This is a genomic window from Streptococcus australis (assembly GCF_901543175.1).
Classification (GTDB): Bacteria; Bacillota; Bacilli; order Lactobacillales; family Streptococcaceae; genus Streptococcus; species Streptococcus australis_A.
This window is the reverse complement of sequence record NZ_LR594040.1, coordinates 978,962-1,036,632: the sequence shown is the minus strand read 5'-3', so window position 1 is coordinate 1,036,632 and position 57,671 is coordinate 978,962. Positions and strand designations below refer to the sequence as shown.

Annotated in this window: 51 protein-coding genes and 1 pseudogene (2 of these 52 running past the window's edge); 37 read left to right on the top strand and 15 right to left on the bottom strand. The window is 39.9% G+C overall.

Annotated elements, in window-relative coordinates:
* From ligA to FGK98_RS05135, 9 genes are all read left to right on the top strand, one after another.
* Window positions 1–1,889 carry the 3' portion of an NAD-dependent DNA ligase LigA gene (gene ligA / locus FGK98_RS05175; RefSeq protein ID WP_138100339.1) on the top strand. Its footprint begins 70 nt before the window's first position, so only the last 1,889 of its 1,959 coding nucleotides appear in the window; its start codon lies beyond the left edge, outside the window; it ends in the stop codon at window positions 1,887–1,889.
* Window positions 1,890–2,020: 131 nt separating this feature from the next.
* Window positions 2,021–4,306: a type I pullulanase gene (gene pulA / locus FGK98_RS05170; protein ID WP_138100338.1), complete on the top strand. Its 2,286-nt coding sequence runs from the start codon at window positions 2,021–2,023 to the stop codon at window positions 4,304–4,306.
* Window positions 4,307–4,502: 196 nt separating this feature from the next.
* Complete coding sequence (locus FGK98_RS05165; protein ID WP_138100337.1) at window positions 4,503–5,927, top strand: NADP-dependent glyceraldehyde-3-phosphate dehydrogenase; 1,425 nt, start codon at window positions 4,503–4,505, stop codon at window positions 5,925–5,927.
* A 269-nt stretch (window positions 5,928–6,196) separates the two neighbouring features.
* The gene (glgB, locus tag FGK98_RS05160; RefSeq protein WP_138100336.1) at window positions 6,197–8,125 is read left to right on the top strand and encodes a 1,4-alpha-glucan branching protein GlgB; all 1,929 of its coding nucleotides are present in this window, start codon (window positions 6,197–6,199) and stop codon (window positions 8,123–8,125) included.
* Window positions 8,115–9,257 (top strand): glucose-1-phosphate adenylyltransferase, encoded by a 1,143-nt coding sequence (locus tag FGK98_RS05155; RefSeq protein ID WP_138100335.1) that lies wholly within the window; start codon window positions 8,115–8,117, stop codon window positions 9,255–9,257. The genes glgB and FGK98_RS05155 overlap by 11 nt, the downstream gene beginning before the upstream one ends.
* Window positions 9,247–10,386, top strand: coding sequence for a glucose-1-phosphate adenylyltransferase subunit GlgD (gene glgD, locus FGK98_RS05150; RefSeq protein ID WP_138100334.1), 1,140 nt, complete (start codon window positions 9,247–9,249; stop codon window positions 10,384–10,386). Before FGK98_RS05155 ends, glgD begins: the two co-directional genes overlap by 11 nt.
* Window positions 10,383–11,819 carry a glycogen synthase GlgA gene (glgA, locus tag FGK98_RS05145; protein WP_138100333.1) on the top strand — a complete coding sequence of 479 codons (1,437 nt, stop codon included), beginning with the start codon at window positions 10,383–10,385 and terminating at the stop codon, window positions 11,817–11,819. Before glgD ends, glgA begins: the two co-directional genes overlap by 4 nt.
* Window positions 11,820–11,983: 164 nt before the next feature.
* Window positions 11,984–12,628, top strand: coding sequence for a phosphoserine phosphatase SerB (serB, locus tag FGK98_RS05140; RefSeq protein ID WP_138100332.1), 645 nt, complete (start codon window positions 11,984–11,986; stop codon window positions 12,626–12,628).
* Window positions 12,629–12,637: 9 nt separating this feature from the next.
* Complete coding sequence (locus FGK98_RS05135; RefSeq protein ID WP_138100331.1) at window positions 12,638–13,753, top strand: glycerate kinase; 1,116 nt, start codon at window positions 12,638–12,640, stop codon at window positions 13,751–13,753.
* Here FGK98_RS05135 and FGK98_RS05130 read toward each other — a convergent pair.
* Window positions 13,750–14,196, bottom strand: a complete 447-nt coding sequence (locus FGK98_RS05130; protein ID WP_138100330.1) for a YueI family protein — start codon at window positions 14,194–14,196, stop codon at window positions 13,750–13,752. The genes FGK98_RS05135 and FGK98_RS05130 overlap by 4 nt on opposite strands.
* 163 nt (window positions 14,197–14,359) lie before the next feature.
* Here FGK98_RS05130 and eno point away from each other — a divergent pair, with 163 nt between their 5' ends.
* The 23 genes from eno to FGK98_RS05010 all read left to right on the top strand — a co-directional run bounded on the left by eno (window position 14,360) and on the right by FGK98_RS05010 (window position 37,258).
* A complete protein-coding gene (eno, locus tag FGK98_RS05125; protein WP_000022821.1) occupies window positions 14,360–15,664 on the top strand; it encodes a surface-displayed alpha-enolase in 1,305 nt (434 codons plus the stop codon).
* A gap of 124 nt (window positions 15,665–15,788) precedes the next feature.
* A complete protein-coding gene (locus FGK98_RS05120) occupies window positions 15,789–16,283 on the top strand; it encodes a YkgJ family cysteine cluster protein (protein WP_138100329.1) in 495 nt (164 codons plus the stop codon).
* Between the two features lie 202 nt (window positions 16,284–16,485).
* Window positions 16,486–17,322, top strand: a complete 837-nt coding sequence (locus tag FGK98_RS05115; RefSeq protein WP_138100328.1) for an AraC family transcriptional regulator — start codon at window positions 16,486–16,488, stop codon at window positions 17,320–17,322.
* A 184-nt stretch (window positions 17,323–17,506) separates the two neighbouring features.
* Window positions 17,507–18,421 (top strand): cysteine peptidase family C39 domain-containing protein, encoded by a 915-nt coding sequence (locus tag FGK98_RS05110; RefSeq protein WP_138100327.1) that lies wholly within the window; start codon window positions 17,507–17,509, stop codon window positions 18,419–18,421.
* Window positions 18,422–18,558: 137 nt separating this feature from the next.
* Window positions 18,559–19,101, top strand: coding sequence for a ClbS/DfsB family four-helix bundle protein (locus tag FGK98_RS05105; protein WP_138100326.1), 543 nt, complete (start codon window positions 18,559–18,561; stop codon window positions 19,099–19,101).
* A gap of 284 nt (window positions 19,102–19,385) precedes the next feature.
* The gene (locus tag FGK98_RS10125) at window positions 19,386–19,889 is read left to right on the top strand and encodes a hypothetical protein (RefSeq protein WP_138100325.1); all 504 of its coding nucleotides are present in this window, start codon (window positions 19,386–19,388) and stop codon (window positions 19,887–19,889) included.
* A gap of 74 nt (window positions 19,890–19,963) precedes the next feature.
* Window positions 19,964–20,686: a TipC family immunity protein gene (locus FGK98_RS05095; RefSeq protein ID WP_138100324.1), complete on the top strand. Its 723-nt coding sequence runs from the start codon at window positions 19,964–19,966 to the stop codon at window positions 20,684–20,686.
* Between the two features lie 62 nt (window positions 20,687–20,748).
* Window positions 20,749–21,066 carry an Imm40 family immunity protein gene (imm40, locus tag FGK98_RS05090; protein ID WP_138100323.1) on the top strand — a complete coding sequence of 106 codons (318 nt, stop codon included), beginning with the start codon at window positions 20,749–20,751 and terminating at the stop codon, window positions 21,064–21,066.
* A 225-nt stretch (window positions 21,067–21,291) separates the two neighbouring features.
* A complete protein-coding gene (locus FGK98_RS05085; RefSeq protein ID WP_227698183.1) occupies window positions 21,292–21,570 on the top strand; it encodes a hypothetical protein in 279 nt (92 codons plus the stop codon).
* Window positions 21,571–21,742: 172 nt separating this feature from the next.
* On the top strand, window positions 21,743–22,312 hold the full coding sequence (locus tag FGK98_RS05080; RefSeq protein WP_138100322.1) for an SMI1/KNR4 family protein: 570 nt from the start codon (window positions 21,743–21,745) through the stop codon (window positions 22,310–22,312).
* A 731-nt stretch (window positions 22,313–23,043) separates the two neighbouring features.
* Complete coding sequence (locus FGK98_RS05070; protein WP_138100320.1) at window positions 23,044–23,736, top strand: YjjG family noncanonical pyrimidine nucleotidase; 693 nt, start codon at window positions 23,044–23,046, stop codon at window positions 23,734–23,736.
* A gap of 63 nt (window positions 23,737–23,799) precedes the next feature.
* The gene (locus FGK98_RS05065) at window positions 23,800–24,453 is read left to right on the top strand and encodes a uracil-DNA glycosylase (RefSeq protein WP_138100319.1); all 654 of its coding nucleotides are present in this window, start codon (window positions 23,800–23,802) and stop codon (window positions 24,451–24,453) included.
* Between the two features lie 9 nt (window positions 24,454–24,462).
* On the top strand, window positions 24,463–24,927 hold the full coding sequence (locus tag FGK98_RS05060; protein ID WP_001135768.1) for an NUDIX hydrolase: 465 nt from the start codon (window positions 24,463–24,465) through the stop codon (window positions 24,925–24,927).
* Window positions 24,928–24,939: 12 nt separating this feature from the next.
* Window positions 24,940–26,208, top strand: a complete 1,269-nt coding sequence (locus FGK98_RS05055; protein ID WP_138100318.1) for a dihydroorotase — start codon at window positions 24,940–24,942, stop codon at window positions 26,206–26,208.
* A 41-nt stretch (window positions 26,209–26,249) separates the two neighbouring features.
* The gene (locus FGK98_RS05050; protein ID WP_138100317.1) at window positions 26,250–27,605 is read left to right on the top strand and encodes an MATE family efflux transporter; all 1,356 of its coding nucleotides are present in this window, start codon (window positions 26,250–26,252) and stop codon (window positions 27,603–27,605) included.
* Window positions 27,606–27,759: 154 nt separating this feature from the next.
* Window positions 27,760–28,728, top strand: a complete 969-nt coding sequence (locus tag FGK98_RS05045; protein WP_138100316.1) for a thiamine pyrophosphate-dependent dehydrogenase E1 component subunit alpha — start codon at window positions 27,760–27,762, stop codon at window positions 28,726–28,728.
* A gap of 16 nt (window positions 28,729–28,744) precedes the next feature.
* Window positions 28,745–29,737 (top strand): alpha-ketoacid dehydrogenase subunit beta, encoded by a 993-nt coding sequence (locus FGK98_RS05040; protein ID WP_125416728.1) that lies wholly within the window; start codon window positions 28,745–28,747, stop codon window positions 29,735–29,737.
* A 573-nt stretch (window positions 29,738–30,310) separates the two neighbouring features.
* Entirely contained in the window at window positions 30,311–31,354 is a 1,044-nt protein-coding gene (locus FGK98_RS05035; RefSeq protein WP_138100315.1) for a dihydrolipoamide acetyltransferase, read from the top strand.
* 46 nt (window positions 31,355–31,400) lie between these two features.
* Complete coding sequence (gene lpdA, locus FGK98_RS05030) at window positions 31,401–33,104, top strand: dihydrolipoyl dehydrogenase (protein WP_138100314.1); 1,704 nt, start codon at window positions 31,401–31,403, stop codon at window positions 33,102–33,104.
* Window positions 33,105–33,162: 58 nt separating this feature from the next.
* A complete protein-coding gene (locus tag FGK98_RS05025) occupies window positions 33,163–34,152 on the top strand; it encodes a lipoate--protein ligase (protein WP_138100313.1) in 990 nt (329 codons plus the stop codon).
* A gap of 192 nt (window positions 34,153–34,344) precedes the next feature.
* On the top strand, window positions 34,345–34,596 hold the full coding sequence (locus FGK98_RS05020; protein WP_138100312.1) for a lactococcin 972 family bacteriocin: 252 nt from the start codon (window positions 34,345–34,347) through the stop codon (window positions 34,594–34,596).
* Between the two features lie 18 nt (window positions 34,597–34,614).
* Entirely contained in the window at window positions 34,615–36,624 is a 2,010-nt protein-coding gene (locus FGK98_RS05015) for a DUF1430 domain-containing protein (protein ID WP_138100311.1), read from the top strand.
* Between the two features lies 1 nt (window position 36,625).
* On the top strand, window positions 36,626–37,258 hold the full coding sequence (locus FGK98_RS05010; protein WP_138100310.1) for a putative bacteriocin export ABC transporter: 633 nt from the start codon (window positions 36,626–36,628) through the stop codon (window positions 37,256–37,258).
* Window positions 37,259–37,338: 80 nt separating this feature from the next.
* Here FGK98_RS05010 and xerS read toward each other — a convergent pair whose 3' ends face one another.
* The 6 genes and pseudogenes from xerS to ylqF all read right to left on the bottom strand — a co-directional run bounded on the left by xerS (window position 37,339) and on the right by ylqF (window position 43,065).
* On the bottom strand, window positions 37,339–38,409 hold the full coding sequence (gene xerS, locus FGK98_RS05005; protein ID WP_138100309.1) for a tyrosine recombinase XerS: 1,071 nt from the start codon (window positions 38,407–38,409) through the stop codon (window positions 37,339–37,341).
* Window positions 38,410–38,588: 179 nt separating this feature from the next.
* Window positions 38,589–39,026 (bottom strand): MepB family protein, encoded by a 438-nt coding sequence (locus tag FGK98_RS05000; RefSeq protein WP_138100308.1) that lies wholly within the window; start codon window positions 39,024–39,026, stop codon window positions 38,589–38,591.
* 62 nt (window positions 39,027–39,088) lie between these two features.
* Window positions 39,089–39,831, bottom strand: a pseudogene (locus FGK98_RS04995) (CPBP family intramembrane glutamic endopeptidase).
* A gap of 53 nt (window positions 39,832–39,884) precedes the next feature.
* Window positions 39,885–41,435, bottom strand: coding sequence for a ClC family H(+)/Cl(-) exchange transporter (locus tag FGK98_RS04990; RefSeq protein WP_138100307.1), 1,551 nt, complete (start codon window positions 41,433–41,435; stop codon window positions 39,885–39,887).
* Window positions 41,436–41,447: 12 nt separating this feature from the next.
* Complete coding sequence (locus FGK98_RS04985; RefSeq protein WP_138100306.1) at window positions 41,448–42,227, bottom strand: ribonuclease HII; 780 nt, start codon at window positions 42,225–42,227, stop codon at window positions 41,448–41,450.
* On the bottom strand, window positions 42,214–43,065 hold the full coding sequence (ylqF, locus tag FGK98_RS04980; protein ID WP_138100305.1) for a ribosome biogenesis GTPase YlqF: 852 nt from the start codon (window positions 43,063–43,065) through the stop codon (window positions 42,214–42,216). Before ylqF ends, FGK98_RS04985 begins: the two co-directional genes overlap by 14 nt.
* Before the next feature lie 208 nt (window positions 43,066–43,273).
* Between ylqF and mazE the strand changes: the two genes are divergently transcribed.
* Both mazE and FGK98_RS04970 read left to right on the top strand, forming a co-directional pair.
* The gene (mazE, locus tag FGK98_RS04975; protein WP_138100304.1) at window positions 43,274–43,489 is read left to right on the top strand and encodes a type II toxin-antitoxin system PemI/MazE family antitoxin; all 216 of its coding nucleotides are present in this window, start codon (window positions 43,274–43,276) and stop codon (window positions 43,487–43,489) included.
* Window positions 43,473–43,829: a type II toxin-antitoxin system PemK/MazF family toxin gene (locus tag FGK98_RS04970; protein ID WP_138100303.1), complete on the top strand. Its 357-nt coding sequence runs from the start codon at window positions 43,473–43,475 to the stop codon at window positions 43,827–43,829. Before mazE ends, FGK98_RS04970 begins: the two co-directional genes overlap by 17 nt.
* A 33-nt stretch (window positions 43,830–43,862) precedes the next feature.
* Here the strand turns inward: FGK98_RS04970 and FGK98_RS04965 are convergent, their stop codons facing one another.
* From FGK98_RS04965 to FGK98_RS04945, 5 genes are all read right to left on the bottom strand, one after another.
* Window positions 43,863–45,041, bottom strand: a complete 1,179-nt coding sequence (locus FGK98_RS04965) for a hypothetical protein (protein ID WP_138100302.1) — start codon at window positions 45,039–45,041, stop codon at window positions 43,863–43,865.
* A gap of 17 nt (window positions 45,042–45,058) precedes the next feature.
* On the bottom strand, window positions 45,059–48,712 hold the full coding sequence (gene addA, locus FGK98_RS04960; RefSeq protein WP_138100301.1) for a helicase-exonuclease AddAB subunit AddA: 3,654 nt from the start codon (window positions 48,710–48,712) through the stop codon (window positions 45,059–45,061).
* On the bottom strand, window positions 48,709–51,984 hold the full coding sequence (rexB, locus tag FGK98_RS04955; RefSeq protein ID WP_138100300.1) for an ATP-dependent nuclease subunit B: 3,276 nt from the start codon (window positions 51,982–51,984) through the stop codon (window positions 48,709–48,711). Before rexB ends, addA begins: the two co-directional genes overlap by 4 nt.
* A gap of 106 nt (window positions 51,985–52,090) precedes the next feature.
* Window positions 52,091–52,510 carry an EVE domain-containing protein gene (locus FGK98_RS04950; RefSeq protein ID WP_138100299.1) on the bottom strand — a complete coding sequence of 140 codons (420 nt, stop codon included), beginning with the start codon at window positions 52,508–52,510 and terminating at the stop codon, window positions 52,091–52,093.
* Entirely contained in the window at window positions 52,503–52,964 is a 462-nt protein-coding gene (locus FGK98_RS04945; RefSeq protein WP_138100298.1) for a MarR family winged helix-turn-helix transcriptional regulator, read from the bottom strand. Before FGK98_RS04945 ends, FGK98_RS04950 begins: the two co-directional genes overlap by 8 nt.
* Before the next feature lie 146 nt (window positions 52,965–53,110).
* Here FGK98_RS04945 and FGK98_RS04940 point away from each other — a divergent pair, with 146 nt between their 5' ends.
* The 3 genes from FGK98_RS04940 to FGK98_RS04930 all read left to right on the top strand — a co-directional run bounded on the left by FGK98_RS04940 (window position 53,111) and on the right by FGK98_RS04930 (window position 55,736).
* Window positions 53,111–53,920 (top strand): Cof-type HAD-IIB family hydrolase, encoded by an 810-nt coding sequence (locus FGK98_RS04940; RefSeq protein ID WP_138100297.1) that lies wholly within the window; start codon window positions 53,111–53,113, stop codon window positions 53,918–53,920.
* 144 nt (window positions 53,921–54,064) lie between these two features.
* Entirely contained in the window at window positions 54,065–54,973 is a 909-nt protein-coding gene (locus FGK98_RS04935) for an ABC transporter ATP-binding protein (RefSeq protein WP_138100296.1), read from the top strand.
* A 10-nt stretch (window positions 54,974–54,983) separates the two neighbouring features.
* Window positions 54,984–55,736: an ABC transporter permease gene (locus FGK98_RS04930; RefSeq protein ID WP_138100295.1), complete on the top strand. Its 753-nt coding sequence runs from the start codon at window positions 54,984–54,986 to the stop codon at window positions 55,734–55,736.
* 38 nt (window positions 55,737–55,774) lie between these two features.
* Here FGK98_RS04930 and FGK98_RS04925 read toward each other — a convergent pair whose 3' ends face one another.
* The 3 genes from FGK98_RS04925 to FGK98_RS04915 all read right to left on the bottom strand — a co-directional run.
* Window positions 55,775–56,653, bottom strand: a complete 879-nt coding sequence (locus FGK98_RS04925) for a sensor histidine kinase (protein ID WP_138100294.1) — start codon at window positions 56,651–56,653, stop codon at window positions 55,775–55,777.
* A complete protein-coding gene (locus tag FGK98_RS04920) occupies window positions 56,650–57,351 on the bottom strand; it encodes a response regulator transcription factor (protein WP_138100293.1) in 702 nt (233 codons plus the stop codon). The genes FGK98_RS04925 and FGK98_RS04920 overlap by 4 nt, the downstream gene beginning before the upstream one ends.
* Window positions 57,352–57,457: 106 nt before the next feature.
* On the bottom strand, window positions 57,458–57,671 hold the 3' portion of the coding sequence (locus FGK98_RS04915) for a TraX family protein (protein WP_138100292.1). It continues 524 nt past the right edge of the window; only the last 214 of its 738 coding nucleotides appear in the window; its start codon lies off the right edge, out of view; it ends in the stop codon at window positions 57,458–57,460.

The following is a 57,671-nucleotide window of genomic DNA, read 5'->3' as shown; positions in this document are numbered from 1 at the left end:
ATCCCTCGGTTTCAGATAGTGAGTATGATCGCCTCTACCGAGAGTTAGTCGAGTTGGAAGCTGCCTATCCAGATCAAGTTTTAGCAGATAGTCCGACCCATCGCGTTGGTGGTAAGGTTTTAGATGGTTTTGAAAAATACAGTCATCAGTATCCTCTTTATAGTTTGCAGGATGCTTTTTCACGTGAAGAGTTAGAGGCTTTTGATGCGCGTGTTCGAAAGGAGTTAGCCCATCCCACTTATATCTGTGAGCTAAAAATCGATGGTTTGTCTATCTCGCTAACTTATGAAAAGGGGATTTTGGTTGTCGGTGCTACACGTGGAGATGGTTCTGTTGGTGAAAATATCACAGAAAATCTCAAGCGTGTCAAGGACATTCCTTTAACCCTGCCAGAAGAACTAGATATTACCGTTCGTGGAGAGTGTTATATGCCACGCGCTTCCTTTGATCAGGTTAACCAAGGCCGCCAAGAAAATGGGGAACCTGAATTTGCCAATCCTCGTAATGCGGCGGCAGGAACTTTGCGTCAGCTGGATACGACAGTAGTAGCCAAACGCAATCTTGCGACTTTTCTCTATCAAGAAGCTAGTCCTTCTACTCGAGATAGTCAGGAAAAGGTCTTGAAGCATCTTGAACAACTAGGTTTTGTGGTCAATTCTAATCGAATTCTGGCTGAAAACATAGATGAAATCTGGAATTTTATCCAAGAAGTAGGACAGGAACGAGACAATCTTCCCTATGATATTGATGGGGTGGTAATCAAGGTCAATGACCTAGCAGGTCAAGAAGAACTCGGTTTTACCGTCAAGGCTCCAAAGTGGGCAGTAGCTTACAAGTTCCCTGCTGAGGAAAAAGAAGCTCAACTCTTATCAGTTGATTGGACAGTTGGTCGTACGGGAGTCGTGACTCCAACTGCAAATCTAACACCAGTACAACTAGCTGGAACAACTGTTAGCCGTGCGACACTGCACAATGTAGATTATATCGCCGAAAAGGATATCCGCAAAGATGATACGGTTATCGTCTATAAGGCTGGAGACATCATCCCTGCTGTTTTGCGCGTGGTAGAGTCCAAACGTGTTTCTGAAGAAAAACTAGATATTCCGATTAATTGTCCAAGTTGTGATAGTCACTTACTTCATTTCGAAGATGAGGTTGCTCTACGTTGTATCAATCCTCGCTGTCCTGCTCAAATCATGGAAGGTTTGATTCACTTTGCCTCTCGAGATGCCATGAATATTACAGGACTTGGTCCATCTATCGTTGAAAAGCTTTTTGCTGCCAATTTAGTAAAGGATGTGGCGGATATTTACCGTTTGAAAGAAGATGATTTCCTCCTTTTGGAGGGCATCAAGGAAAAGTCTGCTTCTAAACTGTATCAGGCTATTCAAGCATCTAAGGAAAACTCTGCTGAAAAGCTCTTGCTTGGTCTGGGAATTCGCCATGTCGGAAGTAAAGCAAGTCAGCTCTTGCTCCAACATTTCCACTCTATTGAAAATCTAGCTCAAGCTGATCCAGAGGAAGTAGCAAGTATCGAAAGCTTGGGTAGTGTGATTGCTCAAAGTCTTCAGACTTATTTTGCTACAGAAGGATCGAAGATTCTCTTAGACGAGTTGAAAGACGCTGGAGTTAATCTGGACTACAAAGGGCAGACAGTAGTGGCAGATGCGGCCTTGACAGGTTTGACCGTTGTACTGACAGGAAAATTGGAACGCCTCACACGATCTGAAGCTAAAAGTAAACTCGAAAGTCTAGGTGCCAAAGTAACAGGTAGCGTATCCAAGAAAACTGATCTTATCGTAGCAGGAGCAGATGCAGGAAGTAAACTGCAAAAAGCACAAGAACTAGGTATCGAGGTTCGCGATGAAGCTTGGCTGGAAAGTTTGTAAAGAATAGTTGAAAACTATCTCTCCTGATGTGTTTTGACATGGTTAAAATCTATTGTCCATCGTGATTAAATGCCAACTGAATCCATCAGAATCAAATAAATTAAAATAGAAATTAGAAATTAGGAAAAAACATGTACAATTATCCCGTTCTCCTCCATTTTCATAGAAAAAATGGAGATTATACAGCTTGCTCATTTAGCACAGACCGAGATGAAAACAAAAGCTCTTTAACTTCAGAGACCACTTATTTTGGTCTTCAGTTTTCTTTTACCGTGACCAGTCAGGAAAAGGTGGATAGTTTCACCTTCAAAGCCGAGATAGATGGTGTACTAAAAGAATATCTTGTACGTTTTAACTACTATCCCTTGCTAACAGAAGCATGGATTTTAGAGGGCGACGAGACTGTTTATTATTCTGAAAACCCAGCCATTGCTAGTCCTTACTATAAAGATCAAAATCCTTTTGCCTTTGATAAAGCCATCCATAGCGCAAGCTTTGATCATCACTGGGGATATCAAGGAGAGTTAGGATATAGTATCTCAGACTACCAGACAAGCTTTAAACTCTGGGCTCCAACAGCTACAGCTGTTCAGGTGGTTGTCTATGAAAACACTAGTAACGATGCACCGATTTGGAAAACCTTTAATCTAGAGCGTGGGAATAGCTATTCATACAGTCATAAGTACAATACCATTGGTGTTTGGAGTGTAGACCTGAATGAAAATCTTGCTGGTAAGGCTTATCAGTATCAGATTGAATTTCCTCACCACCAGACTTTGACGAGAGACCCTTACACGATTGCCACAAGTCCTGACGGAAAACGTTCCGTAATTCTTTCTCATCAAGACAGACAAGTAGAAGGATTCAAAGTCAAACATGGGACAGAAGCGCCATGGCGTTTGGAGAATCCATGTAAAGCAGTTATCTGTGAAATGCATATTCGTGATTTTACCAAATCGCCTACATCTGGTGTTCCTGAAGAACTCCGCGGAACCTTCTTGGGTGCTGCTCAGACTGGAACAGTTAACCAGTACGGTCAAGCAACCGCCTTTGACTATATTAAAGAACTTGGTTGCAACTATGTTCAACTTCAACCCATCTTTGATCGTCATAAGGAATATGATCAAGATGGAAATGTAACCTATAACTGGGGCTATGACCCTCAAAACTACAACGCACCAGAAACGAGCTTCTCTAGCAATCCAGATGATCCCGGACAAGTTATTCGAGACCTCAAGACCATGATTCAGGCTTATCATGATGCAGGAATCGGTGTCATTATGGACGTGGTTTATAACCATACCTTCTCAACAGTGGACGCTCCATTCCAGACAACTGTTCCCGATTATTTCTATCGTATGAATCGTGATGGAACTTTTCAAAACGGTACGGGGGTAGGAAATGAAACTGCAAGTGAACACGAGATGTTCCGCAAGTATATGATTGATTCCATCCTTTATTGGGTGAAAGAATACAATATTGACGGTTTCCGTTTCGACTTGATGGGCATTCATGATGTCAAAACTATGCAGGCAATTCGTTGGGCACTGGATGAGGTCGATCCGCGTATTCTCACTTATGGAGAAGGCTGGGATATGGGAACAGGTCTTGCTCCTTATGACAAGGCTAAGAAGGATAACGCCTATCAGATGCCAAATATAGGTTTCTTTAACGATAATCAGCGTGATGCGATCAAAGGAGGAGAAGTTTATGGAGCAATCAAATCAGGATTTGTGAGTGGTGCTGCTACAGAACCAATCGTCGCCAAGGCTATTCTTGGTAGCCGAGAGTTGGGATCTTATCTCAGTCCAAACCAAGTTCTCAACTATGTTGAAGCTCATGACAATTACAATCTTCATGACTTGCTAGCAACCCTTCATCCTGATAAGAGTTCCGACCAGATTATGCGCAAGGTTGAGACAGCGACAGCTATGAATCTTCTCATGCAAGGAATGGCCTTTATAGAACTAGGTCAAGAGTTTGGACGAACTAAGTTGATTCCAACTGGTGAACATGGAGAACTAACTCCTGCAGACCGAGAACGTGCTATGAATAGCTATAATGCTCCGGACAGTGTTAACCAAGTCAACTGGGATCTGATCAATGAACGCCAAGACAGCATTGAGTTTATTCGTCAGATTATCCGCCTAAAAACGCAAATCAGTGCCTTCTCTTATCCAACATATGAAGAAATTTACCGTCATGTCTTTGTCCATACAGCTGCTGAGAATAGTGGCTGGATTGTTTACGAGATTCACGGTGGAGCAGAGCACTTATTGGTGGTATTCAATGCTAAGGGAACTTCCTTCTACTTTGAAAATGCAGGTAAGCTTGAAATGTTCCTTACCAACAGTCGTTCAAAACAAGAAAATGTTATTGATGATATTAGTGTCGCAGTTTTAAAAGTGCTCTCATAAATTAATGTAGAAAAAAGGGTTAGATTATCTAATCCTTTTTGTCATTTATGAGGTTTTTAATGAAGAGTAGAATTAAGTTTCAAATAATTTGAAGGATCAAGATTGTGAAAAAAATCTCAATTTTTTCACAAAAAGGGTTGTAATTTTCTGAAAATTTGATAAAATAAGTCTTAATAATTTTCAGGAGGAAGAGAATTTGACAAATTATCAGAATTTAGTAAATGGAAATTGGAAATCATCTGAAAAGGAAATTACAATCTATTCACCCATTAATCAGGAAAAGCTGGGGACAGTACCAGCTATGAGTCAGGCTGAAGTAGATGAGGCTATGAAAGCTGCGCGTGCAGCTCTCCCAGCATGGCGTGATTTAGCACCAGTTGAACGTGCAGCCTATCTGCATAAGGTAGCAGCTGTTTTAGAACGCGATAAGGAAAAAATTGGTACAATTCTTGCCAAAGAGGTTGCTAAAGGGATAAAAGCAGCCATTGGAGAAGTAGTACGTACAGCAGATTTGATTCGTTTTGCTGCTGAAGAAGGTCTCCGTATCACTGGACAAGCAATGGAAGGTGGCGGTTTTGAAGCTGCAAGTAAAAACAAACTAGCCGTTGTCCGTCGTGAGCCAGTTGGTGTCGTTTTAGCTATCGCGCCATTTAACTATCCAGTTAACCTTTCTGGATCTAAGATTGCTCCGGCTTTGATTGCAGGGAATGTCGTCATGTTTAAACCGCCAACACAAGGATCTATCTCAGGTCTGTTATTAGCCAAGGCTTTTGATGAGGCAGGTATTCCAGCAGGAGTATTTAATACGATAACTGGACGAGGTTCTGAAATCGGTGACTATATCATTGAACACAAAGAAGTTAACTTTATCAACTTTACTGGCTCGACTCCAATTGGTGAGCGAATCGGTCGTTTAGCTGGAATGCGTCCTATCATGCTTGAACTTGGTGGAAAAGATGCAGCAATTGTTCTCGAAGATGCAGACTTGGAACACGCAGCTAAACAAATCGTAGGTGGTGCATTTAGCTATTCTGGTCAGCGTTGTACCGCTATCAAACGTGTTTTGGTTGTGGAAAGTGTAGCGGATAAATTGGCTGAATTACTTCAAGCAGAAGTTGCTAAGCTAACCGTTGGTGACCCATTTGACAATGCTGATATCACACCTGTTATTGATAATGCTTCAGCTGACTTCATCTGGGGATTGATTGAAGATGCTCAGGAAAAGGGTGCCAAATCGCTCAGTCCAATCAAACGTGAGGGCAATCTCATTTGGCCAGGACTTTTTGATTATGTCACAAGAGATATGAAATTAGCATGGGAAGAACCGTTTGGTCCTGTTCTGCCAATTATCCGTGTTTCTGATGCAAATGAAGCGGTAGCAATTGCCAATGAATCTGAGTTCGGTCTTCAATCATCCGTATTCACAAATGACTTTAAAAAAGCGTTTGAAATCGCTGAAAAACTTGAAGTCGGTACTGTTCACATTAATAATAAAACGCAACGTGGGCCAGATAATTTCCCATTCCTTGGTGTAAAAGGTTCTGGTGCAGGAGTACAAGGAATTAAATATAGTATCGAAGCAATGACAAACGTAAAATCCATTGTTTTTGATGTGAAATAATCTATAAAATCAGGAAAAGGGCTTCCTGATTTTATTTTTTTCAAAAAATTACAGTTTAAAATTGATAAAAAACGAATATTCTGGTATTATAATAAAAAAATATATGGAAATTATTATTTTCCCTCTGAAATGAGTGAAAGCTAAGTTAAGATAATTTTTCCAAAATTTTCAAGATATTTTTTAAGAAATTCCGTAAACTGCTTGAAAGTTCTTTTAAAAGATAGTATAATGGAAATATAGAAAACGCTTACAAAAAGAAAGGGGATTGGATGAATAATCAAGAAGCATTGAGAACCTTCACTACTGGAGAAAATTTTCATCTTCAGCACTATCTAGGAGCACATAAAGAGGAAAAAGACGGAGAAATTGGTTTTACTTTCCGTGTTTGGGCACCCAACGCCCAGGCTGTGCACTTAGTTGGTGATTTTACAAACTGGACAGAACACCAAATTCCTATGGTACGGAATGAATCGGGTGTTTGGGAAGTCTTCACAAGTCTGGCTCATGAAGGGCAGATTTATAAGTATCATATCACGCGTGCAAATGGGCACCAGATTATGAAAATTGATCCATTGGCGGTTCGTTTTGAGGCTCGCCCAGAGACTGGAGCCATCCTGACTGATATTCCAGAGAAAAAATGGAAAGATGGTCTTTGGCTAGCTAGGAGAAAACGCTGGGGCTTTTTTGAGAGACCAGTCAATATTTATGAAGCCCACGCTGGATCTTGGAAAAGAAATCCAGATGGTAGTCCATACAGCTTTGCACAACTTAAGGAAGAACTCATTCCATACCTTGTTGAGATGAACTACACTCACATCGAGTTTATGCCTTTAATGGCTCACCCCCTTGGATTGAGTTGGGGCTACCAGCTTATGGGTTACTTTGCTATGGAGCACTCTTATGGGCGACCAGAGGAATTCCAAGATTTTGTTGAGGAATGCCATTTAAATAACATCGGTGTAATTGTGGACTGGGTTCCAGGTCATTTCACTATCAATGATGACGCCCTTGCTTATTACGATGGAACTCCGACCTTTGAATACCAAGACCACAACAAGGCTCATAACTACGGTTGGGGAGCTCTTAACTTTGACCTTGGGAAGAATGAAGTTCAGTCTTTCTTGATTTCTAGTATTAAACACTGGATTGAGTTTTATCATTTAGATGGTATTCGTGTCGATGCAGTCAGCAATATGCTCTACCTAGACTATGATAATGCTCCATGGACTCCTAACAAAGATGGTGGTAACCTCAACTACGAAGGTTACTATTTCCTTCGACGATTGAATGATGTGATTAAGTTAGAACATCCAGATGTGATGATGATAGCAGAAGAAAGCTCGTCAGCTACCCAGATTACTGGTTCGAGAGAGGCTGGTGGACTTGGCTTTGACTATAAGTGGAATATGGGCTGGATGAATGATATTCTTCGTTTCTATGAGGAAGATCCTATTTATCGTAAGTATGATTTCAATCTAGTGACTTTCAGTTTCATGTATGTTTTCAAAGAAAACTACCTCTTACCATTTTCACACGATGAAGTCGTTCACGGCAAGAAGAGTATGATGCACAAGATGTGGGGCGATCGTTATAATCAATTTGCCGGCTTGCGCAATCTTTACACCTATCAAATTTGCCACCCTGGTAAGAAATTGCTCTTTATGGGAAGTGAATACGGGCAATTCTTAGAGTGGAAATCTGAAGAGCAATTAGAATGGTCAAACTTAGAAGATTACATGAACTCTAAGATGAAACATTTTACTTCGCAGCTTAATCAATTTTACAAAGACCATCGTTGTCTTTGGGAGATTGATACTAGCTATGACGGTATTGAAATCATCGATGCTGATAATAGAGACCAAAGTGTCCTTTCCTTTATTCGCAAGAGTAAAAAAGATGAGATGTTAGTCTGCGTCTTTAATATGGCACCAGTTGAACGGAAAGACTTTACAATCGGACTTCCTGTTGCAGGTGTCTATGAAGAAGTTTGGAATACAGAATTAGAAGAATGGGGAGGAGTGTGGAAAGAACACAACCAAACAGTTCAAACTCAAGAAGGATTATGGAAGGATTATAAGCAGACCTTGACCTTTACCCTGCCAGCTATGGGAGCAAGTATCTGGAAGATTAAACGACGCTTGAAACCAACTAAAACCGTCACAAATAAAACCCAAAAAGGAGTAGAAAATGAAGAATGAAATGCTAGCTTTGATTCTTGCTGGTGGGCAAGGAACACGTCTCGGAAAACTCACTCAAAGCATCGCTAAACCAGCAGTGCAATTCGGTGGGCGCTACCGCATCATTGACTTTGCGCTTTCAAACTGTGCTAACTCTGGGATTCATAACGTCGGTGTTATTACGCAGTATCAACCTCTTGCCTTGAACAACCATATTGGAAATGGTTCTAGCTGGGGTCTGGATGGTATTAGTTCAGGGGTCTCAATCCTGCAACCTTATTCCGCTAGTGAAGGAAACCGTTGGTTTGAAGGGACTAGTCACGCTATCTACCAAAATATCGACTACATTGATAGTGTTAATCCTGAGTATGTTTTGATCCTTTCAGGTGACCATATCTACAAGATGGACTACGATGATATGCTCCAATCTCATAAGGATAACAATGCCAGTTTGACAGTAGCTGTTCTAGATGTGCCTCTCAAAGAAGCTAGTCGTTTTGGTATCATGAATACAGATGCCAACAATCGTATTGTTGAATTTGAAGAAAAACCTGCACAACCTAAGTCTACCAAGGCTTCTATGGGGATTTATATCTTTGACTGGAAACGTCTCCGCAATATGCTTGTTGCTGCTGAAAAGAGCAATGTCGATATGTCAGACTTTGGTAAGAACGTTATTCCTAACTACCTTGAGTCAGGTGAGAGTGTCTATGCCTATGAATTTAGTGGTTACTGGAAAGATGTTGGTACCATCGAATCACTCTGGGAAGCGAATATGGAGTATATTTCACCAGAAAATGCATTGGATAGCCGCAATCGTCAGTGGAAGATCTACTCACGCAACTTGATTTCACCGCCAAACTACTTTGGAGAGCACGCACATGTAGAAGATTCATTGGTTGTGGATGGCTGTTTTGTAGATGGAACTGTCAAGCGCTCGATTCTTTCAACAGAAGCACAGGTTCGTGAAGGAGCAGAAGTCATTGATTCAGTCATCATGAGTGGTGCTGTTATTGGTCACGGTGCAAAAATTACACGTGCCATTATTGGTGAAGGTGCGATTGTTTCTGATGGTGTTGTGATTGACGGAACTGACGAAGTGCAAGTAGTAGGATACAATGAAGTAGTGGGGGTAGCAACAGATGAAGATTGATAAATATTCAGCCATTCTAGGAAATACAGTTGGTTTTCACGATATGTCAACATTGACAGAAAATCGTCCAGTAGCTAGTCTGCCTTTTGGTGGGAAATACCGTCTGATCGACTTTCCACTTTCTAGTCTTGCTAATGCAGGAGTTCGTAGCATCTTTGGTATCTTCCAACAAGACAATATCAGCTCAGTATTCGACCATATCCGTTCAGGTCGTGAGTGGGGCTTGTCAACTCTCCTAAGTCACTACTATCTAGGGATTTACAATACTCGAGTAGAAAGCAGTACCGTAGGGAAAGAATACTACCAACAGCTCCTTACTTACTTGAAACGTTCTGGATCAAACCAAACTGTTTCCCTTAACTGCGATGTCTTGATTAACATTGATTTGAATCAAGTTTTCCATCTGCACAGTACTACTAAGGGTCCTATCACTGTTGTCTATAAAAAATTGCCTAAGAAAGATATTGCCGATGTAAATGCTATCTTAGACATTGACGAAACAGACCATGTCCTCTCCCACAAGCTTTTTGATAGCAAGTCAACGGGTGAGCTCTTCAGTATGTCTACAGACATCTTTGTCGTTGATACACCATGGTTGATTGAACGACTTGAAGAAGAAGCTCAGAAAGAACATCCAGAAAAATTGCGCTATGTTCTACGTGATTTGGCTGTAAAAGAAGGAGCTTTTGCTTACGAATACACAGGCTACTTAGCTAATATCCACTCTGTTCAGTCCTATTATCAAGCAAATATTGATATGCTTGAATCTAAAAAATTCTACTCACTCTTCTCACCAAATCAAAAAATTTATACAAAAGTTAAAAATGAAGAACCAACCTACTATGCGAATACTTCAAAAGTAAGTACTTCCCAGTTTGCTTCTGGTAGTATCATTGAGGGTGAAGTAGTTCAGTCAGTCCTATCTCGTAACATTTATGTTCACAAAGATAGTGTGGTGAAGGACAGCATTCTATTTCCTCGAGTTGTGATTGGTCAAGGAGCCCAGGTTGAATATGCTATCCTAGACAAAGGAGTTGAAGTTGCTGACGGTGTTGTGATTCGAGGAACTGCTGAACACCCAGTCGTAGTCAAAAAAGGCGAAAAAGTAACAGAGGATATTCATTCATGAAAATTTTATTTGTAGCAGCAGAGGGTGCACCCTTTTCAAAAACAGGTGGTTTGGGAGACGTTATTGGCGCTCTTCCTAAATCACTGGTAAAGGCAGGGCATGAAGTTGCTGTTTTCCTACCCTACTATGATATGGTGGAGGCTAAGTTTGGTGACCAGATTGAGGATGTTCTTCATTTTGAAGTGAGTGTGGGATGGCGTAGACAGTACTGTGGTATTAAGAAAACAGTCTTAAATGGTGTTACCTTCTACTTCATTGACAATCATCAGTATTATTTCTTCCGTGGTCATGTATACGGAGATTTTGATGATGGTGAACGCTTTGCCTTCTTCCAACTGGCTGCTCTAGAAGCAATGGAACGCATTGACTTTATCCCTGATCTTCTCCATGTCCATGATTACCATACAGCCATGATTCCATTCTTGTTAAAAGAAAAGTACCATTGGATTCAGGCCTATCAAGGAATTAAAACTGTTCTAACTATTCATAATTTGGAATTCCAAGGTCAGTTTTCTGAAGGAATGTTGTGGGATTTGTTTGGAGTTGGCTTTGAACGCTACGCTGATGGTACTCTTCGCTGGAATGATTGTCTCAACTGGATGAAGGCTGGTATTCTATACGCGGATCGTGTCTCGACTGTGTCTCCTAGCTATGCACATGAGATTATGACTAGTCAGTTCGGTTGTGGTTTGGACCAGATTCTTCGCATGGAGTCAGGTAAGGTTTCAGGTATTGTCAATGGTATTGATGCAGATCTTTATAATCCTGAGACAGACCCACTTTTAGATTATCATTTTGACAAGGATGATTTGTCTGGAAAGGCGCAAAATAAGGCAAAATTGCAGGAGAGAGTCGGTCTACCTGTACGAGCAGAAGTTCCTCTAGTTGGAATTGTCTCTCGATTGACCCGCCAAAAAGGCTTTGATGTTGTCGTAGAAAGTTTGCATCGTTTCTTGCAAGAGGATGTTCAAATAGTCCTTTTAGGAACAGGTGACCCAGCTTTTGAACATTCCTTCTCTTGGTTTGCTCAAGTCTATCCTGACAAGCTATCAGCAAATATCACTTTTGACGTCAAACTTGCTCAAGAAATATACGCAGCTTGTGACCTCTTCCTCATGCCAAGCCGTTTTGAACCATGTGGTTTGTCTCAAATGATGGCTATGCGTTATGGAACTCTACCATTGGTTCATGAGGTTGGCGGACTAAGAGATACAGTTCAATCCTTCAATCCGATCGAAGGAACTGGTACTGGATTTAGCTTTGATAATTTAACACCATACTGGCTTAACTGGAGTTTCCAAACGGCCTTGGATGTTTATAAGAATCAGCCAGACGTTTGGAGAAATCTACAAAAACAAGCTATGGAACGTGATTTCTCATGGGATACAGCTTGCAAGTCTTATCTTGACTTGTACCATAGTCTAGTCAACTAATAGATAAAATCGTATGATAACTTCATACGATTTTTGGGCTGTTTATACTCTTCGAAAATCAAATTTAAACCGCGTCAATGTCGCCTTGTCGTACTCAAGTACAGCCTACGGCTAGTTTCCTAGTTTGCTCTTTGATTTTCATTGAGTATTAGAGAGGAGAACTGATGTCTCAAGTAAAAGGCCTGTGTGTTATGGATGTTGATGGAACCTTAATAGCAGAAGAGGTGATTGACCTTTTAGGAAGAGAGGCAGGTTGTGAAGCAGAAATTTCAGAGATTACCAATCAAGCAATGCGAGGAAATCTAGACTTTGAAAGGAGTTTGCGAGAGAGAGTCGCTTTGTTAAAAGGTCTACCCATTTCAGTTTTGGATACAGTTTTCAAATCCATTCATCTTTCCCGAAATGCTCAGGAATTTATCTCTCTTCTCCAAAAGAACGACATTCTAGTTGGTCTCGTTTCAGGTGGATTTAGTCTGATTGTTGAGAGACTTGCAAAGTACCTAGGTATTTCCTATTTCTCCGCCAACGAATTAGAAGTCAAAGACGGCTTTTTAACAGGGCAACTAGTTGGTGGAATTGTAACAGCTCAAGTGAAAAAGGCTACTCTTGAGAAATGGAGAATGGAATTAGAAATTCCCAAAGAAAGAACGATTGCCATCGGTGATGGGGCTAATGACCTCTTGATGTTAAAGTCGGCTGGTCACGCTATAGCCTTTTGTGCCAAAGAGGTCGTAAAAGCCGAGATAGCTTGTCATGTAGATAAAAGGGATTTTTTAGAAGTTCTTCCTTTGATTGATTTCTTAGAATGAGAGGGAAATATGAAAATTGTAATTGCACCTGATTCTTTTAAAGAATGTTTGGCTGCAGAACAGGTCGCCAAAGCTATAAAAAGAGGTTTCGAGAAAGCAATTCCTAGTGTAGTTTGTTCTCTATGCCCAGTTGGGGATGGAGGCGAAGGAACTGTAGATGCGATTCGACATTCCCTTGACCTCGAAGAACAATGGCAAGAAGTGACGGGACCTTTTGGTCTTAAAGAAGAAATGCGATACTTTCAGAAAGACAAAAGGGCACTCTTTGAAGTGGCCGACTTGGTTGGGTTAGGAAAGATTCCGCAAGAAAAACGAGATCCTCTCCACATCCAAACTCGTGGTATCGGAGAGTTGATTCGCTACCTCATCGATCAAGGAATGAAAGAAATCTACATCGGTGTTGGCGGTACAGCAAGTAATGATGGTGGAATTGGTATTGCAGCCGCTTTAGGTTATCGTTTTTATGATAAGAAGGGAGAAGAATTGCCTGCTTGCGGTCAGACCTTGCTTGAGTTTGAGTCAGTTTCCAAAGATGACCTATACAAGATTCCTGAAGATGTACAAATTCGCATTTTAGCAGATGTCGTGAGCCCTTTATGTGGCAACCAAGGAGCGACCTATACATTTGGAAAACAAAAGGGCCTGGAACCTGCTCTGTTTGAGACAGTAGATCTGGCTATACAGGAGTTCTATGAAAAATTCTCACCTTCAACCCTATCTCTTAAAGGAGCAGGAGCTGGCGGTGGCATTGCTGCTGGGCTCTGTGCCTTTGCTGAGGCTAGTATCGTATCTGGGATTGACACTTGTTTGGACTTGATTGACTTTTACAAGAAAGTTGCAGATGCTGATTTAGTTATCGTTGGAGAAGGTAGGTTAGACAGTCAAAGCTTTGTTGGGAAAGCTCCTATCGGTGTAGCAAAAAGAACTCCTAACGGAGTTCCTGTTATCGCTATTTGCGGCAGTCTTGCTGAGGATTTACCTCCCCTCCCCTTTGAAAATATACAAGCAGCCTTTTCAATTTTAGAGAAAAGTGAACCATTGAAAGATAGTTTGAAAAATGCAAGTCTCTATTTGGAGCATACAGCTACTAATATCGGTCATTTATTAAATATGAGGAAGGATTAGCCGAACCATTTTTTCCAGATGGATTTTTTAACTGGCTCATCCTGTTTAACCTCCCAAAGGCTTGGAAAAGCCAGTCGAAGATCCTTTTCATCCACTTGCACAGGTTCGTTCGAATGGATGACTAAGCCTAAAGGAGAGGAGGCATGATCCTCTGATACAATCGTAGCTTGACTATTGGTTTTCTTAGCTTCCTTTAAGTAGAATACTTGTTTGTCAAACTCGATATTTGGCGAAATCTTCACAAAAAGAGTCTCTGTCTTTTCTTGAAAATTTTCCAAAATCGTTAAAAATCCCTTTTGTAACTGAAGGCTATTGGCTGTCTCAACATCCGCATAGCCTAGAACTCTTTCCTCGAAAGTGCCGAGAAAACGACGTTGTTCATCCGGGTTTAATTTTGGCCCACCATGAGCCTTCTCCAGTAGTTGTTTTGATAAATCTGTCATAAAATTAGTATATCACAAAAGCTGTGAGAAAACAGACCAAAGAAAGCGATTACTTTATAAAGTTAAGGAAAATTTGCACAAAGATAACGTTTTTCCTTGAAAAAGGCGTGTATTTGAGGTATCATAGAGGTGTAAAATAATTTAACTCAAAGGAGAGTAAAAAATGTCAATTATTACTGATGTTTACGCTCGCGAAGTCCTAGACTCACGCGGTAACCCAACACTTGAAGTGGAAGTTTATACTGAATCAGGTGCTTTCGGACGTGGTATGGTTCCTTCAGGAGCTTCTACTGGTGAACACGAAGCAGTTGAACTTCGCGATGGTGACAAATCTCGTTACGGTGGTCTTGGTACACAAAAAGCTGTTGACAACGTAAACAACATCATTGCTGAAGCAATTATCGGCTACGATGTACGTGATCAACAAGCTATCGACCGTGCTATGATCGCTCTTGACGGTACTCCTAACAAAGGTAAATTGGGTGCAAACGCAATTCTTGGTGTGTCTATCGCTGTAGCTCGCGCTGCTGCTGACTACCTTGAAATCCCACTTTACAGCTACCTTGGTGGATTCAACACTAAAGTTCTTCCAACTCCAATGATGAACATCATCAACGGTGGTTCTCACTCTGACGCTCCAATCGCTTTCCAAGAGTTTATGATCGTACCTGCTGGTGCACCATCATTCAAAGAAGCTCTTCGTTGGGGTGCTGAAATCTTCCACGCTCTTAAGAAAATCCTTAAATCACGTGGTTTGGAAACTGCCGTAGGTGACGAAGGTGGATTCGCTCCTCGTTTCGAAGGAACTGAAGACGGTGTTGAAACTATCCTTGCTGCGATCGAAGCTGCTGGATATGTTCCTGGTAAAGACGTATTTATCGGATTTGACTGTGCTTCATCAGAATTCTACGATAAAGAACGTAAAGTTTACGACTACACTAAATTCGAAGGTGAAGGAGCTGCTGTACGTACTGCTGCAGAACAAATCGACTACCTTGAAGAATTGGTAAACAAATACCCAATCATCACTATCGAAGATGGTATGGACGAAAACGACTGGGACGGTTGGAAAGCTCTTACTGAACGTCTTGGTGGTAAAGTTCAATTGGTTGGTGACGACTTCTTCGTAACAAACACTTCTTACCTTGAAAAAGGTATTGCAGAAGGTGCTGCTAACTCAATCCTTATCAAAGTTAACCAAATCGGTACTCTTACTGAAACATTCGACGCTATCGAAATGGCGAAAGAAGCTGGTTACACTGCTGTTGTATCACACCGTTCAGGTGAAACTGAAGATTCAACAATCGCTGACATCGCAGTTGCAACAAACGCAGGACAAATCAAGACTGGTTCACTTTCACGTACAGACCGTATCGCTAAATACAACCAATTGCTTCGTATCGAAGACCAACTTGGTGAAGTAGCTGAATACCGTGGATTGAAATCATTCTACAACTTGAAAAAATAATCGTTGATTTAACAACGTTTGAAGCCCCTCGGATTTTATCCGAAGGGCTTTTTGTATGCAATACTCAAAAATGAAAAATAGTTTATGGTATAATAGACAAAAACACTTGTATTAGAAAGCAATTATGTCTAAAGAAATTGATATTGAGTATTACCACCAACTAGCACTGCAAAAGCAGAAAGAGCATCGTAAAGTGTTAGCAAATCTAAAGAAAAAACCTCCTAAAAACTTAGATAAGATTACCCAGCAGATTCACCAAGAAGTTTTTGCTGAGATTGATTGTACTGCCTGTGCTAACTGTTGCAAGACATTGGGGCCTGACTTTAAGGAAGCCGATATTACCCGTATTGCTAAGTACTTTAAGATGAAATTACCAGCTTTTGAAGCGGAATTCCTTCAGGTAGATGAAGATGGGGACAAGATTTTCAAATCCATGCCTTGCCCCTTTCTAGGAGGAGACAATCTCTGTTCTATCTATGATGTTCGTCCAAAGGCCTGCCGGGAATTTCCCCATACAGACCGTAAAAAAATCCATCAAATCAACCATTTGACGATTAAGAACACCTTGACCTGCCCAGCAGCTTATCTCTTTGTTGAGAAATTAAAGGATAAGTTATAGAAATTTACACCTTTAAATCTTGTACAAAGATTCTAGGGCGGAAGTATCTGATATCTGATAGACTATAGATAGAATTGAACACGGCCTAAAAGCTGTTCGAAAAAGAGAAAATTTCTAGGACTAGAAGCTTCAGCGTCAATTTTCCTATTTTAACTTTGCTTTTAACGGCCTTTGTATCTTGTGGAGGTAAGAAGAAAAGAATATGATGCATCAATTCAATCGAACCATGGATTATTTGGAGCAGCAACTGACTGGAGCAGTGGATATGAAAAGATTTCAGCAGCTATCTGGCTATTCTTACCCTCTTTTTAGCAGGCTCTTTTCTATCCTAGCAGATATGACCTTGGCAGAATATTTGCGCAATCGAAGGTTGTCTGAAGCTGTGACGGACTTGCGAGAAAGCTCTGAGAAAGTTATTGACATAGCGATGAAATACGGATACGACTCTGCGGATGCTTTTAGCTCAGCCTTCAAGAAATTCCATGGGGCAACTCCCTCAGAAGTTCGAAATGGAAAACCTTATCGGGTCTTTCCTAGACTTCAATTATCCTTAAAGATTACAGGAGGAAAGAACATGGATATCAAGATTCAAAAGAAACCTGCATTTACCGTGGCAGGCGTCCTATTGGAAGCTATTGACAATAGCAAATGCCCGTCTGCTTGGGAGCATCTCTATACCCATCACAGCTTGGAAAGCCTAGAAAGTTTAGGCAGTGGCCAATCTTTTGGCGTCTGCTCGGATGTCAAAGAAGGCGAAATTATCGACTATATGGCTGCTTATGATGTGACGGATAAAGTAAAAGCAGAAGAATTGGGTCTGTCAATCAAAGACATCCCCGAAGCTGAATATGCTATCGTACCAGTCAAGGGTGCTATACCAACAAGCATCCACAATGCTTGGAAGTATGTTTTGGAAGTCTTTTTCCCAGAAACTGGCTATCGCCACTCAGGAGCGCCAGACTTTGAAGTCTATTTCGAAGGTGATATGTCGTCACAAGACTACCAAATGGAACTCTGGATACCAGTGATCAAGGACTAGATTATTTTCTATTTTTTATAAAGATGGAAAGCTGACTCTGTAGAAAGAACCTCTACAGAGTTTTTTTATTGTTGACATTCATGACTATAAATCACAAATACCCATATTTTTTGTTTGGATTTTATGGGGCATGCGAATAGTTTTCTCGGTATAATAGTCCCATAGAAGATAAGGAGGCATGAATATGCAGATGTATTTTGGAGATGTGTCACTTTGCTATAGCTATTCATTGGCAATGGCACTGGATGCCTATGGTTATAACTTTAAAGCAGAGTTTTTAGAGGCAATCATGGTAATGGGCAATGGCGCTAGTATCGTGAAGGAAGATGAGGAGCACCCTTTAGTATTCTTTGATAATGGAATGCCAGACCTTTCCATCTCCCATTCCTTAAAAATACTAGGTTTTGACTATGAGGATTTCTATCTAAAAGATGGAGCAGAAGTTGATTTGGAAGAGATAAAAAGAAAGTTGGAAACCTTTCTGTCCAATGGACCTGTCGTACTGGGACCTCTTGATATGGGGCATCTGACCTACAATCCCAATCACACAATCCTTTATGGTGTGGATCACTTCGTAACCGTGTATGACATTGATGATCGGTATCTCTATTTGCATGATCCAGCTGGTTTTGCCTGTATGAAGGTTGCTTTTAATGACATCTTAGAAGCCTGGAAGGCAGAGGCTATTGACTATAAGCGCGGAGCATACTCCATGTGGGGAAATTTTAAGAAGGTCAAGACTCCTAGTCAGACTGAAATCTACCAAGAAACAGCAAGGATTATGAAGACCCGATATCTGGATGGTCAAAGTGGTGTATTGGAATGTTATGCAAAAGCAGTTGCTGAAAATGGCTTAAATACGGAGCAAAAACAATTGCATCAGTATTTCAGCTTTAAACTTGCTGCTGTTAGAAATCTCTATCTCAGTAAATTCTTAAAAGACCATGATCCCGAAGGGGCAAGATTAAAAGAAGAATTAGCTTCTTTATTTGGTCAAGCCCACCTTTCGTGTTTAAAAGAAGATTATCAAGAACTATCCCACTTGCTCTATCAGATGGCTGAAGTGGATAACCGCTTTAGAAGTTTATATGTAAAGTAACAGGCCTAGAGATGACTCTAAGCATTAAAAATAGGTAGTAAAAGCAGTTTTTCGTAAAATGAAGAACTGCTTTTTGATTATGGTATAATGAAGTGAGGAAATAGAATATCCAACTTAAAAATGAAGGGAGAACTCCTATGCCTAGACCAAGAACGAAAGAGGAATTAGTGCTAGCCTCTAAGGAAAACTATGAAAAGCTCAATCACTTTATATCTAAATTAAGTGAAGAGGAACTACAGACTCCTTTTGATTTTTCAAAAGACCAAAAGAAAAAAGAAGCTCACTGGAAAAGAGATAAAAATCTACGGGATATTTTGATCCATCTCTATGAATGGCATCAGTTACTTTTGACCTGGGTACATTCCAATCAAAAGGGTCATGAAAGACCTTTTCTCCCTGAACCTTATAATTGGAAAACTTATGGGGAAATGAATGTCGCTATTTGGAAGAAGCACCAGAAAACGTCTTTAGAAGAAGCGACTAGACTACTAGAGCTATCGCATAGAGAGATTTTAGAGTTGATGGAAGGATTCAGCAATGACGAATTGTTCACAAAAAGTGTCTATAAGTGGACGGGAGGAACAAGTCTAGGCTCCTACTTTGTGAGTGCCACTTCCAGTCACTATGATTGGGCTCTGAAAAAACTCAAAGCTCATCAGAAAAATTGTAAGAATAGCTAGTTGAAGTACTATTGAAATTCACCAAAGGTTCTTCTAAGCTTCGAATAGCTTAGTTCTCGTGATTTTTGAGCTCTTCTAGCTTTAGAATCCTTCAAAAATTAAAATTTAAGGCTATCATAGACTTAGAATAGGTCTAAAACATTTATTTTAATGTAATTCTAAGTTTAGAATTACATTGATATTAAAGGAAGCAAGCTGTTCGATGCTTAGAATACCTCTATTCTGAGAAATGTTGACTAGAAAATGCTTCAAATGGCTTTTTTCTGATATAGGATGATAGATAGATGGGGGAGATGATGAACATACAAAAAGAGAAAGTTAGAAAAGAGTTGGGATCCCTCTGTTTGGGAGAACTTGCAGCCACCCTATCCTTCTGGTTGTGTTTTTTCCTTTTGAAAAATCGACTTGGTGATTGGAGGAGTCTAGTCACGATTTTCTATCCTTTGTCTTTGCTGACATTTATTTTGCTTCAAGGTTCAATCTATTGGGCAATTTTGATTAGAAGACTGTCGAATCCTCAGTTCGGAAGTGGAAGTGTGCCCAAACTATATGGTGGTCTCAGGATACTAGACCTTGTTTTACTTATTTCAGGCTTTCCTTTTATTTTCTGGAACACCCAGAGTTTCCAAGTGGCTATCTTAGCTACACTGATACAACTTTTTGACCTAATCGAATGGGTTAATTATTTCCTTGTACGCCTATCTTATAGTTTGAACCCACTTGTTTTATGGAAACGAATTACCAAGGGGAAACTTGAAAAGAGCAGAATAGCCAAGGAGTTGGGGTAGGGGAGTCTATTATTAATTTGATTTCAAATATAGCAGAAAGGTTATATGGAAGTATTTTGAGGAAAAGAATTTAGATGAAAAAAATTTTAAAAATCTTAGTCATAACTGTATTGGTTTTTCTAACTTTGTTTGGTCTGTATCATGTCTATCAAAAGAAATATTATAAGGGAGTGTATGAATCTTTAAGTAATGTCTTTTTAGAAATGAACTATGCAGAGATAAATAGTGGTGTTTTACCTGGACTCGCTGATTTTAGTAAAGCTGTTGACGGAGGTGAATCATATCGCGATAAGGATATTATAGTTGGTATGAGTCTTGAATCAGGCTTATCTGAGAGTGAAACTATATTAGTGTATGTAGGTATTGAAGAAACATTTCTAATTGAGTATAGACGATCGTTACCTAATGGCAGATATCTTTTTATTGACTATGATTATAGAGATAAGATGCTCAAACAAACTATTGAAATTTCAGAATCTGATCAATCATTAGCTTACGGGTTAATTGGTTATAATATAGAAGTGAAGAGTGGAAAAGAATCTGATGTAGAGCTACATTTAAAAAGTTCCTATAGTTTTAGCTCGACTAAAGGCTTACCAAATTTTCAGATAACAAATCCAAACGAAGTACTAAAGTATTTAAAACCCCATGGGATTGATGAAGATTGGATTAACGAAAAATCCCACTTCATGCTCTACGATGTTGTTCTAGAACGCTGGTTTAAAAATGGTAGTCAACGTTACTCAGTTGATAATCTTGGGGATGTAGAGATTGTGCCACTAAGTTTTTCTGAGTAGAGTAGCTGAACTACTCAGAGACATAGTCGTTTGGGGAAATGAAGAAGTAGGAGTCCAATCATATGAAACTAGGTAAATTTAATTTTGAAAATAGAGGTCAATCGTTAGCAGAATTGGGTGCTGCAAGTTATGCATATACATATCAAGATATGTTGGCCTATATAGACTGGATAGAGTCGAAAAAGTTTATTATTCTTGGTGGCGATGTATATGTAGAAAGAGATAGAGGTTTTGAATTGACTTATGATAGTTGGTATTATTCTCCTAAAAATAAAGATAATGATTCACTAGAGTCTATTTCTGTGGCAAAAGATTATATCAACCAGTATATAGATAGTAATGGAAAACATTTTTATTTTACAGTAGTTACTTCAGAATAGATAGAATTGATAGTCAAAAAGTAACGAGTTTAAGTTGCGAAAAATACTTACTTTGTTTCTCTGAATTACTTGAAAAGTCTAACTTAATTTGACAATTTAGGCATTGAATAATTCCCTTTTATCGAGATTTAAACAAGTGCAAGTATATAAAGAACCTGAGATGAAGCCCTAGTAAGACACGGACTAATAGCCCAATCTTTAAATTATTTATATAGGAATGAGATTATGTTAGGTATTGAACTGAGAATAGTTATAACCGAGTTAGTTGTAATAGATAGATTGTTGAAATTATTGGATACTAGTCATCAAATAGACCATTCACACTTTTTCTATAAGAATGTAGATATGGACTATTCAGAGACTATAAATTGGAAGGAATATTTCTCCACTCCCTCAACTGGCTATCTGCATTTGAAGCGAATATTTTTGGGAGAGTATATTGAAGATGCTATCATTATCATTTCAGGAGATAAAGATATGATTGATTTCATTATTGAGTTTTAAGCTGAGTCTCTGACGAATAAGGAAATAAATAATATTAAGCATTTTATACTAGAATCTGATATTAATATTTCAGATAAAGATATCGAAGTTATTTATGAGGAATATTGAAGGTGTAGAAAGGACAAGATTAACATCTACCTAAAATTTTCAAATGAGAGTATAGAAAATAGATATGAAGCAAAATGATTTAAAAATGAAAATAGACAAGATTAAAAAGCTATTGCTTAAGAATAATATCCAGATAGAGCAAGGCTTAAGCGATGAGGAAGTAAGAAAAAATGAGAAAATATATAATGTAAAATTTCCCCAGCAGTGGTTGGAATTTTATCAAAATATACTGCCTGTTTCAGAACGTTTTTATAACTGGAGAGATTTTTCAGTTGAAAACATAGCAGCTATAAAAGAAAGATTAGCGAGTCCTTATAATGGAATTTTGGAAAGTATCGATGAAATAGTTTGGGATATTTCCTGGGGACTAGAGCCTGCTAGGGTAGAAGAGAAAAATAAGAAAATAAGAAAAATGCTAGAATCAGCTCCCCCTCTAATTCCTTTATATGGGCATCGTTTTCTTCCAATATTTGAAAATAAGGAAATGCCCGTTTTATCTATTGTAGATTTAGATATTATCTATTATGGAATGGATTTGTATGATTATTTTGAGGTTGAATTCGGACATAAGCGACTTGTATCTGACTCAAAAAAATATAAAGAAGTTCCTTTCTGGACAAGTAATTTTTATTGAACAAGTTTGTTCGGATGGATTGTAGGTTATTTATGCTATAATATAATCATTGAACATAGACTTGAGCAATCTTAAAAAACGGATTGTTGAGGTGTGTGGTAGTATTTAATTGGTTTGGGATTAATTTGGACATGTCACTTCTATGCGATTTAATTCAAACTGTTATAGCGGTCGCTACAATGGAAAGAGGTAATACAATGAAGAGTTCTATTTCAAATCTGGTGGTAAACGGGCTTATTGGAGTGAGTAACCTTTGAAATATATCCCTAAAATTAATTATAAAACACAAATAGCCCAAAGGATTCGAATCCCTTTCGCTCCATTTTAAGCCACACAATGTGGCTTTTTTGTACGGTGAAAGTTTGGAATAAACTCTGTAATCGTTTGGATTGTTACAAATCGTTAAATAGTGAAGATATTAATCTTCATACACGATGTTTTAGATACAAGGTATAATTCTGGAATATTGCTGGATCCTGGAATTAAACTTTTGATGGATGGACTTAAGGGACTTGTTGCACCTGATACTGAAGTTGCAACAAGTCATCTCTCTGATAATAAGCGAAAAGAAGTTTCAGTAGGAGACTATCAATTTAGTTGTGGCATTGGCTAATTGAAAAATATATATCTGTTCATTATTTCCTATGGTATAATGGTGTTATTAAATTTTAAAACTAATCATTAAATGAATCCCCCCTTTTGAATCTTTTGTCCCCTAGAAAGGAAATTTAATGCCCTACAAATTTTTACTTTTCGACCTTGACCACACCTTGCTTGATTTTGATGCTGCTGAGGATGTGGCTCTGACGCAACTTCTAAAAGAAGAAGGAGTTGCGGATATCCAAGCCTACAAAGACTATTACGTTCCTATGAACAAGGCTCTCTGGAAGGACTTGGAGCAAAAGAAAATCAGCAAACAAGAGCTGGTTAACACGCGCTTTTCACGTTTGTTTGCTCATTTTGGACTGGAGAAGGACGGGACTTTACTTGCCCAGCGCTACCAATTTTTTCTAGCCCAGCAGGGGCAAACTCTTTCAGGCGCTCATGAACTTTTGGACAGTCTCATTGAGCGTGATTATGACCTGTACGCTGTGACAAATGGTATTACTGCTATTCAAACAGGTCGTTTGGCTCAATCGGGTCTTGCTCCCTATTTCAACCAAGTTTTTATCTCTGAGCAGTTGCAAACTCAAAAACCTGATGCACTATTCTATGAAAAAATCGGTCAAGAGATTACTGGATTTGATAAAGAAAGGGCGCTGATGATTGGAGATTCCCTAACAGCAGATATTCAAGGTGGCAATAATGCTGGGATTGACACTATCTGGTACAATCCCCATCATTTGGAAAATAAGTCGCGAGCCCAGCCGACTTATGAAGTTCATTCTTACCAAGACTTACTGGATTGTTTAGATAAACTGTAAAAAGTGGTTTCAATAGCCACTTTTTGCTATAATAGAGGCAGTAAAAATGAAGGAGTAAGCTTTATGCAACACTCATCTTGGCATGCTTTGATTAAGGAGCAATTACCTGAGGGTTATTTTGGGAAAATCAATCAGTTTATGGAGCAAGTCTATGCTCAGGGAACTATTTATCCGCCCAAGGAAAAAGTTTTTCAAGCTCTCTTGACAACACCGCTTGAAGAGGTTAAGGTGGTGATTCTAGGGCAAGACCCCTATCACGGACCAGGTCAGGCACAGGGCTTGAGTTTTTCTGTACCTGACTCTATCCCAGCTCCGCCTTCCTTACAAAATATATTGAAAGAATTGGCAGATGATATTGGAGTTAAAGCATCTCATGATTTGACTGCTTGGGCTGAGCAAGGAGTTTTACTTCTCAATGCTTGTTTGACCGTTCCTGCTGGTCAGGCTAATGGTCATGCTGGGCAAATTTGGGAGCCTTTTACAGATGCCGTGATTCAGGTTGTAAATAATCTAGACAGACCTGTAGTATTTGTACTCTGGGGAGCCTATGCACGTAAGAAGAAGACCTTGATCACCAATCCTCACCACTTGATTATCGAATCAGCCCATCCCAGTCCTTTATCTGTTTACAGAGGATTTTGGGGTTCCAAGCCTTTTTCCAAGGCCAATGCATTCTTAAGAGAGACAGGACAAGAGCCAATCGATTGGCTTAGATAAGGAGAAAAAATGCCTCAGTTAGCGACGATTTGCTACATTGACAACGGAAAAGAACTACTCATGCTCCATCGCAATAAAAAGCCCAATGATGTCCATGAAGGTAAATGGATTGGTGTGGGTGGTAAGCTAGAGCGAGGGGAGACTCCACAGGAATGTGCAGCGCGTGAAATTCTTGAAGAAACAGGTCTGAAAGCCAAGCCAGTCCTTAAAGGTGTTATCACTTTTCCTGAATTCACGCCAGATTTAGACTGGTACACCTATGTTTTTAAGGTGACAGAGTTTGAGGGTGACTTGATTGACTGCAATGAGGGGACCTTAGAATGGGTTCCCTATGATGAGGTCTTGAGTAAGCCGACTTGGGAAGGTGACCACACCTTTGTTGAGTGGCTTTTAGAGGACAAACCCTTCTTCTCAGCTAAGTTTGTTTATGATGGGGATAAATTGTTGGATACCCAAGTTGATTTTTATGAATAAAGGAGAAAGCAGATGCTACTAATCAAAAATGGTCGTGTAATGGATCCCAAGTCTGGTTTGGATCAAGTGTGTGATGTTTTAGTCCAAGATGGGAAAATTGTCAAGATTGCTGCCGAAATCAAGGAAGAAGGAGCAGAGGTGCTTGATGCTACTGGTCTTGTAGTTGCACCTGGCTTGGTCGATATCCATGTCCATTTCCGTGAACCTGGTCAGACCCACAAGGAAGATATCCATACTGGTGCCCTAGCGGCTGCTGCAGGTGGTTTTACCACTGTCGTCATGATGGCTAATACTAGTCCAACCATTTCGGATGTAGAGACTCTTCAAGAAGTTCTCCAGTCAGCTGCCAAGGAAAGAATTAATGTCAAAACAGTAGCAACTATTACTAAGAATTTTAATGGGCATGATTTGACAGACTTTAAGGCACTTTTAGAAGCTGGAGCTGTTGGATTTTCTGATGATGGTATTCCGCTTGAAAGCAGCAAGGTTCTCAAAGAAGCCTTGGAAACTGCCAAGAAACTAGGTACCTTTGTCTGCCTTCATGAGGAAGACCCTGGTTTGAACGGTATTCTTGGCTTCAATGAAAACATTGCTAAAGACCACTTCAAGATTTGTGGTGCGACAGGTGTAGCAGAATACGCTATGATTGCGCGTGATGTTATGATTGCCTATGCAACCAAGGCTCATGTTCATATCCAGCATTTGTCTAAGGAGGAAAGTGTCAAGGTTGTGGAGTTCGCTCAAGGTCTGGGTGCGCAAGTCACAGCAGAAGTAGCGCCACAGCATTTCTCAAAGACAGAAGCACTCCTCTTGACTCAAGGTAGCAATGCTAAAATGAATCCTCCGCTTCGTTTGGAGTCAGATCGTCGTGCCGTGATTGAAGGTCTCAAGTCGGGAGTCATTTCTGTAATCGCGACAGACCACGCGCCTCACCATGCAGACGAGAAGAATGTAGAGGATATTACCAAAGCACCATCTGGTATGACTGGCTTAGAAACCTCTCTATCTCTCGGTTTGACTTATTTGGTCGAAGCTGGTGAGCTCAGCTTGATGGAATTGCTAGAAAAAATGACTGTTAATCCAGCTAAATTGTATAACTTTGAAGCAGGTTACTTGGCTGAGAATGGTCCAGCCGATATCACTATCTTTGATGACAAGGCTGATCGTACTGTTGGTCCAGACTTTGCTTCAAAATCAGCCAATTCACCATTTATCGGTGAAACATTAAAAGGGCAGGTCAAATATACTATCTGCAAGGGACAAATTGTTTACCAGAACTAGATGGGACTCTGCTCTATAAACTATAAGAATAGAGAGCACTTATGTACCCAACCCATCAATTTAAAGATAAGTTTGTCTTATTTCTTAAGATATTTTTTCCTATCCTGATTTATCAGTTTGCCAATTATTCTGCCTCTTTTGTCGATACAACCATGACGGGGCAGTACAATACCATGGACTTGGCTGGCGTTTCAACTGCAACGAGTTTATGGAATCCTTTCTTCACTTTTTTAACAGGGATTGTTTCGGCTATGGTTCCCATCATAGGACATCATCTGGGACGAGAAAAAAAGGAAGAAGTAGCATCTGACTTTTACCAATTCATCTATTTAGCTTTTGGACTGTCTTTGATCTTGCTCGGGATGGTAATATTCTTAGCGCCCCCCGTTTTAAACCATATTGGACTAGAAGAACAAGTGGCAGCAGTTGCGGTTTCTTATCTTTGGTATTTGTCTATCGGAATTATTCCCTTATTGCTTTTCAGTGTTATTCGATCGCTACTTGATTCAATCGGTCTGACCAAGCTATCTATGTACCTCATGCTCTTATTGCTTCCTTTAAATTGTGGATTTAACTATTTGTTAATTTACGGTGCCTTTGGGTTTCCAGAGTTAGGTGGAGCAGGAGCAGGCTTAGGTACTTCCCTGGCTTACTGGTGTCTCCTTGGTATCTCTGTTATTATCCTTTTAAAACAGGAAAAGTTAAAAGAGTTTCATCTAGAAAAACCGCTTCCACTTGATCTAGTAAAGGTCAAAGAAGGGATTCGCTTGGGCTTACCAATCGGTGGTACAGTTTTTGCTGAGGTGATTATTTTTTCTGTCGTTGGTTTGATTATGGCTAAATTTTCGTCTATGATTATTGCCAGCCACCAGTCAGCCATGAACTTCTCAACTCTCATGTATGCCTTTCCTGTGAGCATTTCCTCTGCCATGGCCATAGTTGTTTCTTATGAGGTTGGGGCTAGGCGTTTTGATGATGCCGAGACCTATATCAAAATTGGTCGTTGGATAGCGTTGATATTTGCAGGCTTTACCTTAAGCTTCCTCTATATTTTGAGAGATGTCGTAGCCAGTTTATATGGAAATAATCCTGACTTCATTAAACTAACATCAACCTTCCTAACTTATAGTCTATTTTTCCAGTTAGCTGACACCGTTGCAGCTCCTTTACAAGGAATTTTGAGAGGTTACAAGGATACGGTAGTTCCCTTTTATCTTGGTGTAATTGCTTACTGGGCTGTGTCCATTCCATTAGGCTTATTACTAGACCAAGTAACAACTTTGGGAGCCTATTCTTACTGGATTGGTTTGATAGCGAGTTTAGTCGTTAGTGCTATCCTCTATCAATGGCGTTTGCAAACAATTATGAAAAGTTTTGAAGTTTCCAATGTCAAATAAACTTTGTGAAAAAATGTTTTAATTTATAGAAAATCCCGATAAACTGGGATTTTCTTTTTGTATTTTGTGAAAGAATGTAAGCATATGTTTTGACAGTGCTTTCATAATGCGATAGAATGAAGACATAAAACTTTAAACCTAGAAAGGCGAGATTATGTCAACTTTAGATAGAAATCTCTTGCTAGAGATGTTCCGTAAGATGGAAGAAATCCGTCGTATGGACTTAAAAATTGCTCAGTTAGTGAAAAAGGGAAAAGTCCCTGGTATGACTCACTTTTCTGTTGGAGAGGAAGCTGCTAACGTCGGAGCTATGCTGGCCCTCAATCCAGATGATCTGATCACCTCAAACCACCGTGGTCATGGTCAAGCTATCGCCAAAGGAATTGACCTCAACGGCATGATGGCTGAAATCCTTGGGAAATACACTGGAACATGTAAAGGAAAAGGTGGTTCCATGCACATTGCTGACCTTGATGCTGGTAATCTCGGTGCCAATGGTATCGTAGGTGGTGGTATGGGAATCGCTGTTGGTGCAGCCCTCAGTCAGCAAATGCAAAATACTGGAAAAATCGTCGTTTGCTTCTTTGGGGATGGAGCGACTAACGAAGGTGTCTTCCACGAAGCAGTGAACATGGCTTCTATCTGGAACCTTCCAGTCATTTTCTATTGCATTAACAACGGTTACGGTATCTCTGCGGATATCAAAAAAATGACCAATGTAGAACATATCCATCACCGTAGCGCAGCTTATGGAATTCCTGGAATGTTTATCGAAGATGGAAACAATGTCATCGACGTTTATGAAGGATTTAAGAAAGCCGTAGTTCATGTTCGAGGTGGCAATGGTCCAGTCTTGATTGAAAGTGTAACTTATCGCTGGCTCGGTCACTCATCATCTGACCCTGGTAAATATCGTACTCGCGAAGAAGTGGAATTGTGGAAACAAAAGGACCCAATCGAAAACCTCCGCAATTACCTTATTGAAAATAACATTGCAAGTGCCGAAGAATTGGAAGAAATCCAAGCACAAGTGAAAGCAGCAGTAGAAGCTTCTGTTCAATTTGCTGAAGAAAGTCCATTCCCGCCACTAGAATCAGCATTTGAAGATATTTACGCAGACTAAGGAGAAAGAGATAAAAATGGAAACAAAAACAATGTCCTTCCGTGACACCATTATCCTTGCTATGTCTGAGGAAATGCGTCGCGATGAAAATGTGTTCTTGATGGGAGAAGACGTCGGCGTCTTCGGAGGAGACTTCGGAACTTCAGTTGGAATGCTTGAAGAATTTGGTCCAGAACGTGTCCGTGACTGTCCGATTTCTGAAGCTGCCATCTCTGGAGCAGCAGCAGGAGCAGCTATGACAGGACTTCGTCCAATCGTCGATATGACCTTCATGGACTTCTCGGTTATTGCCATGGACAATATTGTCAACCAAGCTGCCAAGACACGTTATATGTTTGGTGGTAAAGGTCAGGTTCCAATGACTGTCCGCTGTGCAGCTGGTAATGGGGTTGGTTCTGCGGCCCAGCACTCGCAATCTCTAGAGTCTTGGTTTACTCACATTCCTGGACTTAAGGTTGTAGCTCCTGGAACACCTGCGGATATGAAAGGACTTCTCAAGTCTTCTATCCGTGATAATAACCCTGTTATCATTCTTGAGTACAAGTCAGAATTTAACCAAAAAGGGGAAGTGCCAGTTGATCCAGACTACACAATCCCACTTGGGGTTGGGGAAATCAAACGCGAAGGAACGGATGTAACAGTCGTTACTTACGGTAAAATGCTTCGCCGTGTGGTTCAAGCTGCTGAAGAATTGGCAGAAGAAGGAATTTCAGTTGAAATTGTCGACCCACGTACCCTTGTACCGCTAGATAAGGATATCATCATTAACTCAGTTAAGAAGACTGGTAAGGTTGTTCTAGTCAACGACGCCCATAAAACAAGTGGTTATATCGGTGAAATTTCAGCAATTATTTCTGAATCAGAAGCATTTGACTATCTAGATGCCCCAATCCGCCGTTGCGCAGGAGAAGATGTGCCAATGCCTTACGCACAAAACCTAGAAAATGCAATGATTCCAACCGTTGAAAGCATTAAAGCTGCTATCCGTAAAACCTATAACAAAGAATAAAATTGCATAAGATAAATTATGTAAAAAACGGTTTTTGACTTTAGCAACTTGAGATACACTTCGTATCCAACTTATTAGTAAAGTTGCGACAGGAGGGAGTCGAATCGATTATATTCGACGAACGACTTAGTAAGTCTACTAGGTTGACCGCCTAATAGCGGCAACCGTAGTAACTTGAGACACACTTCGTATCCAACTTATTAGTAAAGTTGCGACAGGAGGGAGTCGAATCGATTATGTTCGACGAACGACTTAGTAAGTCTACTAGGTTGACCGCCTAATAGCGGCAGCCGTAGTAACTTGAGACACGTTCTGTGTCCAAGTTACTTGTAGAGTTGAACACGGGCTAAAGTCTGTGTGAAAAAGATAAACTTTCCTAGAAACTAAAGTTTCTTCGTCAAGTTTCCTATTTTCACTTTGACTTTTGTCGCCCTTTGTATCATTTAATTGAATTCGGACGGAGGTCTGTGAAAAAAAGATAGATTTCCTTGTGTTCATCGAACACATCGTCAATCTCCTATTTTTTCATTGCCCTCTTCGTCCTTAATATCTTAGTATAGAATTGGAGAGGTCATGGCTGATGATAAGCTAAGAGCGACTCCTGCGGCTAGAAAGTTAGCGGATGATCTAGGTATCAACCTCTACGACGTTTCTGGCTCAGGTGCAAACGGTCGTGTCCACAAAGAAGACGTGGAAACTTATAAAGACACAAACGTGGTTCGCATTTCGCCACTTGCAAAACGAATTGCCCTCGAACATAACATTGCTTGGCAGGAAATCCAAGGAACTGGTCATCGTGGTAAGATTATGAAGAAGGACGTTCTGGCCTTCCTTCCTGAAAATATCGAAAACGACACCATCAAGTCACCTGCTCAAATCGAAAAAGTGGAAGAAGTTCCAGACAATATCACTCCTTATGGTGAGATTGAGCGCATTCCAATGACACCAATGCGTAAGGTTATCGCCCAACGTATGGTTGAATCCTACTTAACTGCGCCAACCTTCACACTTAACTATAATGTCGATATGTCAGAAATGTTGGCTCTTCGTAAGAAGGTTCTTGATCCGATTATGGAAGCAACTGGTAAGAAAGTAACGGTTACAGACCTTCTTTCTCTCGCTGTTGTTAAGACATTGATGAAACACCCATACATCAACGCTTCATTGACCGAAGATGGTAAGACCATTATCACTCATAACTATGTCAACCTTGCTATGGCAGTCGGTATGGATAATGGCCTAATGACACCCGTTGTCTATAATGCTGAAAAAATGAGCTTGTCAGAGTTGGTTGTTTCCTTCAAAGATGTCATTGGTCGTACCTTGGATGGTAAATTAGCTCCAAGTGAGTTGCAAAACTCAACCTTCACAATTAGTAACTTGGGAATGTTTGGCGTTCAGTCCTTTGGTCCGATCATCAACCAACCTAACTCAGCCATTCTTGGTGTCAGTTCAACAGTTGAGAAACCTGTAGTTGTCAATGGTGAGATTGTGATTCGTCCAATCATGAGCCTTGGATTAACGATTGACCATCGTGTTGTAGATGGTATGGCTGGTGCTAAGTTTATGAAAGACTTGAAAGCCTTAATTGAGAACCCAATCTCAATGTTGGTTTAAATAATACAGTATTTATTTTTAGAGATATAGATAAAGGAAGTAAGACATGGCCTTAGAAGTAATTATGCCAAAAGCCGGCGTGGATATGACAGAAGGACAAATCGTCCAATGGAATAAAAAAGTCGGAGAATTTGTAAAAGAAGGAGAAATCCTTTTGGAAATCATGACTGACAAAGTCAGCATGGAATTGGAAGCCGAAGAAGATGGATACTTGATTGCCATCCTTAAAGGAGATGGTGAAACTGTTCCAGTAACTGAAGTTATCGGTTATCTTGGCGAAGAAGGTGAAAACATCCCAACCGCTGGAGCGGCAGCGCCAGAATCAAAACCTGCACCTGCAGCTAGTGCCTCAAACGACGATGGTAAGAGCGATGATGCCTTTGATATCGTTGTAATTGGTGGAGGTCCTGCTGGTTATGTTGCAGCGATTAAAGCTGCCCAACTCGGTGGGAAGGTTGCCCTTGTTGAGAAATCAGAACTCGGTGGAACGTGCTTGAACCGTGGCTGTATCCCAACCAAGACCTACCTTCACAACGCTGAAATCATCGAAAACATCGGTCATGCAGCAAACCGTGGTATCGTCATCGAAAATCCAAACTTCACTGTAGATATGGACAAACTCCTTGAAACCAAGTCTAAGGTTGTTAATACTTTGGTTGGTGGCGTTGCAGGTCTTCTTCGTAGCTACGGAGTTACTGTTCATAAGGGAATTGGAACCATCACTAAAGACAAGAATGTCTTGGTTAATGGTTCAGAATTGCTTGAAACCAAGAAAATCATCCTTGCTGGTGGTTCAAAAGTCAGCAAGATCAACGTTCCTGGTATGGAATCTTCACTCGTGATGACAAGTGACGACATTCTTGAAATGAACGAAGTTCCAGAAAGCCTTGTTATCATCGGTGGTGGCGTTGTCGGTATCGAACTCGGTCAGGCCTTCATGACATTTGGCTCAAAAGTAACTGTTATCGAAATGATGGACCGTATCGTTCCAGCTATGGATGCCGAAGTTTCTAAGAACCTTCGCTTGATCCTTGAGCGCAAAGGAATGACCATCTTAACAGGTACAAAACTGCAAGAAATTATCGAGGAAAATGGTCAACTTCGTATCAAAGTTGAAGGACAAGACGATATTATTGCAAATAAAGCTCTTCTTTCAATCGGTCGTGTACCAGATCTTGAAGGAATTGGCGAAGTTGAGTTTGAATTGGATCGTGGACGCATCAAGGTTAACGAATACATGGAAACTTCTGTTCCAGGTATCTACGCACCAGGTGACATCAACGGTACGAAGATGTTGGCGCATGCAGCCTTCCGCATGGGTGAAGTTGCCGCTGAAAATGCCCTCAAAGGAAACCATGCTGTTGCTAAATTGAACTTGACTCCAGCAGCTATCTACACTCTTCCTGAAGTAGCAGCAGTAGGTTTGACTGAAGAACAAGCACGTGAGAAATACGATGTAGCCATCGGTAAATTCAATTTTGCTGCCAACGGTCGTGCCATTGCATCAGATGCGGCTCAAGGTTTCGTTAAAGTTATTGCTGATAAGAAATACGGAGAAATCCTTGGTGTTCATATCATCGGTCCTGCAGCCGCAGAATTGATTAACGAGGCGTCAAGCATTATCGAAATGGAAATCACTGTTGAAGAAATGCTGAAGACTATCCACGGACACCCAACCTACTCTGAAGTGATGTACGAAGCGTTTGCGGATGTTCTAGGAATGGCTATCCATTCACCTAAGAAAAAATAAAACGAAGATAGACTAGACTGGAAGATTATTTCCAGTCTCTATCGTATAAAGGGATATCATGAAATACATTATCAATCATTCAAACGACACTGCCTTTAATATTGCCTTGGAAGAGTATGCCTTTAAACACCTACTTGATGAGGATCAGATCTTCCTACTTTGGATCAATAAACCATCTATCATTGTTGGTCGTCACCAGAATACTATTGAAGAAATTAACCGTGATTATGTTCGAGAAAATAGTATTGAGGTAGTCCGCCGTATCAGTGGTGGTGGAGCTGTTTATCACGATTTAAACAACCTCAACTACACCATCATTTCAAAAGAAGATGAAAACAAGGCCTTTGACTTCAAGAGCTTCTCAACTCCAGTCATCAATACTTTGGCTCAACTTGGTGTTAAAGCTGAATTTACAGGTCGTAATGACTTAGAAATTGACGGTAAGAAATTCTGTGGTAATGCCCAAGCCTATATCAACGGCCGTATCATGCACCACGGTTGCTTGCTCTTTGACGTTGATCTGTCAGTCCTTGCTAATGCTCTGAAAGTTTCAAAAGATAAATTTGAGTCAAAAGGTGTGAAATCCGTCCGTGCCCGTGTGACCAATATTATCGATGAATTACCAGAAAAGATCACAGTTGAAGAATTCCGTGATTTGCTATTGGAATACATGAAAAAAGAGTATCCAGAGATGACAGAATACGTTTTTTCTGAGCAAGAATTGGCTGAAATCAATCGCATCAAGGATACTAAGTTTGGAACTTGGGACTGGAACTACGGTAAATCACCTGAGTTTAACGTCCGTCGTGGAACAAAATTCACTAGTGGTAAGGTTGAAATCTTTGCGAATGTTCTCGAATCAAAAATCCAAGACATCAAAATTTATGGAGATTTCTTTGGTATCGAAGACGTTGCGGCTGTAGAAGATGTCCTTCGTGGAGTTAAATACGAACGCGAAGATGTCCTTAAGGCCTTAGAAACTATTGATATTACACGCTACTTTGCTGGTATCAGCCGTGAAGAAATCGCTGAAGCAGTGGTGGGATAAATCAAACGAAGTTGGTTGCAGAACCAGCTTCGTTTTTTGGTCATCTTATATATAATAATTTGTATTTTTTGGAAAAAGTGATATAATACAGATGTGAAGAGTTGCTCTAGAAAGGAGAAAAAAACGGAAACTATATTTTGAGCAATTCATAATTTTATTGTTAAATAAAGCTTTTAATTTTAATTATGGAAGTTGAGTTGTAGCTTAGCGTGTCCTGTCTTTGCTGATTGGGTATCTGGTGGTAACTGGAGTTACGGAGGATATCATGATTCAGGCAATTGGGGAGCATTCTCAAGTTATTTCCACGACTATCGTTGGCATTGGTCAAGTGTGGCTCGAGCAAGTGACAGCAAATCTAATGTAGGTTATGCTTCTGCTCATTACATATCAAAATCGTTCATAAATACAAGTTTTGATGAATTTGTATACTTTAATTTAGGATAAACTAGAAAGAGTAGAATTATGAAACGTTTATTTATACTTTTTTCGAACCTTTTTATTCTAATCTTTCTGCTTTGGATTGCCTTTATTTCACCAAATACGGTCATCTACCGAAGCCTCCCTGTGGTAGGAGTTCTTAAACAAGAAAGAAATATCACCAATGAGGAGCTTTCGGCCAACTTAGATCAGTTAGCAAGGGAAAGCAATAGTGTAATCGCTCGCCAGATTCAAAAAACGGATTCTAAAGGGCAAGTTAAGTTTTCGTATGATATCTACGGAGAAGGAGCACTTCCTAATGGCATCAAAAAAGAAGAGAAAGAATTCGCTGCAAAGAAAAGTTTGCTTACCAATTACTATATACTATCTGGGAATTTAACCCTTGAAAAATTAGATCAAAAACTCCACAATCTTGGTTTTTCAAAAAGTTTCATGAATAACCCTAATTTCCTGCAAAATTTTCTCGCATTTTTTGGTTCTGGTGCCCAATCTCTAGCCTTGGTTATTTTTATCATCAGCTTTGGTGCATTGGCCATTATTCAAAAAACACTTGAAATGAGAAGTGCAGGGATTCGTTACATTTCTGGAATAAGACGATACCAGCTCTTTGGACATTCTCTCATGGAAGATGGTAAAGAATTGTTTTTAGGATGTATTGGTGGCAGTGTCCTGGGAGCTATTCTGATTTATTATTTACAATTGACCCCTTTTGCCTATTCCCTCATCATTTCAGCTAGTATTATTTACAATACACTTTTATTTATTTTATCTGCTTTTCTATCCTTTTTCTTTGCATTCAGTATTCAGACAGTACACTTGGTCAGCCTTTTAAAGGGGAAAATTCCATTAAAAAGAGTCTTGTTTTTTCTCTTTACATGTCAATTTCTTGCAATCACTGTCATTGGTCTTTCAGTTCATCGTGTCAGCATTTATGGCTCTATCTGGCAGACTTACCAAGAGGGGAAAGTGGCTTGGTCTAAAGAGACGAATTGGGTTCAAATTGGTGTAAATCGGGAGGATTTTTCACAGGGTACAAACAAAGAGACGCAAATTGAGAACAGAGCCAAATGGTCTAAGCTCATCGAGTCTGGCATCGAAAAAGGTGGTCTCTTGGTCTATCATCAGCTCGCACCTTTTGATTCAAAAGGCTTCATGAATGATCCTAGAACGGGTAGAAAGATTTCAATCACAGATTACGATCCTCTTGCCAATACCCTGTATGTCACACCAAATTACCTTGATATCCAAAGGATCTCAGTTTCCCCCGAGGAAAAAGAGCGTTTGAATCACTTGCAAGCTGGAGAGTTTGGACTCTTGCTCCCTGAAAAGTTGAAAGGACAAGAAGAGGAGTTGAAAAAACGCTATGAAGATTATCTGACTCCTAGTGATGAACAAGGAAAGAGTCAGTTGCCTATGAAAGCACGGGTGACCTATCTTCCTAACAACCAAAAACGATTTATCTATAATAATACACCGATGAGCTATCAGCAATTTCTGACAGATCCGATTTTGGTTGTTGTTCGACCTACAAGCTTTGGTGGCTACGAAAATCCTTATTTCTCTCATCTTAATTCTTATCTATACTTTGATGGTCTGGAAAAAAGCAAGAAACTAGTAGCTGAGAATGGGCTTGAAAAAAACGTTAGTCAATATGACTATGCAGCAGCTGTCTATCAGCAGATGATGCAATCCATTCAATTAGAGAACCTCATGACCATTGCTGGAGGTGTTTTCGGAATGGCGACCTCCATTCTACTCTTTAACACCATGAATTTTCTCTATTTTGAAGAGTTTAGAAGACCGATCTTTCTGAAGAAAATTGCGGGCATGGACTTTTTGAAAATTCACAAAAGTATGCTCGTATCAGAGATTACCATGCTACTATTAGGTAGCGTCCTGATTTTCTTTCTCACACAGGAGTGGTGGATTGCTCTCGTCACGCTTTTATTATTTACGACCAATGCATGGCTGATTCTCCTTTACCGCTCGCATAAAGAAGAGCATTTCTTGCCCATTATTCTGAAAGGAGCCTAATATGATTAAAATAGAACATCTGGAAAAATCATTTGGAAAACGGACTGTCTTTCAGGATATCAATCTGCAATTTGCAGCAGGAAAGGTCTATGCCCTAATCGGAAATAGTGGTTGTGGCAAAACAACCCTACTCAATATCCTGGCTAAGCTGGAATCTTATGAAAAGGGAAGCATCAGCTATCGAGGGCAAGAACTTAAGCAAATCAAATCTCATCACTTTTTTAAAAATGAATTAGGCTATCTCTTTCAAAATTTTGGCCTTCTTGAAAACGAGACCATAGCTGCAAATTTAGAACTTGGATTGATTGGTCAAAAATGGACTAAACAAGAGAAGAAGAAGCGAGAAGAAGAAGTCTTAGAAAAGGTGGGATTGGATTATCTCACTCTTGATCAAAAAATCTACGAATTATCAGGCGGAGAAGCGCAACGTGTCGCCTTGGCTAAAGTCATCCTCAAGGATCCTCCTTTGATTTTGGCAGATGAACTGACTGCAGCACTTGATCCAGAAACTTCACAAGAAATTATGAACTTGCTTTTATCATTGAAAAAGCCAGACCGCTTGATAATTCTTGCAACTCATAATCCTGATATTTGGAATCAAGCAGATGAAGTTATTAATCTAAATAGACTATAAATAATAAAACAGAGGCTCGGTGGAGGAGGAGTTTCTGTTTTACTTTATATTACATAGTTACATAATTTATTTTATGTATTTCACAAACTGTCTAGAGCATTCTTTTGCTCATCATTGACGATATGGGTATAGAGGTCAGTAACTTGTGTACTGGCGTGTCCTAGTTGGTGACTGACCAAAACTTGCGATTTAGTCGCATCATAGAGTCTAGTTGCCAGAGTATGGCGAAGTTTGTGGGGAGTTACACGGACTTTGAAGTCCTCAGAGTACTTAGCAACCATTTTTTCGACGCTGGAAGCATCAATACGGTTCGGAACACCTCGGTAAAGTGTCAAAAAGAGTGCAATGTCCGTCTTTTCAGTCTTATAGCGTTGATTTCTAATGGCTAGATAATTCTCTAGATAAGGCTTAGCAAAGGCAGCGACATTAACCGAGTCACGTTTGCCACCTTTACGTGTGACATCAATGACCATCATTTTGAGATTGAGATCTCTTAGATCCAGATTAACAGCTTCAGATAAGCGGACACCAGACGCCAAGAGAAGGGCGATAATGGCCAAATCTCGCTCCTTGTTCTTATTAAAGGAAGATAGGGCACGATTTGAGAGCGTTTTAGGGTACTCCTGGTCGATATAAGTTAGAAAACCCTCTGTTTCATCACCTAGAAAGAGTTTTTGTTTGATGTTTTCAGCTCTGGCAGCAAGTGTTTCTTTCTTTTTCTTGGTTGAAACTTTCTTCATTACATTACGATAGAAATAAGGCTCTCCTTGCTCGTTTTCAACTTCCTCGGTTAGATACTTATAAAGACTAGAAAGTGCCGATAAGGTTCGATTGATAGTTGTCTGAGAGACACCTTGCTTGGTTGTATTGGCATTCAGCAATGGGCGTTCACGTAGATATAGGATAAAGGATTCCATGTCTTTTTTTGTCATATGTTCTAAGACAGATAAGGGGATATCGGCCATTGTATCAACGTTTGAAATGCCAGACTCCAAAACCCAGCTGAAAAATCGATCGTATTCCTTGAGATATTCGTACAAGGTTGTAAAACTGTAGGGAACAGCAAGCTTAGATTGGTAGTATTCCAAAACATACCAGGGCATGATTTGTTTTAGTTTATCGATTCGTTCCAGTAAAATCTCACGTTTCATGTATTTTCTCCATAAATAAGTCTACTAGTAGTATAGCATAGACTTATTTATTTTTCAAGAAAATTATAGTTTTTCGGAAAGACGTTATAAGTGTTTGATGGATTCTAGAAAAAAACAAAGACCTGGTTCCACAATCATAAGAAACAGGTCTTTTGTGTGTATGTAATCCGGCAATATGTTTATATTTCAATTTCTCTAAAATATTGCAATTGCCATTTTTGTGTTGCTCGAGCTGTTGTATTTAAATTTGAGCACCAAGGAGGATAAAATCGCATAGACATTTTTCCATTGCTATCTTTTGTCGACAGAATGTTTTTACAAATAGCCACCTCGTTTGGAATAATGAATAGTCCCCTCTTATCATTATCAATGATAACGATTATAAGTTCATTTCCTAAGTCCTCATTGGTATAAGGAATGTTCTTGTTGTTTTGGTCTTTTTTCCAAAAAACTGTAAAATATCCTTCTTTTTTTGGTGTTCTTTTTGCCAAGCGGCATCTTTTATATTCTTGCTCTTCCTTTATCTTGATAAGAATACCTTCGTATTTTTCATTGTATTTTTCTTCAATGAAATCAAAATCGCCATAAAAATGATATAGAACATCGATTATTTTCATTATGATGTATGTCCTCCTTAGCATATAACTTTTCAAAAGAATAATACTGTTTTCCAACAAAATCAGTACCACCTATACTCATCTTTTTTATGTATTACCATATAGCAGGATACCAAGATGATGAAGGTTTTAAGCAGGTAGGTTTCGGATCGATCAGTGTCTATGGTTAGCTGAGACAAGACGTTAATGATCGAGTGTGTCATAACACAAATCCAGAGATTGCTTGTCTTGATATAAAGAGCTGAGAGTATGAAAGAATTCGTCAGCAATCCAAATAAAAACGGTAGAGTTTGCAGTGTTGCTAGGGAACCATCTATGTAAAAGAACAACAGATGCCAAATTGCCCAGCTGAAAAAGGTTAGGATTGTTGAGTGAAAATACGGTAGCTTCTCTTGTAAAATTGATTGAAAGACATATCGCCATCCAATCTCTTCTATACCACCAAAGGCAATAAATTTGAAGAACATCAAAAATGGGAGATACCAGCTAAATTCTATTATTTTCCCACCAAACATTAGAAAAGAGAAATCAAGGATAATAAGGAAGAAAGATAATAAATAGTGTTTATAACTGCTATGAATGTTAAAAAAATCTTTTACAATCTCCTTAAAATGAATATGAAAATAGTGATTTGCAACAATTATTCCCCAAAGAGCTGAAGAAATCCCATCTAGAAAGATTCCTAAAATAGTTAATAGATTGGAATGAATAGAAAAATGATTCAAGAGAAAAAAAGGAGACAAACTGATACTATTTGGCTAAATGTGCCCAGCAAATATACCGCAATTGCCTTATTTCTTTTCATAGAGAATCCTTTCAATAATATTTTACGTAAAATAAATTATGTAAATAAAAAACTTACAACAACAAATCTTTGATTTTTCCAATTTCACTTTTTGGAATCACTAGGTGAATCATATCGCCCAGATACATTCTGGTTGAGCCATTCACTGTTTGGCTTTTACCATTATGAACTTGGGTGGTGATGAGTACGTTATGTGGCAAGTTGAGTTCGTGAACCTGTTTCTCAGCGATTTTGTCAGATACAGGAATTTCAATGAGGGTGACTTCTCCTTCATCTGTTGCTTCTTCTGGCAGCATTTTCTCAAGCATGGCCTCGTATACTGGCGCACCCTTTAGTAAATCCATGATGATGTAGGCGACTAAGGTCACTAAGCCAAGTGGCATGAGGTTGCGAATATCTCCAACCATCTCGGTTACGAGTATCATAGCAGTTAAGGGAGCCTTAGATATTGCCCCAAAGTAGCCACTCATTCCCAGAATGACAAATATAGGAAATTGTTCCTGACTGACAAGTCCAAGATTGACACAAATAACACCGACTAGGGCACCAAGTAAGGAACCGAGCGCCAGAATAGGAAGGAAAATTCCTCCTGGAAGACCGCTTCCATAGCTAATCATGCTCCAAGCAAAGCGAATCAAAAAGTAAGATAATAGAACTTGGAAACTAAAATCTTGCTCAGTTAAGGAAAGAACGACCTGATTTCCACCACCGAGAATTTGTGGTAAGAATATCCCGACTGGTATGATAAGAATAAAAGCCAAGATTGGATAATAAGCTCTATCCAAATGGATTTTTTGACCAATCCAATCATAAATTCGACCAACATTGAGGACAGCTTTCTCATAGAGAAAACCAGAGAGCCCGAGAAATACTCCCATAACCAGGTAAATCCAATACTGGTCTAGGGTCATGAGAGGAATGTTGTCTGGCATATCCAGTACGGGTGTTAGGCCAAATATGAGCAATGAGACAAAGTTTGCTACGATACTGGCTGCTAGAGTTGAGACCCAGAAAAAGCGTGAAAAATGGTGATAGACTTCTTCTACAACAAAGAGAAGACCTGCGATTGGTGCATTAAAGGCAGCTGCTAGTCCTGCGGCAGCCCCACTTGCAATCAAGGAACGTTCCTCTACTGGACTGGATTTTAGCCACTTGGCAATACCTTTTCCACCAACAGCCCCAAGTTGAATGCTTGGACCTTCTCTACCTAGCATAAGGCCACTGGCAATAGCAAGAATACCTAATACATATTTTTTCCAGAGGACACTCCACCAATTAAGTGACATGAGTCCCTTTAGTTCTGCTTCGACTTGAGGAATTCCAGAACCCTTGATATCTTTTTCCGACCGAGTTAGTTTCGCACTAAGCCAGCAAACTATTAAATAAAATAGACCAATGATAAAAAGATTGCGCACTAGGTGCGCTTGATCTTGATAGAGTCCTTGTATCAGGTGGAAGCCTTTTTCAATTAAAAAACGAAAGGATCCGACGATTAGCCCGACGGCAAGACCAACAATGATTCCACGACCAACTTGGGATAATATGGTGCTTGAGGCAAAGGCAAATTCTTTCTTGGAACTGAGTGTTTCTGACTGTTCCTCCATAATCATTTCCTCTTACTTATCTTTCTTGGTTGAAACCAGTGTTTTGACTGGTTCAAAACTGGTTCGGTGAATTGGGGTGACACCTAGTTTTTCCAATCCTTCTAGATGTTTAGCTGTTCCGTATCCTGCATTAGCTGTAAAATCATATCCAGGATATTGATCATCATAGTCCTTCATCAATTCATCCCGTGTCACCTTGGCCACTATAGATGCAGCTGCGATCGAGAGGGAGTTAGCATCTCCTTTGATGATGGAGGTTTGTGAAATTGGTAAATCAAGCTGCATGGCATCAATCAAGAGGTGCTCAGGTTGGGGGCTGAGCTGAGAAATTGCTTCTTTCATAGCAAGCTTGGTTGCTTCATAGATATTGACTTGGTCAATGACTTGATTATCCATGATTCCGACACCGATTGCCAAAGCTTGGTCTTGAACGGCTTGATAAATTTCCAGATGTTTCTTTTTGGGGATCTTTTTGCTATCGTTGAGGCCTCTAATCTTACAATTTTTTGGCAAGATAACGGCTGCAGCGACCACAGGACCAGCCAAAGGACCACGGCCGACCTCGTCAACACCTGCTATTAAGGTCATTCCTTGTTTGTAAAGCTCTTTTTCATAGGAAAGCATGGATTCCAAACGAAGGTTTTCATCCAGTTCTGCCTGAATGGCTTTTTTACGCTTGTAGATTTCCTTTTGAACTCCAGAACGGACATCTTTTTTGAATTCTAGAAAAAGAGGATTGTCTAATTCTTTGACAGTAGCGAGAAGTTCTTTGATTTCTTTAATCGTCGTCATCGATGTCGTCCAATGTATCTAAGGTGTAGTTACCGAGTTTTCCATCACGAACTTCCTTCACGAAAAGACTGTAAAAACGGTCGTAGTCGTCACGGAAACCGAGGGCACGGGTCATATCCATGATGATAACAGGAGCTTCTTCTTCAATTTTCATTTGTTTGAAACGTTCAGCTAGCTTATCTGGATAATGTTTTTTGAAATAATTGAGACCAAAAATAGTCACTTCGTCCATAGGAAGCAACTGGTCTTTGATAGCTCCCGTCAAGGCTAGTTTGAGTGCGACAGCATCATCCTCAAACTTAGGCCAGAGAATCCCTGGCGTATCTAGGATTTCAAGGTCTTTATTGGTTTTAAGCCATTGTTGACCCTTGGTAACACCTGGTTTATTGCCGACAACTGCAATCTTTTTACCAGCCAAACGGTTCATGAGGGTTGACTTACCGGCATTTGGAATTCCGATAATCATGGTACGCAAGGTTTCAATTTTGATACCACGTTCTTTCTGGCGTGCAATCTTATCAGCCATAAGCTTTTTGGCTGCATCTGTCACAACTTTCACAGTAACTTGCTCTTTAGAATTTATAGCCAGAGTTTGAATCCCTTGTGATTCAAAGTACTGACGCCATTCTTTTGTCATTGCTGGATCAGCCAGATCTGCCTTGTTCAAAATCAAAAGTTTGGGTTTATCACCCACAATCTTGTTTAACATAGGATTTTGACTAGATAAAGGTAGACGCGCATCCACCAAAATTGTCACAAAATCAACAAACTTTAGATTCTCCTGAACTTGCCTCCGAGCCTTAGACATGTGGCCTGGAAACCATTGAATAGTAGCCATAATATTTTCCCCTTCCGACTAAAAAACGTAATAAAACGTTTTCTTTCTCACCATCTATTCTATCATAAATTAGGTGCTTTTGCACAGGCTTTGACTAAAATAAAATCACACTATAGAACATAACTTAATTTATGTAATTTAACGTTTGCTTGACTTTATTTGCCGTTTGGTATATACTTTGTATATACAATTTCGTGGAGGTAGAGTGATGAATACAGTAAAGACTCGGAAGGTGGGAAATTCTCTCACTGTGACCATTCCTAAAAATTTGGGTATGACGGAAGGTCAAGAAATGGTTGTCTACAAAGGAATTGATGGGGTTATTGTCTTGGCTCCTAAGCTAAAAGATCCTTTTGATGGGATTGCTGACTTAAGAATGACAAATGATTTTGAAGGGGTAAAAATCATTGATAGCGAAATCTGATTATATTCCTGAAAAGCAAGATATCATTTGGCTTGACTTTGATCCATCAGTTGGTCGGGAGATTCAGAAACGGCGACCTGCCTTGGTTGTGTCTAGGAGAGAATATGCTTTGCAAACTGGTTTTGTGGCTGTCTGTCCCATCACCCATGGTCAGAAGCATTTAGCAGAAAAAGGCCTGCTCGTTCCTGTCTCGTCGTATAAGGTAGATGGCGCTGTCAATCCATTTCAACTGTATACCTTTGATTTTCGGATGCGTAATGCTCAAAAAATAACAAGAATGGACACGCAGTGTTTTCAGAAAGTCGTCCAACTTTATCAGTACATCTTCGGAGATACATAAATACTACCATGCATAGACAAGGTAGGATTTTTTCTATATGAGTAACCTATCTAAAAATGGGTGAAGGCAGTTTGTCAAAATCCCTCTTATCCAGCTAGATTGAGCTGAAGATAGGTGATCCGCTTCTAGACATTCTTTTAGAAAATCCCTCACCTGATCTGGAGTAATTTCAAACTCAAAGGCCTTCATCTTGTAGAAAAAGTCAATAAGATGCTCAGATAAGTAATCATTTGAAAAGGGGACTTCACCACTTTTTCGATATTTTAATAAGAGTCGAGAAAATATAGCTTTTTCATCAGGTAAATCTCGAAAATAGGAGTTAAGAAGCCAAGTCTGCTTCTGCTTTCGTTCAATAGGATCTTGATTTGCAATCCGCTGATCCTTTTCCAGCTCTTTTTGGTTTTGCTTTGCCTTGAGAGCTCGTTCTTCTCTATTCTTTCCAAAAAGAATTTTTTCCCATTTTCGTTCTTCTTGGGTTAGGGTTTCTGTAAAGCCAAAGTAATCTTGATAGGCGCGTTCTGCAGGTCCCATGGCAAGGATGAGATTATCTGCGTATTGCTTTGCGATTTTATCTCTCTTTCTGCGTTCTTTCTCTGCCTGAATCCGTAAATGTTGCTCGTAGTCTATTTTCTCCTTACCTAGTTTAACAAGGTACAGTTGGTCATCAGACTTACCAAGTAGAAAGGGTTTGATATACTTTTCAAGGACTTCTTCCAGACGAGCCTTCTTTTTTGGCTCTGCCTTGGTCCAACTTCCTCCTTGAAAGACTTCTAGGAAAAGCTGGTAATCTTTCTCAGGTGCAAATTGATTGCCACGATTGGCTTTGAAAACACCTTTTTTCCAAAACCATTTTAGAAGTTTTTCGTCAAAATCGCTTTTATTGACCTTGATTTTTTCCTTTTTCTTGACTTTTCTAGTCAGACTTTCAAGCTTTCTGAGAAGTTTCTCTTCCTCTTCCAGTTGCTGATCAAGGCTTAATCGATGAAAATGTCTGACACAGTCGCTACCTATAGGAAATAGTCGTTGACCAGTCACTCCGTTAAAGAGTTCGTAAGCGTACTTAATGGCATTTCCGCAGATACAGTTACTGCGCCCAATACCATTAAAAATCAAGGAAACTTCATTCCATTCCTTGGTTGCTTGATCCCAAGTATCAGTTTTTGAAGTTTGTAAAACTGCGTCATGCAGGGATTTTCTAACTGGAAGTGTCATGAGGTCTCCTTTCTAGATTATACTTTTACAACTTGAACCTCATCTTTACCGAGTAAGATCAAGTATTTTTCAATATTGTCAATCGAATAGGCTCGTGATAAGGCTTCTCCGTAGAGGGCTAACTGCCCACGATAGCGTTCAATAAGCTGATTTGCTTCATCATAACGGTCAGTCTTATAGTCAAAAAGAACGATACGATCCTTGAAAAGCAGATATCCGTCCAAGATCCCACGAACAACGAAGTCTTCCTGACTCTTTTGGTCTCGTTTGAGCATGGAAAAAGGTTGCTCTCTATAGAGATGGTTTGTATTGGCGAGAATTTCTTGACCGAGTGGCGTATCAAAGAAAGCTAGGATTTTAGAAAGATTGATCTTGTCTCGGACAGCTGGACTCGTTTGAACTTGTTTGAGGGTATCTTTTAGGCTAGCAAGCGTTGGTTGCTGACTGAGGTCGATTCTCTGCATGAGTTCGTGGGTTGCACTACCAATTTCTGCTCCTGTTACCTTTTCTTTAGTTGAAAAATCTGGTAAATCGAAGCTGATTTGCTTCTCTGGTGATTTGGTTTGGTTAGCAATTTGCACCCCTTCCATATCCATCACTGGTTCATAGAATTTCTTGATTTGGCTAGGAGTTTGGACGCTAGGAAGTTCAATAGCCGCACGGTGAAGAGTATTATAGACTTCTACTTCTTTCAGCATTTCAAGGGCTTCTTTGATGATTTCAGACTGGCGATTGTCTGCTTGGGAGCTATCTTGGAGAGGACTCTTGGTTTCCAACTCTCCGATAGCTTCTCTAGTCAGCTGATCTTCACCAACGAAACGATAGCTAAAGTTGAGATTATCCTTGGCAAATAACTTACTGATAGCCCAAATCCAATCTTGAAAATTCCTTGCTTGAAGTCTAGTGTTGCTGTTTAGTTTTCCATTTTTAGTTGCTAGATATTCCTTGGCTTCTAGCTTTTCACGAGAGCCCTTACCGACAAGATAGAGCTTTTTCTCTGCCCGTGTCATGGCAACATACAGCAAACGCATCTGCTCTGAATAGCTAGCCAGTTGAAGCTCTTCTTCATTCTGCGTATAAGTAAGGCTAGGAATGGAGAGTTTAATGGTTTTAGGATAGTGAGCTTCTACTGCTCCTGTTTCTACCTTGGCAATGTATTTGACACCAAGCCCATTTTGACGACTGAGAATAACATCAGACATTGAGTCTTGCTTATTGAAGTCCTGATCCATGTTGAGGATAAAGACATAAGGAAACTCCAGACCTTTACTCTTGTGAATGGTCATGAGTTCCACTGCATCTTTAGGCGGTGCGACGGCTACGCTTGCAAGATCATGCTGTGCTTCCAAAACCTGATCAATCATACGAATAAATCGAGACAAGCCCTTGAAATTACTCTTTTCAAACTGGTCTGCTCTCAAAGCTAGGGCATAGAGGTTGGCTTGTCTAGCAGGACCATTTGGCAAAGCTCCAACATAATCATAATAAAAACGGTCGTTGTAAATCTTCCAAATCAAGTCATAAAGGGAGTGGGTTTTGGCATACAAGCGCCAAGAATCCAAGATATCCATGAATTGATTTAGTTTTTCCGCTAAAGCTTTGTGAATTAACTCTTTCCGCTCAGTTACTTGTTTTTGAGTGTTAAGCAGTTTCTCATAAAGATTCTCTTGGACTTTATCAGCTGCTTTCTGAAGGGACAAACGTGCCAGATCGTCTTCATCAAAACCAAACATTGGAGACTTCATAAGGGCAACCAAGGCATAGTCTTGCAGAGGATTGTGGATGACACGAAGAGTATCTAGCATGACTTGCACTTCTAATGATTGGAGATAATTATTTTGTTCTCCGTCTGTTTTTACAGGAATTCCATACTCTGATAGAGCGAGGAGTATCTGGTCATTACGACTGCGACTGGAAGTCAAAAGAGCAATTTCCTTAAAGGCTACACCATTCTCTTGATGGAGTTTAAGGATTTCCTTGATGACTAAGCGCATTTCACCTGTTAGTTTTGTTTCTACTTGACTTTCTTCGTCCTCTTGCTCACTGTCGTCCTTATCGTAGAGAAGAAATTCTGCCTTGTTCTCAGGATTGGGCGTCAGTTTGGTATTGGCAAAAACAAGCTGGTGCATGCTATCGTAGTTGATTTCACCAACCTCTTGGTCCATAAGCCGTTCAAAGACATGGTTGGTTGCTGATAGCACTTCTGAACTACTTCGGAAATTTTCCTTGAGGAGAATCAACTTGCCTTCTTGAGGATTTTGCGCATAGCGTTGGAATTTCTCATTGAAAATCTGTGGATCCGCCTGACGGAAACGGTAGATGGACTGCTTGATATCCCCCACCATAAAGCGATTGTGGCCATTAGACAGCAATTCCAGCATCCGTTCTTGAATGTGGTTGGTATCCTGATACTCATCGACCATGACTTCATGGAAGCGCTCCTGATATGCATCACGAACTTGTGGGAAATTCTCTAGAATCTCGATGGTATAATGGCTAATATCAGCAAATTCAAAGGCATTTTCCTGGCGTTTACGTTCACGATAAGCTGCCACAAAATCACTCATAAAGTTTTGGAAAGTTTTAGCTAATTTCCAGGTGTCTCCATGATAACGTTCTTGATAGTCGAGAATTGTTATCTGGTCTGCTAGTTGTCCAAGTTTTGCAAACTGGGATTTTCTCTCTTCGTTATAAGCATCTGCAAGTGGCTTCAAATCAGCCTTTCGACTAGAGTTAGCAAGAGCCCGACCATTTTTCTCCTTAGAGATAGCGACAACACGTGAAAGAACCTTTTGATAAGTCTGACTATCGGACTCGCGATTTAAGGAGCCAATTTCATCCAAAACATCTTGAACAGCTTCTAAATAGGCAGCTTTGGGAAATTCCTTGGCATCATTATCCAGATGATGACGGAAAAAGCTTTCCAAATCCCAAAGCGCCTGCTTGATTTGCTCGGTTAGTTTTTCTTTTTCACTAGCAAAATCAGCTTCTTCAAATCCCTTTAGGAAAGAATCGCTCAGCCATTTTTGCGGATTGCTGGTCGATTGCAAAAAGTCATAAATTTTGTAGACTTGCTGGCGCAGGCCACGTTCATCCTTGCCTCGTCCAGCAAAGTTCTTCACCAAACGACTAAATTTCTCTTTGTTTTCACCTTGGTAATGGTCTTCAAAAACCTGATGAAAAACTTCGTTTTTTAAGATTAACTGTTCACTTTCATTTTGTAGAATACGGAAATTTGGTGCGATATCAATCAGGTAGCCATGTTTGCCGAGGAACTTTTGAGTGAAGGAGTCCATGGTTCCGATGGCCGCGTTTGGCAGATCAGCCAACTGTCGTCCCAAGTGTTGTTTGAGATCAACATCATCGGTTTCTTGGATTTGCTGGCTGATTTTTTTCTCCAAGCGTTCCTTGAGTTCGGTAGCAGCCTTGACAGTAAAGGTTGAGATAAAGAGTTGAGAAATTTCCACGCCACGTGCTAATTGGTCCAGAATGCGCTCTGCCATGACAAAGGTTTTCCCTGAACCAGCAGACGCTGAGACTAGGATATTTTGCCCTGCAGTATAAATGGCTTGGATTTGCTCGGCTGTTTTCTTCTGTTCTTTGCTCGAACTCGCTTCTGCTTCTTGCAGTTTTTGAATCTCTTCCTCAGTTAAAAAGGAAATAGGCTTCATCGATTCAACTCCTCTCTCATTTTTTCAAACCATGCTTGCTTGAGTTTTTCTCCGACCAGACGTTTGCCATCCGCTAAATCTAACTTCTCTAGAAAGCGTGCTTGACCTAGATGGTAGTTTGCTTCAAATCCTGTAATTGCCTGATGTTGCTGGACGTACGGGGCAATGCTTCTGCCATTTTCGGTATAAGGATTGATGGTGAACCGTCCTTGTAAAATCTTCTCAGCTGCTTTCTTGTAAAGATGGGCATTATAGTCTAGTAAGAGCTGGAACTCCTCATCTGTCAGCTGATTGACCTTGTTTTTGTTGTAAAATTCCCCTAAATGACTACTTTCTTTTTCTAAGAAAAGACCCTGATATTTCATAGACTTGCTGGCTTCTGCTACTGCTCCAGCCAAACTCTTAACGGTCAACAGAGATTGGACAGGTTCAGCCATTTCCAAGTACATAGCACCGAAAAAGTTCTGCTCCCCTTTACTTTTTAGGGCAGCAAGATAGGTTGGTAACTGGGAATTAAGCCCATTGAAGAAATGAGGAAACTGGAACTGGGTCAAACTAGATTTATAGTCCACCACTCCTAGCGCTCCATCAGCTTTCAGGCGGTCAATACGGTCAACCTTGCCTCGCACATGAACACTTCGCCCATTATCCAATTGAATAAATGCCTGGTCTTTCCCGCCAAATGTTGCTTCCTCTTGGATGGTTTCGATGGCTGGATTATGACGTAGGATGTGGCCAGTGGTCCGAGCGACATCAAGCAGAACTTCCTTGGTAAACTGGGCTTCCAAACTTTCCTGATAAATAGCCTCAAATTCGAGTTCCTGATCAGTTTCTTGGATAGCCTGTTCCAAACGTTGGTCAAAGGAATCTTCGTCAGGTAACTGCAAGGCACGTTCAAAAATACGATGCAAAAAATTTCCGTGACTGCGAGCATCCGGACGCAGGCGTAATTCTTCCTGCAAACCTAAGACATAACGGAGGAAATAACTGTATTCATTGCGGTAAAACTCCGTCAAACCAGAGGTAGACAGGTAAAACTCTTTGTCAGCTGGATAGAGAGCCTGCAAGGTCTCTTTCTCTAATGATTTGCTACTTGGACTAGTTGGGATAGCTGGATTTGTAAGGCCTTTTTGATCTAGTTTTTTACCCATCACACGCGCCAAAACCTTAACAAAAGTTAAATCTTGCTCCCTATTACTCGTCTCGCCCTGCTGGTGATAGGCAACTAGACTAGACAAGAGACTGTGATAAGAACCCATATCATCCTTAGACAGACTTTTTTGATGAATCTTCTTCTCTGTCCGACTAAATCCAAAATGGACCAGCTCTTGAAGATAGGCTGATTCTTTACTCTCATTTTCATTGAGGAGACTTGGTGCTGACAAAATCAACTGTTTGCGAGCAGCATTAACTAAGGAAAGCGTGGTGTAGCGATTTTTCTTGAGGTTTTCACTACTTGCAATCAGTAATTGCGCTCCCTCTTCAGTCGCTTGGTTTAGGCTTTGTCTTTCTTCGTCTGTTAAAAGACTGGTGTTTTGCGCGATTTTTGGTAGATGATCCTGAGTCAGCCCAATGGCATAGACAAAGTCAGCTGTCAGAGGCGCAATCAGTTCATAACTCTGCACCAGAACGGTGTCCACTGTCGCTGGAATGGTGCGATACTGGGACAAACTCATCCCAGAATGGAGCAAGGCTAAGAAGTCCTCTAGACTAACTTGTGAACCTGCAAAAACCGTCGCAAATTGTTCTAAAACATGGCAGAAGGCTTTCCAAACTTCAGCTTGTCTTTCCTGCTCTAGGACTTCCATAGTGGATGTTAAACCTTGCATCTGCTTGCTTAAAGCAGCATTTTTTAGAAAAGCACTCCACTTTTGCAAGAGATTTTTAGCCTTTTGTTTTCGGCTAGCAAATAAGGTTTCAAGTGGCGCCAAAACTCGCAGACGAATAGCATTCAGGCGTTCCAAATCAAACTTTCCATGGTGGGATTTTGTGAAGGTCTGCTGAAAAGCTGGCAAGCCATTGATGCCAAGATAGCGGAGATATTGCTCGAAAGCATCAATCTCAGCCTGACTTAGGTCAGTATACAAGCCTGTTCTGAGGAGATTAATCAAATCCTCCTGACGGAAACGGTAGCGTTTTAATCGTAAAATAGACTCCACATACTGGGTCAAGGGATGATGGGCCATGGATTCGCTTTTACCAAGATAGAATGGAATCTGGTACTGGTCAAAAATGGTCTTTAAGGACAACTGATAAGAAGCTACATCTCCCAAGAGAATTCGGAAATGCTTGTAACTCAGTTCTGGATGGTCATGTAATTTCTGACGAATGCTACGGGCTACTAATTCCAACTCCTCTTTTTGCGTCAAGCAAGACCAGATTTGCAAATTTTCACGGTCCTTCTCATCGACATCTAAAGCGAGTTCTGAAAAGTCATAAGAAGACTCCAGCAAACGTGAGGCCTTGTCAAAACTATCCATTTTCTCATGAGTCTGAGAACGATTCTGAGCAGGTGTTTGGTATTTTGCCCCCAAATGATGAAGAAATTCCACACTGGCTTGGTAGAGATTCCCTTCAGTGAAAGGACTGGTATAAGCCTTTTTACTTGCATAAGCACCAATGACAATCTCAACACCTTTACGCTGGAGCAGATCCACCACATGTTCTTCCTCAGCAGAAAAACGGGTAAACCCGTCAATGACTAAGGCAATCTGACTGAAATCACTACTTACCTTATCATTCTCAATAGCCTCAATCAAATGGGTCAACTGTCTTCCCTGAGCCAACTGGTTTTGATTGAGATAAGCAGTCACTTTCTCAAAAATCAAGAGTAAATCTGCTCTCTTATCCTCATCGGTCAAACTTTCCAAGTCCAAAAAGCTCATCTGAGCAGTTGTCATCTCGTGATAAAGTTCAATCAACTGCTGGATAAATTGAGGGTCTTGTTTAATAGCTCCATAAACTCGTAACCCTTTAGGATCAAGTTCAGCAAGGCATTTATAAAAGGCCATTCCAAGGCCGATGTCATCAAGACTGGTCTTTGTAGGCAAGTCATTTAAAATCAGGTAACGAGCCATTTGAGCAAAACGCGTGACGGTAATAGCAAAAGAAGCCTGCTGGGACAAGCATTTCAGCACGGCGCGTTCCTTTTCAAATGAAAGAGAGTTGGGGGCGATGTAGAAGACCCGCTTGCCCGCAGCAACTAGCTCTTCCGCCTCTCTGGTCAAGGTTTCTATCAAAGAAGTCCGAATATCAGTATAAAGTAATTTCATCTCTGCCTCGTTTGGTTTCTCAAAGTTTCTTACTCTATTATAGCAAAGTTTGCTTCACAGTCCAAATCCAAAATTCTTGTTGACAATCATTTAACTAGCAAATCAATCAAGCTTCGTCATCCACTTTCATATGATGAAAGATATATAGGAAAAAGTCTTTGGAAACTTCAAAATGCCCATAACGAAGCCTAGAAGTATAGCCTTTCCATTCAGGATGTTGTCTGGCTATTTCTATGGAGCAATCTTTGACTGGTAGATAGTACTCAACATCTCTTCTAAAGGGAAAGAATCCTTCAAACTGCTCTACTTGATAGGCTTTGTCATCTATAATTTTACCTACGGCCACAAAAGCCTGTAACTTATCTTGACCGTTCATATCGTATTTGGGGCTATAGTATAAAAGATAATCTCCTTTTTTCATACGGTTTAAGGGGCCGCCCTTTCCATGACAGACCTGACAAAAATTTCCCTCAACTCCTCTTAAAACATGATTCTTTGAAACAACTCCGACCCAATATCTAGGCATTTTTATCCTCCAACTCTGCTAACATGCGATTAAAACTTTCTCTATCGTTAGAAAGTTTTTCAAAAAATTTTTCATCAATCCCTTCTACTAAGGGTAAAGCTTGATTGATCTTCTCCGCGCCAGACTTCGTCACTAAGACCAGTTTTGCCCGACTATCCTTTGGATGTTGATCGCGACTAATGTAGTCTTTCCTCTCTAATAGTCTAACAATCTGGGAAACCGTCATAACATCCATACCGGTGAACCGAGCAATATCAACTTGCGTTACATATTCCTCTCTATTGTTCAAAAACAAGAGCGAGGTCAAAACAATAAATTGAGGCAAAGTGAGACCAACTGATTTCAAGCCTCTTTTTAAGTTGTTTTCCCACTTGTTGTAGACTTTGATGAAAAGAAGACCTGTAGACTCTGTTTCATCGTTTTTATAAATTGAATTAAACTGATATTGTGGCATTTTTTCTCCTTAAATATTAAGTATACATATTATATAAGAATTTATTTTGTTTTTCAAGAAAAGGAAAGTCGAATTTTACAATTCTGTCAGACATTTTATAGTCTATATGCTATAATAAAAGCAAAATACCTAGAAAAGGAAGTCTTATGATTAAACTACTAGCCTTGGATATGGACGGAACTCTCCTCAATGAAGCCAAGGAAATCCCTCAAGCCCACATTACTGCCATTCACCAGGCCATTGAAAAAGGCGTCAAATTGGTTCTCTGTACAGGTCGACCGCTTTTCGGTGTCCTCCCCTACTATAAAAAACTAGGACTTGACCTCCAGAATGAGTATGTCATTGTCAATAACGGTTGCTCAACCCACCAGACCAGTGACTGGAGTCTAGTTGACTGGCAAGAACTCAGTCCTGCTGATATCGAATACCTCTATGACCTAGCTGAAAAAAGCGACGTCCAGTTGACTCTCTTTGATGAAGAACATTATTTTGTCCTTGGTGGCAAGCCAAATGAAATCGTTCAAAATGATGCCAAACTAGTCTTTTCAGACCTGACTGAAATTTCCCTTGAGGAAGCCACCAGTGGTAAGTATCGTATGTTCCAAGGCATGTTTTTAGGCACTAAAGAACAAACAGATAATTTTGAAGAGCGTTTTGCTGAAGAACTCTGCCAACGATTTAGTGGTGTTCGTTCGCAGCCTGTCATTTATGAAGCTATGCCACTTGGAACCACAAAGGCTACTGCTCTTTCACGACTAGCTGAGATTTTACAGATTGAGCCGTCAGAAATTATGGCCATGGGTGATGCTAATAACGATATCGAAATGCTTCAGTTTGCCGGTCTTGGTATTGCTATGGGAAATGCTAGCAACCATGTCAAATCCCTTGCTAATGACGTCACAACCAGTAACGAAGAAGACGGCGTCGCGCGTGCCATTGAGAAGTATATTTTATAGAGAAAATTCCCAGTTAAATCCTTAACTGGGTTTTTGACATTTTAAAAATCAGAAAACTTTAGAAACTCTTTAGAAATACTTGAACTTTCTTTGATTTCTATAGCTTATACTAAAGTTAGTAAAATAAATCAAAAGGAGAAAATCATGAAAACAGTACTCGAAATTCATGGACTGACCAAACAATTCGGCCAACAAGCTATTCTTCAAGATCTTCATCTAACGATAAAAGAGGGAGATATTTATGGTTTAATTGGAAAAAACGGAGCAGGTAAAACTACTCTTATCAAAATCATTACACAACTACTGTTTGCGGATAAAGGAACTATTTCCCTCTTTTCTAGTCAATCGGAAAATGAGTGGACCAAAGCCCTATCTCGAGTAGGTTCAGTTATCGAAACACCTGTAGCTCATAATCACTTAACAGCCTATCAAAATCTAAAATATTATTGTATGATTCGGCATATTCCAAATGCTGATCAAGTTATTCGAGAAACGCTGGACTATGTGGGTTTGTCAGATACAGGTAAAAAAGTCTTTCGTGATTTCTCACTAGGAATGAAACAAAGGCTTGGCATCGCCATTGCCCTTCTATCCAAACCTGATTTCCTGATTCTTGATGAACCCATTAACGGTCTCGACCCAATTGGAATCAAAGAATTTCGCCTCATGATCCAGCGGCTCAATCAAGAAAAAGGCATAACTATCCTCATCTCTAGCCATATCTTGTCTGAACTCTATCTCCTAGCTAATCGCTTTGGTATCTTAGATCAAGGTAAGATTATCCGTGAAATCAGCAAAGCTGAATTTGAAACACTAAGTGAGGATTATATCGTGCTTAGAACAAGCGATAAAGAAAGAGCTTGTCAAGTATTGAAGGAACAAATCCAACTCCAGTTTAAGGTTGTAAATCCTGAAAATGAAATCCATATCTTTGGTAATGAACAAGATGTCAAACAGATCCTCAAGCAACTAACTTTGGCAGATGTTTCTATTGAAGAGATTTACTTTGCCCGTCAAAACCTAGAAGAATACTTCACACAATTGGTAGAATAGGAGAAAAATCATGATACACACCATTCAAGCAGATTTTTACCGTCTTTTCCGCTCCAAAGGATTCTGGATTACAGAATTCATTCTCTTTGTACTTATGTTACTGGGTGCTACTATTGGCGCTACAGGACATCTAATGTCCGTTCAAACAGCACCACCTGAGACTCCTACCCATGGTTGGAATGGGATAGAAGCTCTAATCAACGTGTCAAATAACGGCTCAAACCTCGTTTTCCTCTGTATTATTCTAGTATGTTTAGTTCTTGGGGTTGATCTAATCGGCAAGCTTTATAAAAATAGTTTGACAGTCGGTGTTTCTCGTACAGAATTTTTCCTTGCTAAATTCTTTGTTCTAGCAAGTATCGCTCTCTTACAACTCATTACCAGTCTTGTGATTGCCTTTATTCCCGCGACTCTACTAAACGGACTTGGTACAATGCCTGATGGTTTTGTTACTAATCTCCTCTTGACGATTTCCCTTCAATTTCTCTGCCTTCTAGCTTGGCTTTCGATTGTTTCCTTTATTCTCTACCTAACTCATTCTTATCTTGCCGTATTTATTGGTTATCTGATTAGCTCTATCGTCATTTCTATTCCAATGCTTGTTTTCCCAGACATTGAAATTCTACGATATTTAATTCTAGATTTTGCCTATGCTATGACTAGTAATAGTCAATCTATTCTCTATACAATCACGGTTTGCGTAGTTGTCATCCTTATCTTCTCTCTTAGTGGCCTTACCATTTTCAAGAAGAAAAGCTTATAAATAAAGCCTCCTCTAGGATATAGAGGAGGTTTCTTCTGTTAAAGATAAATAAAGACTGAAAACCATTCTCCATCAGTGGCTAGCTTCATTTCCGCTCCAAGAAGATGAACTAATTCCTCAGTAATATAGAGACCTAAACCAGAGGATTCTTCGGTATCTGACATATTTTCAGAATAAAAACGATTGCTGAGATTGTCTATATTCTTGATAGGTTTTTTGACTAGGTTATCAATTTCCAAAACAAGTCTATTTTCTTCCTTTTTCAAAGAAAGTCGAGCCTTCTCCTTACCGTGCTTGAGAACATTTCCAAGAAGGTTTTGTATAATTCGATCAAGCAAGTCCTCATCAGTCGTCGTTTTCAATCCTGGTTCAACGTTAAAATCAAGAACAATCTGTGAAGATTGAAAAACGTCGTAATAAGTTAAAGTCTTCTTCGTTATAAAAGTTGATAAATCAAGCTCTTCCAGTTTCGGTTTGACTGCTCCTTCCATCAAATGACGGTATTCAAGGAGAGCCTCCAAACGTTTGGAAACCAAATCCTGATGATGGGCTATTTTGCTTAAAGTTTCCTGACTATTATCGGGATGCTTTATTAGTTGCTGAGTGTATCCTGAAGCGATTGTTAAAGGTGTCCGAATATCATGAGCAATGTTACTGATTGCCATATCTAGGGTGCGCTTTTCACGTTTCATGATTAGCTGGTTTTGCTCTACTTCTTGAAACAGATTCTCAATTTGGTTATGTAGACGCAAAATGGTCTTTGAAAAGAAATTTACCCCGATCCTCTTCATGCTACCCGAGCGAATCTTCTCTTCGATTTGTCTGCTTAAATCTCTAACTGTTAGATGATAGCGAATCAAAGAAACTGATAAAACGATGTTAATAAGGAGCAATATTGATAGCAAAATATAAATCATTGCTTGTCTCCTTTTAATCGTACACCAACTCCCCAAATGGTTTCAATGTACTCATGATTTGGATCCAGTTGATGCAGTTTTTTACGGAGATTGCTTAGATGAGTGTTGAGCGTATTATCTCCAGGCAGGTAACTTTCTTCCCAAATCAATTCATAGAGTTCTTCCTTGGTGAAGATTTTTTTAGGATGATGGAGCAACATTTGGAGAATCTGGCACTCTTTCTTTGCAAGGCGAATGGTTTCAGTTGTGCTACTTATTTCAAAACTATCCGCATCGAACTGGATATTTTTAATGTTTTGCACCGAATTTTCAGCATTTCTTTGATCTTCTGACTGATGTTCACCACTTTGGCGTAATTGCACAGTGACTCTGGCAAAGACTTCGTCCAAATCAAAAGGTTTTACTACATAATCATTGGCACCATCTAGGAGATATTGGCCGATAAGCTTTTTATCACCCAAAGCAGTGAGCATGATGATCGGAGTCTGACTAGTTTGTCGAATGGCTTGCAAGACTTGGTCGCCATTTTTCCCAGGAAGCATGATATCTAGCAAAACGAGATCAATGCCTCCTTTGTCAAATTGCATGATACCTTCTGTGCCAGAAAAGGCTTGAATCACCTCATGTTCCTCTGCAAGAAGGGTTCTTAAGATTTCCTGAATTTCATTATTATCTTCAATTACAAGTATGCTCGCCATAAACCTCGTCCTTTCTAAAACTATTATAACATGTTTTGTTAGGAATTCCAGATACAGAAAAGCTCCTCTCACATTTTAAGCAAGAAGGAGCTAATGAAAATTGAATCTACTTAACCAAATAAGCAATCAAGGTTATGATCCATAGATGAGCTGGGTAGAAAATATAAAAGAAATATTTACTCCAACTGGTTTCTTGTCCTCGCTGTCCATTATAAAGTGCCATAAAAGGAAATACGGTGATAAAGAGCCAGTCAGAATTGTAAAGCATCATTTCCAAGGTTTGGTACCAAGTATCATAGGTATGGATAGAAGTCACTAAC

What these genes read in the sequence shown, in the direction of transcription:
- pulA (WP_138100338.1), top strand. Translation starts at nt 2,021, where the DNA reads ATGTACAATTATCCCGTTCTCCTCCATTTTCATAGAAAAAATGGAGAT.
- glgB (WP_138100336.1), top strand. Translation starts at nt 6,197, where the DNA reads ATGAATAATCAAGAAGCATTGAGAACCTTCACTACTGGAGAAAATTTT.
- FGK98_RS05155 (WP_138100335.1), top strand. Translation starts at nt 8,115, where the DNA reads ATGAAGAATGAAATGCTAGCTTTGATTCTTGCTGGTGGGCAAGGAACA.
- glgD (WP_138100334.1), top strand. Translation starts at nt 9,247, where the DNA reads ATGAAGATTGATAAATATTCAGCCATTCTAGGAAATACAGTTGGTTTT.
- glgA (WP_138100333.1), top strand. Translation starts at nt 10,383, where the DNA reads ATGAAAATTTTATTTGTAGCAGCAGAGGGTGCACCCTTTTCAAAAACA.
- serB (WP_138100332.1), top strand. Translation starts at nt 11,984, where the DNA reads ATGTCTCAAGTAAAAGGCCTGTGTGTTATGGATGTTGATGGAACCTTA.
- FGK98_RS05135 (WP_138100331.1), top strand. Translation starts at nt 12,638, where the DNA reads ATGAAAATTGTAATTGCACCTGATTCTTTTAAAGAATGTTTGGCTGCA.
- FGK98_RS05130 (WP_138100330.1), bottom strand. Translation starts at nt 14,196, where the DNA reads ATGACAGATTTATCAAAACAACTACTGGAGAAGGCTCATGGTGGGCCA.
- eno (WP_000022821.1), top strand. Translation starts at nt 14,360, where the DNA reads ATGTCAATTATTACTGATGTTTACGCTCGCGAAGTCCTAGACTCACGC.
- FGK98_RS05120 (WP_138100329.1), top strand. Translation starts at nt 15,789, where the DNA reads ATGTCTAAAGAAATTGATATTGAGTATTACCACCAACTAGCACTGCAA.
- FGK98_RS05115 (WP_138100328.1), top strand. Translation starts at nt 16,486, where the DNA reads ATGATGCATCAATTCAATCGAACCATGGATTATTTGGAGCAGCAACTG.
- FGK98_RS05110 (WP_138100327.1), top strand. Translation starts at nt 17,507, where the DNA reads ATGCAGATGTATTTTGGAGATGTGTCACTTTGCTATAGCTATTCATTG.
- FGK98_RS05105 (WP_138100326.1), top strand. Translation starts at nt 18,559, where the DNA reads ATGCCTAGACCAAGAACGAAAGAGGAATTAGTGCTAGCCTCTAAGGAA.
- FGK98_RS10125 (WP_138100325.1), top strand. Translation starts at nt 19,386, where the DNA reads ATGGGGGAGATGATGAACATACAAAAAGAGAAAGTTAGAAAAGAGTTG.
- FGK98_RS05095 (WP_138100324.1), top strand. Translation starts at nt 19,964, where the DNA reads ATGAAAAAAATTTTAAAAATCTTAGTCATAACTGTATTGGTTTTTCTA.
- imm40 (WP_138100323.1), top strand. Translation starts at nt 20,749, where the DNA reads ATGAAACTAGGTAAATTTAATTTTGAAAATAGAGGTCAATCGTTAGCA.
- FGK98_RS05085 (WP_227698183.1), top strand. Translation starts at nt 21,292, where the DNA reads ATGTTAGGTATTGAACTGAGAATAGTTATAACCGAGTTAGTTGTAATA.
- FGK98_RS05080 (WP_138100322.1), top strand. Translation starts at nt 21,743, where the DNA reads ATGAAGCAAAATGATTTAAAAATGAAAATAGACAAGATTAAAAAGCTA.
- FGK98_RS05070 (WP_138100320.1), top strand. Translation starts at nt 23,044, where the DNA reads ATGCCCTACAAATTTTTACTTTTCGACCTTGACCACACCTTGCTTGAT.
- FGK98_RS05065 (WP_138100319.1), top strand. Translation starts at nt 23,800, where the DNA reads ATGCAACACTCATCTTGGCATGCTTTGATTAAGGAGCAATTACCTGAG.
- FGK98_RS05060 (WP_001135768.1), top strand. Translation starts at nt 24,463, where the DNA reads ATGCCTCAGTTAGCGACGATTTGCTACATTGACAACGGAAAAGAACTA.
- FGK98_RS05055 (WP_138100318.1), top strand. Translation starts at nt 24,940, where the DNA reads ATGCTACTAATCAAAAATGGTCGTGTAATGGATCCCAAGTCTGGTTTG.
- FGK98_RS05050 (WP_138100317.1), top strand. Translation starts at nt 26,250, where the DNA reads ATGTACCCAACCCATCAATTTAAAGATAAGTTTGTCTTATTTCTTAAG.
- FGK98_RS05045 (WP_138100316.1), top strand. Translation starts at nt 27,760, where the DNA reads ATGTCAACTTTAGATAGAAATCTCTTGCTAGAGATGTTCCGTAAGATG.
- FGK98_RS05040 (WP_125416728.1), top strand. Translation starts at nt 28,745, where the DNA reads ATGGAAACAAAAACAATGTCCTTCCGTGACACCATTATCCTTGCTATG.
- FGK98_RS05035 (WP_138100315.1), top strand. Translation starts at nt 30,311, where the DNA reads ATGGCTGATGATAAGCTAAGAGCGACTCCTGCGGCTAGAAAGTTAGCG.
- lpdA (WP_138100314.1), top strand. Translation starts at nt 31,401, where the DNA reads ATGGCCTTAGAAGTAATTATGCCAAAAGCCGGCGTGGATATGACAGAA.
- FGK98_RS05025 (WP_138100313.1), top strand. Translation starts at nt 33,163, where the DNA reads ATGAAATACATTATCAATCATTCAAACGACACTGCCTTTAATATTGCC.
- FGK98_RS05015 (WP_138100311.1), top strand. Translation starts at nt 34,615, where the DNA reads ATGAAACGTTTATTTATACTTTTTTCGAACCTTTTTATTCTAATCTTT.
- FGK98_RS05010 (WP_138100310.1), top strand. Translation starts at nt 36,626, where the DNA reads ATGATTAAAATAGAACATCTGGAAAAATCATTTGGAAAACGGACTGTC.
- xerS (WP_138100309.1), bottom strand. Translation starts at nt 38,409, where the DNA reads ATGAAACGTGAGATTTTACTGGAACGAATCGATAAACTAAAACAAATC.
- FGK98_RS05000 (WP_138100308.1), bottom strand. Translation starts at nt 39,026, where the DNA reads ATGAAAATAATCGATGTTCTATATCATTTTTATGGCGATTTTGATTTC.
- FGK98_RS04990 (WP_138100307.1), bottom strand. Translation starts at nt 41,435, where the DNA reads ATGGAGGAACAGTCAGAAACACTCAGTTCCAAGAAAGAATTTGCCTTT.
- FGK98_RS04985 (WP_138100306.1), bottom strand. Translation starts at nt 42,227, where the DNA reads ATGACGACGATTAAAGAAATCAAAGAACTTCTCGCTACTGTCAAAGAA.
- ylqF (WP_138100305.1), bottom strand. Translation starts at nt 43,065, where the DNA reads ATGGCTACTATTCAATGGTTTCCAGGCCACATGTCTAAGGCTCGGAGG.
- mazE (WP_138100304.1), top strand. Translation starts at nt 43,274, where the DNA reads ATGAATACAGTAAAGACTCGGAAGGTGGGAAATTCTCTCACTGTGACC.
- FGK98_RS04965 (WP_138100302.1), bottom strand. Translation starts at nt 45,041, where the DNA reads ATGACACTTCCAGTTAGAAAATCCCTGCATGACGCAGTTTTACAAACT.
- addA (WP_138100301.1), bottom strand. Translation starts at nt 48,712, where the DNA reads ATGAAGCCTATTTCCTTTTTAACTGAGGAAGAGATTCAAAAACTGCAA.
- rexB (WP_138100300.1), bottom strand. Translation starts at nt 51,984, where the DNA reads ATGAAATTACTTTATACTGATATTCGGACTTCTTTGATAGAAACCTTG.
- FGK98_RS04950 (WP_138100299.1), bottom strand. Translation starts at nt 52,510, where the DNA reads ATGCCTAGATATTGGGTCGGAGTTGTTTCAAAGAATCATGTTTTAAGA.
- FGK98_RS04945 (WP_138100298.1), bottom strand. Translation starts at nt 52,964, where the DNA reads ATGCCACAATATCAGTTTAATTCAATTTATAAAAACGATGAAACAGAG.
- FGK98_RS04940 (WP_138100297.1), top strand. Translation starts at nt 53,111, where the DNA reads ATGATTAAACTACTAGCCTTGGATATGGACGGAACTCTCCTCAATGAA.
- FGK98_RS04935 (WP_138100296.1), top strand. Translation starts at nt 54,065, where the DNA reads ATGAAAACAGTACTCGAAATTCATGGACTGACCAAACAATTCGGCCAA.
- FGK98_RS04930 (WP_138100295.1), top strand. Translation starts at nt 54,984, where the DNA reads ATGATACACACCATTCAAGCAGATTTTTACCGTCTTTTCCGCTCCAAA.
- FGK98_RS04925 (WP_138100294.1), bottom strand. Translation starts at nt 56,653, where the DNA reads ATGATTTATATTTTGCTATCAATATTGCTCCTTATTAACATCGTTTTA.
- FGK98_RS04920 (WP_138100293.1), bottom strand. Translation starts at nt 57,351, where the DNA reads ATGGCGAGCATACTTGTAATTGAAGATAATAATGAAATTCAGGAAATC.